This window comes from Endozoicomonas acroporae (assembly GCF_002864045.1).
GTDB lineage: Bacteria > Pseudomonadota > Gammaproteobacteria > Pseudomonadales > Endozoicomonadaceae > Endozoicomonas > Endozoicomonas acroporae.
In genome coordinates, this window is sequence record NZ_PJPV01000066.1 from 1 (window position 1) to 57,671 (window position 57,671).

The 57,671-nt window shown below is 49.4% G+C and carries 45 protein-coding genes and 1 riboswitch (1 of these 46 running past the window's edge); of the genes, 29 read left to right on the plus strand and 16 right to left on the minus strand.

Annotation, left to right across the window (positions count from 1 at the left end):
- The first annotated feature begins 57 nt into the window (after window positions 1–57).
- From CX664_RS11325 to CX664_RS11340, 4 genes are all read left to right on the plus strand, one after another.
- Complete coding sequence (locus tag CX664_RS11325) at window positions 58–777, plus strand: sulfite exporter TauE/SafE family protein (protein ID WP_101746841.1); 720 nt, start codon at window positions 58–60, stop codon at window positions 775–777.
- A gap of 53 nt (window positions 778–830) precedes the next feature.
- Window positions 831–906: riboswitch (SAM riboswitch) on the plus strand.
- A gap of 49 nt (window positions 907–955) precedes the next feature.
- Window positions 956–2,008, plus strand: a complete 1,053-nt coding sequence (locus tag CX664_RS11330) for a methionine ABC transporter ATP-binding protein (protein WP_101746897.1) — start codon at window positions 956–958, stop codon at window positions 2,006–2,008.
- A complete protein-coding gene (locus CX664_RS11335) occupies window positions 1,998–2,654 on the plus strand; it encodes a methionine ABC transporter permease (RefSeq protein WP_101746842.1) in 657 nt (218 codons plus the stop codon). Before CX664_RS11330 ends, CX664_RS11335 begins: the two co-directional genes overlap by 11 nt.
- Before the next feature lie 249 nt (window positions 2,655–2,903).
- Window positions 2,904–3,728 (plus strand): MetQ/NlpA family ABC transporter substrate-binding protein, encoded by an 825-nt coding sequence (locus CX664_RS11340; protein WP_101746843.1) that lies wholly within the window; start codon window positions 2,904–2,906, stop codon window positions 3,726–3,728.
- A gap of 35 nt (window positions 3,729–3,763) precedes the next feature.
- Here CX664_RS11340 and CX664_RS11345 read toward each other — a convergent pair whose 3' ends face one another.
- The 3 genes from CX664_RS11345 to CX664_RS11355 form a co-directional block, all read right to left on the minus strand.
- Window positions 3,764–5,293, minus strand: a complete 1,530-nt coding sequence (locus CX664_RS11345) for a hypothetical protein (protein ID WP_101746844.1) — start codon at window positions 5,291–5,293, stop codon at window positions 3,764–3,766.
- 132 nt (window positions 5,294–5,425) lie between these two features.
- A complete protein-coding gene (locus CX664_RS11350; protein WP_101746898.1) occupies window positions 5,426–6,136 on the minus strand; it encodes a hypothetical protein in 711 nt (236 codons plus the stop codon).
- 269 nt (window positions 6,137–6,405) lie between these two features.
- Complete coding sequence (locus tag CX664_RS11355; protein WP_101746899.1) at window positions 6,406–7,539, minus strand: glycerate kinase; 1,134 nt, start codon at window positions 7,537–7,539, stop codon at window positions 6,406–6,408.
- A 130-nt stretch (window positions 7,540–7,669) separates the two neighbouring features.
- On the opposite strand from CX664_RS11355, the gene CX664_RS11360 reads away from it, so the two are divergent.
- From CX664_RS11360 to CX664_RS11375, 3 genes are all read left to right on the plus strand, one after another.
- On the plus strand, window positions 7,670–8,419 hold the full coding sequence (locus CX664_RS11360; RefSeq protein ID WP_101746845.1) for an SDR family NAD(P)-dependent oxidoreductase: 750 nt from the start codon (window positions 7,670–7,672) through the stop codon (window positions 8,417–8,419).
- A gap of 24 nt (window positions 8,420–8,443) precedes the next feature.
- The gene (locus tag CX664_RS11365) at window positions 8,444–9,928 is read left to right on the plus strand and encodes a cryptochrome/photolyase family protein (protein ID WP_101746846.1); all 1,485 of its coding nucleotides are present in this window, start codon (window positions 8,444–8,446) and stop codon (window positions 9,926–9,928) included.
- A gap of 1,643 nt (window positions 9,929–11,571) precedes the next feature.
- Complete coding sequence (locus CX664_RS11375) at window positions 11,572–12,210, plus strand: cryptochrome/photolyase family protein (protein ID WP_244910651.1); 639 nt, start codon at window positions 11,572–11,574, stop codon at window positions 12,208–12,210.
- Window positions 12,211–13,404: 1,194 nt separating this feature from the next.
- On the opposite strand, the gene CX664_RS11380 is transcribed toward CX664_RS11375, so the two are convergent.
- Both CX664_RS11380 and CX664_RS11385 read right to left on the minus strand, forming a co-directional pair.
- Entirely contained in the window at window positions 13,405–14,247 is an 843-nt protein-coding gene (locus CX664_RS11380; RefSeq protein ID WP_101746848.1) for a hypothetical protein, read from the minus strand.
- Window positions 14,248–14,384: 137 nt separating this feature from the next.
- Window positions 14,385–14,612: a hypothetical protein gene (locus CX664_RS11385; RefSeq protein ID WP_101746849.1), complete on the minus strand. Its 228-nt coding sequence runs from the start codon at window positions 14,610–14,612 to the stop codon at window positions 14,385–14,387.
- A gap of 144 nt (window positions 14,613–14,756) precedes the next feature.
- On the opposite strand from CX664_RS11385, the gene CX664_RS11390 reads away from it, so the two are divergent.
- The gene (locus CX664_RS11390) at window positions 14,757–16,217 is read left to right on the plus strand and encodes an ankyrin repeat domain-containing protein (protein ID WP_101746850.1); all 1,461 of its coding nucleotides are present in this window, start codon (window positions 14,757–14,759) and stop codon (window positions 16,215–16,217) included.
- Between the two features lie 124 nt (window positions 16,218–16,341).
- On the opposite strand, the gene CX664_RS11395 is transcribed toward CX664_RS11390, so the two are convergent.
- The 3 genes from CX664_RS11395 to CX664_RS11405 all read right to left on the minus strand — a co-directional run bounded on the left by CX664_RS11395 (window position 16,342) and on the right by CX664_RS11405 (window position 21,580).
- Window positions 16,342–18,744 (minus strand): M26 family metallopeptidase, encoded by a 2,403-nt coding sequence (locus CX664_RS11395; RefSeq protein WP_101746851.1) that lies wholly within the window; start codon window positions 18,742–18,744, stop codon window positions 16,342–16,344.
- A gap of 319 nt (window positions 18,745–19,063) precedes the next feature.
- The gene (locus CX664_RS11400; RefSeq protein WP_101746852.1) at window positions 19,064–20,398 is read right to left on the minus strand and encodes an RNA ligase (ATP); all 1,335 of its coding nucleotides are present in this window, start codon (window positions 20,396–20,398) and stop codon (window positions 19,064–19,066) included.
- Between the two features lie 108 nt (window positions 20,399–20,506).
- On the minus strand, window positions 20,507–21,580 hold the full coding sequence (locus tag CX664_RS11405; RefSeq protein WP_180966465.1) for a DUF3080 family protein: 1,074 nt from the start codon (window positions 21,578–21,580) through the stop codon (window positions 20,507–20,509).
- A 129-nt stretch (window positions 21,581–21,709) separates the two neighbouring features.
- Here CX664_RS11405 and pdxB point away from each other — a divergent pair, with 129 nt between their 5' ends.
- Complete coding sequence (gene pdxB, locus CX664_RS11410) at window positions 21,710–22,870, plus strand: 4-phosphoerythronate dehydrogenase PdxB (RefSeq protein WP_101746854.1); 1,161 nt, start codon at window positions 21,710–21,712, stop codon at window positions 22,868–22,870.
- Window positions 22,871–23,054: 184 nt separating this feature from the next.
- Here the strand turns inward: pdxB and CX664_RS11415 are convergent, their stop codons facing one another.
- Entirely contained in the window at window positions 23,055–23,420 is a 366-nt protein-coding gene (locus CX664_RS11415; RefSeq protein WP_101746855.1) for a YacL family protein, read from the minus strand.
- 445 nt (window positions 23,421–23,865) lie between these two features.
- On the opposite strand from CX664_RS11415, the gene nirB reads away from it, so the two are divergent.
- The 6 genes from nirB to CX664_RS11445 all read left to right on the plus strand — a co-directional run bounded on the left by nirB (window position 23,866) and on the right by CX664_RS11445 (window position 32,480).
- Window positions 23,866–26,409: a nitrite reductase large subunit NirB gene (gene nirB, locus CX664_RS11420; RefSeq protein WP_101746856.1), complete on the plus strand. Its 2,544-nt coding sequence runs from the start codon at window positions 23,866–23,868 to the stop codon at window positions 26,407–26,409.
- Complete coding sequence (nirD, locus tag CX664_RS11425) at window positions 26,409–26,765, plus strand: nitrite reductase small subunit NirD (protein WP_101746857.1); 357 nt, start codon at window positions 26,409–26,411, stop codon at window positions 26,763–26,765. Before nirB ends, nirD begins: the two co-directional genes overlap by 1 nt.
- On the plus strand, window positions 26,765–28,021 hold the full coding sequence (locus CX664_RS11430; RefSeq protein WP_101746858.1) for an NAD(P)/FAD-dependent oxidoreductase: 1,257 nt from the start codon (window positions 26,765–26,767) through the stop codon (window positions 28,019–28,021). Before nirD ends, CX664_RS11430 begins: the two co-directional genes overlap by 1 nt.
- A gap of 23 nt (window positions 28,022–28,044) precedes the next feature.
- Entirely contained in the window at window positions 28,045–30,747 is a 2,703-nt protein-coding gene (locus CX664_RS11435; RefSeq protein ID WP_101746900.1) for a nitrate reductase, read from the plus strand.
- Between the two features lie 145 nt (window positions 30,748–30,892).
- A complete protein-coding gene (locus CX664_RS11440; RefSeq protein WP_101746859.1) occupies window positions 30,893–31,405 on the plus strand; it encodes a hypothetical protein in 513 nt (170 codons plus the stop codon).
- Between the two features lie 358 nt (window positions 31,406–31,763).
- On the plus strand, window positions 31,764–32,480 hold the full coding sequence (locus CX664_RS11445) for a hypothetical protein (RefSeq protein WP_101746860.1): 717 nt from the start codon (window positions 31,764–31,766) through the stop codon (window positions 32,478–32,480).
- Here the strand turns inward: CX664_RS11445 and CX664_RS11450 are convergent.
- Both CX664_RS11450 and ddpX (CX664_RS11455) read right to left on the minus strand, forming a co-directional pair.
- Window positions 32,477–33,373, minus strand: a complete 897-nt coding sequence (locus CX664_RS11450; protein ID WP_180966466.1) for a cation efflux transmembrane domain-containing protein — start codon at window positions 33,371–33,373, stop codon at window positions 32,477–32,479. The genes CX664_RS11445 and CX664_RS11450 overlap by 4 nt on opposite strands.
- Before the next feature lie 228 nt (window positions 33,374–33,601).
- Window positions 33,602–34,177, minus strand: a complete 576-nt coding sequence (ddpX, locus tag CX664_RS11455) for a D-alanyl-D-alanine dipeptidase (protein ID WP_101746901.1) — start codon at window positions 34,175–34,177, stop codon at window positions 33,602–33,604.
- 218 nt (window positions 34,178–34,395) lie between these two features.
- Between ddpX (CX664_RS11455) and CX664_RS11460 the strand changes: the two genes are divergently transcribed.
- Together CX664_RS11460 and CX664_RS11465 are read left to right on the plus strand one after the other, a co-directional pair.
- The gene (locus CX664_RS11460) at window positions 34,396–35,340 is read left to right on the plus strand and encodes a hypothetical protein (protein WP_101746862.1); all 945 of its coding nucleotides are present in this window, start codon (window positions 34,396–34,398) and stop codon (window positions 35,338–35,340) included.
- Between the two features lie 128 nt (window positions 35,341–35,468).
- A complete protein-coding gene (locus CX664_RS11465; RefSeq protein ID WP_101746863.1) occupies window positions 35,469–36,806 on the plus strand; it encodes a protein kinase domain-containing protein in 1,338 nt (445 codons plus the stop codon).
- 33 nt (window positions 36,807–36,839) lie between these two features.
- On the opposite strand, the gene ddpX (CX664_RS11470) is transcribed toward CX664_RS11465, so the two are convergent.
- Entirely contained in the window at window positions 36,840–37,406 is a 567-nt protein-coding gene (gene ddpX, locus CX664_RS11470; protein ID WP_101746864.1) for a D-alanyl-D-alanine dipeptidase, read from the minus strand.
- A 200-nt stretch (window positions 37,407–37,606) separates the two neighbouring features.
- Entirely contained in the window at window positions 37,607–38,899 is a 1,293-nt protein-coding gene (gene gltA / locus CX664_RS11475; protein WP_101746865.1) for a citrate synthase, read from the minus strand.
- A 413-nt stretch (window positions 38,900–39,312) separates the two neighbouring features.
- Between gltA and sdhC the strand changes: the two genes are divergently transcribed.
- The 9 genes from sdhC to sucD all read left to right on the plus strand — a co-directional run bounded on the left by sdhC (window position 39,313) and on the right by sucD (window position 50,895).
- A complete protein-coding gene (sdhC, locus tag CX664_RS11480) occupies window positions 39,313–39,738 on the plus strand; it encodes a succinate dehydrogenase, cytochrome b556 subunit (protein ID WP_101746866.1) in 426 nt (141 codons plus the stop codon).
- Window positions 39,732–40,100 (plus strand): succinate dehydrogenase, hydrophobic membrane anchor protein, encoded by a 369-nt coding sequence (gene sdhD / locus CX664_RS11485; protein WP_101746867.1) that lies wholly within the window; start codon window positions 39,732–39,734, stop codon window positions 40,098–40,100. The genes sdhC and sdhD overlap by 7 nt, the downstream gene beginning before the upstream one ends.
- 3 nt (window positions 40,101–40,103) lie before the next feature.
- Window positions 40,104–41,876 carry a succinate dehydrogenase flavoprotein subunit gene (gene sdhA / locus CX664_RS11490; protein WP_101746868.1) on the plus strand — a complete coding sequence of 591 codons (1,773 nt, stop codon included), beginning with the start codon at window positions 40,104–40,106 and terminating at the stop codon, window positions 41,874–41,876.
- Between the two features lie 13 nt (window positions 41,877–41,889).
- Window positions 41,890–42,594, plus strand: coding sequence for a succinate dehydrogenase iron-sulfur subunit (locus CX664_RS11495; protein WP_101746869.1), 705 nt, complete (start codon window positions 41,890–41,892; stop codon window positions 42,592–42,594).
- Between the two features lie 381 nt (window positions 42,595–42,975).
- A complete protein-coding gene (locus tag CX664_RS11500; protein ID WP_101746902.1) occupies window positions 42,976–45,810 on the plus strand; it encodes a 2-oxoglutarate dehydrogenase E1 component in 2,835 nt (944 codons plus the stop codon).
- 138 nt (window positions 45,811–45,948) lie between these two features.
- Complete coding sequence (gene odhB / locus CX664_RS11505; protein ID WP_101746870.1) at window positions 45,949–47,193, plus strand: 2-oxoglutarate dehydrogenase complex dihydrolipoyllysine-residue succinyltransferase; 1,245 nt, start codon at window positions 45,949–45,951, stop codon at window positions 47,191–47,193.
- Window positions 47,194–47,295: 102 nt separating this feature from the next.
- A complete protein-coding gene (gene lpdA / locus CX664_RS11510; RefSeq protein ID WP_101746871.1) occupies window positions 47,296–48,735 on the plus strand; it encodes a dihydrolipoyl dehydrogenase in 1,440 nt (479 codons plus the stop codon).
- Window positions 48,736–48,856: 121 nt separating this feature from the next.
- Window positions 48,857–50,023 (plus strand): ADP-forming succinate--CoA ligase subunit beta, encoded by a 1,167-nt coding sequence (sucC, locus tag CX664_RS11515; protein ID WP_101746872.1) that lies wholly within the window; start codon window positions 48,857–48,859, stop codon window positions 50,021–50,023.
- Entirely contained in the window at window positions 50,023–50,895 is an 873-nt protein-coding gene (gene sucD / locus CX664_RS11520) for a succinate--CoA ligase subunit alpha (RefSeq protein ID WP_101746873.1), read from the plus strand. The genes sucC and sucD overlap by 1 nt, the downstream gene beginning before the upstream one ends.
- A gap of 78 nt (window positions 50,896–50,973) precedes the next feature.
- Here the strand turns inward: sucD and CX664_RS11525 are convergent, their stop codons facing one another.
- Complete coding sequence (locus CX664_RS11525) at window positions 50,974–52,137, minus strand: iron-containing alcohol dehydrogenase (RefSeq protein ID WP_101746874.1); 1,164 nt, start codon at window positions 52,135–52,137, stop codon at window positions 50,974–50,976.
- A 165-nt stretch (window positions 52,138–52,302) separates the two neighbouring features.
- Between CX664_RS11525 and CX664_RS11530 the strand changes: the two genes are divergently transcribed.
- Window positions 52,303–53,178 (plus strand): AraC family transcriptional regulator, encoded by an 876-nt coding sequence (locus CX664_RS11530; RefSeq protein WP_101746875.1) that lies wholly within the window; start codon window positions 52,303–52,305, stop codon window positions 53,176–53,178.
- A 140-nt stretch (window positions 53,179–53,318) separates the two neighbouring features.
- On the plus strand, window positions 53,319–54,197 hold the full coding sequence (locus CX664_RS11535; protein WP_180966467.1) for a prenyltransferase: 879 nt from the start codon (window positions 53,319–53,321) through the stop codon (window positions 54,195–54,197).
- 101 nt (window positions 54,198–54,298) lie between these two features.
- On the opposite strand, the gene gspD is transcribed toward CX664_RS11535, so the two are convergent.
- Window positions 54,299–56,389, minus strand: a complete 2,091-nt coding sequence (gspD, locus tag CX664_RS11540; protein WP_101746877.1) for a type II secretion system secretin GspD — start codon at window positions 56,387–56,389, stop codon at window positions 54,299–54,301.
- Window positions 56,390–56,427: 38 nt separating this feature from the next.
- Window positions 56,428–57,075, minus strand: a complete 648-nt coding sequence (locus tag CX664_RS11545) for a type II secretion system protein N (RefSeq protein WP_163370816.1) — start codon at window positions 57,073–57,075, stop codon at window positions 56,428–56,430.
- Between the two features lie 144 nt (window positions 57,076–57,219).
- Between CX664_RS11545 and gspE the strand changes: the two genes are divergently transcribed.
- Window positions 57,220–57,671, plus strand: the start of a protein-coding gene (gene gspE / locus CX664_RS11550; protein ID WP_244910652.1) for a type II secretion system ATPase GspE. Its footprint extends 1,084 nt past the window's final position; the window shows 452 of its 1,536 coding nt (coding positions 1–452); its start codon is at window positions 57,220–57,222; its stop codon lies off the right edge, out of view.

Sequence of the window (57,671 nt, forward strand, 5' to 3'; positions counted from 1 at the left end):
TAATAAGCTTCCGGCTATGCCGGAAGTCATTTAACTTCTAAGGCTGGATGTCGTTGCATGGAACTGTCACTTCTGCAGGTTGTTGCTGCCATGGGGGTTGTTGGCCTGGGGGCTCTTGTCCAGGGAACCATCGGCTTTGGCATGGCGGTTGTTGCCGCACCTTTTCTCTATCACATTGATCCTGCCCTGATACCGGGACCGCTGATTTTTTCCGGTATGGCGATCGGGGCGCTTTCTGCCCGACGTTATGCCAGTGAGATCGATGTTGCCATTCTGGGTTATGCCCTGTTGGGTCGGGTACCCGGATCCATGATTGGGGTGTTGATTCTGACGCTGGTCAGTATCCAGCACCTGAGTCTGGTGCTGGGCGGGGCAGTTCTGCTGGCGGTGGTCGGCAGTCTTTTTCCTTATAAACTGAAAACTACGCCATTCACTCTGTTCATTGTCGGCCTGTGCTCCGGGATGATGGGGACGGCGGCCTCCATCGGTGGTCCACCGATGGCGCTGTTGTTACAAAACGAAAGTAGCAACCGGATCAGGGCCAACCTGGCGGTGTTTTTTGTGATTGGCAGCTTTATCTCTCTGGTTATGCTGGGTCTCAATGATCTGTTATCAATCGGGCAGTTAATCTACGGTGTGTGCCTTTTTCCAGCGGTGTTAACCGGCCACTGGCTGGCCAGCAAAATCGCTGCAAAGGTTGAAAAGGAACGGATCCGCCAGATGATGCTGGTGCTGTGCAGTATTTCAGGCATAACCGCTATTCTGTCTGCCGTTTGAAGTGACACCGGGAGAGTGAGAAAGTTGACAGAAATCACTATTTTGGATAGTTTGTCACGCCATGCGCTGATTTGACCTTGGCTTGCGGGCGCATTACAAATTCCGCTAAAAGAAGGGTTTCAATTAAGAATTCCTTATGAAACCACTCTGTTAGCATCAGGGTGGTTTTTTTATGCATATGATTGAATTGAATAACCTGACCAAGGTGTTTGCCGCCGGGGGCACCGAGGTCAAGGCCATTGACGGAGTAAATCTGTCGGTGCCTGAAGGTGCCATCTACGGTGTGATTGGCTCCAGTGGCGCAGGGAAAAGCACGCTGATTCGCTGCGTCAACTTACTGGAGAAACCGACTTCCGGCCAGGTGCTGGTGGATGGTCAGGACCTGACTCTGCTACCAGAGAAATTATTGCGTCAGGCCCGTCACAACATTGGGATGATTTTTCAGCATTTCAATCTGCTGTCCAGCCGCACTGTGTATGATAATGTCGCTCTTCCCCTTGAGTTGGCCGGTGCCAGCAAATCAGAAATAGAACAGTCCGTTCTGCCCCTGCTGGAACTGACCGGGCTGGACTCGAAAAGAAACAGCTACCCTGCCCAGCTGTCCGGCGGTCAGAAACAGCGGGTGGCCATTGCCCGGGCCCTGGCCAGTAAGCCGAAAGTGCTGTTGTGCGATGAAGCCACGTCCGCACTGGACCCGCAGACAACCCGGTCAATTCTTGCCCTGCTGAAAGACATCAACCGTCAGCTTAAGATTACCATTCTGATCATTACCCATGAGATGGATGTGGTGAAAACCATCTGTGATCGAGTGGCCATTATGAGCTTCGGCAAGATCATTGAAGAGAATGAGGTTGAGCAGTTCTTTCTCAACCCCCGGACGGATCTGGCCAAAGAGTTTGTGCGCAGTGCGATTCATGAAAAACCGGTGGCAGAAATTGAAGCCCGGTTCCAGTCTGAGCCTTGCGAAGGTGCCAGGCCGGTGGTGCGCATTACCTTTGTCGGGCAGGGGGTTGTCCAGCCGCTGATTACCAGGGCGGCAAGACAGTTCAATACGGACTTTAATATCCTGCAGGCGGATATTGAAACGGTCAATGAAAAAGCCATGGGCTTTTTGATGGTGGAAATTATGGGTGAGCCTGAAGGCATTGAGCAGTCGCTGCAGTTTCTGCAGGGCTTGCATAACTCACCAGACAATACGGTCCAGGTAGAGGTGATTGGTTATGTCAGCTGATGCATGGTCACTGTTGTTCAAGGCGCTCTGGGAAACCCTCTATATGGTGGCCTTTTCCGGAGGCATCAGCTTTCTGCTCGGTATCCCGCTGGGAGTGCTGCTGTACGTGACCCGGGAAGGACGTATTCTGGAAAACCGCGTTGCTAACCTGGTTCTGGGCGGTATTGTCAATGCCGGACGTTCCATTCCTTTTATTATTCTGATGGTGGCTATCATCCCGTTGACGCGACTGCTGACCGGTACTTCCATTGGTACCACCGCTGCGATTGTGCCACTGACCGTGGCGGCGATCCCGTTTGTTGCCCGCATTGCCGAAGGTGCCTTGAATGAAGTGCCTTCCGGATTGGTGGAGGCCGCCCAGTCCATGGGGGCCAGCCCGTTGCAGATTGTTACCCGGGTGCTGCTGCCGGAGGCCAGGCCCGGGCTGATTAATGGCATGACCATTACGCTGGTAACGCTGGTGAGCTACTCGGCCATGGCCGGTGCCATTGGTGGCGGAGGCCTTGGTGACCTGGGCATCCGTTATGGCTACCAGCGGTTTGATGGGGTCATCATGCTGGCCACGGTGGTGGTGTTGATTGCCCTGGTGCAATTGCTGCAGATGGTGGGTGATCGCCTGCAGCACTATTATGATCGCAGTCACTAATAATCATTTAGGAATTGTCCCGAAATAATTTTGACATTTTGAACTCGCTCTCCGTTCATCCTGAGCTTGTCGAAGGGTGATTGGCACAATACATGAGGCCGGAGTTCACGCCCTTCGACAGGCTCAGGACGAACGTAGTGTTGAAACTCAGAAATGTATAAATTATTCCGGGGTAATTCCTTTTATGGTGGGAAAATCCATCAACACCGCTAATGTTGATGGCATGTTGTTAAAGTCCGGGAGTAATCAATGACTTTTAATATTCTAAAAACAGTAAAAACCCTGGCCAGTTCGGCGGTATTAGCGTTAGCAGCATTGCTGGCAGGCTGTGGTCAGTCGGATGATCCAAATGGTCCGCTGAAGGTGGGGGTGATGGCGGGGCCTGAGGCCGATGTGATGAAAGTGGCGGTAGACATCGCCAGACAGGACCATAACGTGGCTGTGGAGCTGGTGGAGTTCTCTGATTATGTGTCGCCAAACGTAGCGCTGTCGGACGGCAGTATTGATGCCAATGCATTCCAGCACCGCCCTTACCTGGACAGCATGGTGCGTGACCGGGGCTTTAAGCTGGTTGCCGTTGGTAACACCTTTGTTTATCCTATTGCCGCTTACTCAAAGACGTTGAAAGACATCAGTGAGTTGCAGGATGGAGCCAAAATCGCTATTCCCAATGACCCAAGTAATGAAGGCCGCACACTGATTCTTCTGCATCAGCGTGGCTTTATTAAGCTGAATGATGTGAATAACCTGGAAGCAACACCGGCAGATATCATTGAAAATCCCCGTGACTTCCAGTTTATTGAACTGGATGCGGCGCAGCTGCCCCGTTCCCTGGATGATGTGGATATGGCCTTTATCAACAACACCTATGCGGTACCGGCGGGTTACACCCCAACCCGTGATGCCCTGCTGGTGGAAGATAAGGACTCTCCCTATGTGAACATCATTGTCACCCGTGAAGATAATCAGACAGACCCGCGCGTACTGGCCCTGGTTAAGTCGTATCAGACGGATGCGGTTGAAACCAGGGCTGCAAAGCTGTTTAAAGGGAGTTCTGTGGCTGGCTGGAAGTAAATGTTCTACATGCTGGAAGCGGTTTGCTTCCGGCATTATTTATGTTTTATGGCCTTGAGGCCGTTAATCAGCGTTACCCCTTCGTGTAAAGTGACAATCATCTGCCTCTTCTGGGATACTGATACCACTGGCCGGTTGGTTTGCGTTTGCTTTTGCTTAAGACGCTCAAGGTTCTTTATGACTTGTTGAGAAAGATGGTTGACCTTTAGAATCGTTATTTCACTTTCACTTTCACTTTCTTCTCTTGTTTCTTTTTCTATAGAATGGCTTTGTGCAGTTTGGCTGCCAGTGTTGTCACAAGTGACCTCATCCGTATCATCAACAGTTGATTCGTCGCTGTCGTAATCGGTTGATTCATCGCTGTCGTAATCAGTTGATTCGTCGCTGTCGTAATCAGTTGATTCGTCGCTATCATAAACAGTTGACTGGTCGCTGTCGCAAACCGCTGAGTCGTCGGTATTACTGAATGATGGCACATAATCTTTGGCATTTATCTCTAAGAAGGTACTGTGGTTTTCTCGTAACCACTCATTTCTGACGGGCAAAACCTCAGTTTCTGTCGTCATTTTAGTGATTTTACTGGGCTGTAGAGGATCGCATGTAGAATTTGCGAGTCTTTTTTGCGGAGTTACGTTTTCTCTACATGAAGAAGCTTCCACTAAAGGTTCTTTATTGTTCTGGCTGGTTGGCTGTTCAATCCCGGCATCATGCTCAGCATCGTGCTGTGCTGAGGTTCTCTCCAAATCTGATGGTTTCTGCGTATCGGCCGTTTTCTGTTGATTACCTGGCAAACACTGATGATTGTTACCGGAACCTGAAAGCGTAATGTTTACGGCTGAGGAGTCATTTTTTTCTTCGACCCTCAATTTTTTGCGCGGTCGTGGTATGAGTATTTCAGGAATTGGTTTTCGTTTATGTCTTTCAGGTCGACATTTTACAACGGCAAAATCTCTCCATTTGAACAGATCTTTTCTATGAAAGTCCGTAGACATTGCATTTGATAACTCAACCCAAAGCGCCAAAAGGTAATAGGCATTGCGATCCGCTGAAATATTTGGTCCGTCTTTCATTCCCAGGGAAATATCTTGTAGAAACTTGAAGTGATCTCCGTCACTGTTCCTTTGGAAAAAATCCAGGAGTTTTTCTTTCTTTGGCCTGAATTTCCAGACACTTTCCTCAATGAAATCGTGATACTTAAACGCTTTTCCAATCATTTCATAGGCAGCTTCCACCCTGATATTATCAGGCTGGCATATTTTCCTCAGAATGGGTGGAGTGAAAAATTTTTTGACCAGCCTGGGGGTTCTCTGATCTACGGTATTTTTTGTTAAACCAGTGAAACAGAAACGCTTGCCATCCAGAATGTAAATGGTTTGGTCATCCTCTTCACCTGGAGGAATTTTTTTCGAGCCAAAGTGGATATCAACATCCCGAAAGCCAAAGCTCCTGGCCTTTTTCAGTACGTCCTCAACACTGGAAGTAGTTTTGGTAGCAAAGTCCTCGAAAGTTTTGGGTTTGGAATATGTGTGATCAGTAGCAAATGCTTTGCCAGCACTCAGATCCATAATTTTATTCTCTTTAAATAGTCCGGAAAATCTAGCTCTCGACTTTGTGGTTGACAAGGAATCAAAAATGGTTGGAAAGTGGTTTCGCAGTGTGCAGGTTAATCCAGGCAGTACCCGGACGTAGCAGAAGGATTAACCTTCTACCAGGTGGGTAAATGCCGCTAAAGCTTCCGGATCTCCACGTTTGATTTTATTCGCAATGACATAATGGAAAAAGTAATGGAAGTGTTCGTGATCCTGGGCCGCAAACAGGCACTCATCGCCCGGTAGTACCGGTGTGTTTTCGACCTTTTTATCATCGGCCACCATGGCCATGACCCGGCCATCGTTGTACAAACGCCAGCTGGTTACATGAACCAGTACAATCGTTTTAAACTGGTCTTCGGTCAGAATGGCATGGGTGCCGATGGTGTCGGGGATTTCCTGAATAATGACAGCTTCATCCGACTCTATGGGTGGGTAGTAATTGGCCGCGTTTTCCAGTTCCGCAACCTTGTGATCCGGTACGTCAAAAAATGCATGGTCGTGTATCTTGTCAAAGTAACCTTCCCAGTGGCCATTTAATGGGTCATTGAGCTCACGGGCAGGTACCACCTTATTAAGCCAGGGGATAAGGGCATCAACCGTGCCGTCTTTCATCATTGCCCAGCAGAGAATTTTCATGCTGAACAGCTTGCCCGGATTGGCATCATTGCTGTAAAGCATTTCCATACCATCCAGTTCAGGAGCAATGCGCACAATCTGATGAAGGTTAACCTCGTCCAGAGGCTTGCGGGTGAACATATCGATGACATTGCCACTGTTATCATCGGGCTGCTTTTTATCTTCAGGTTCTTTGGCCATGAACAATCCCGGGTAAAGCTGAGTCTGGAAAAAATGAAGGAGTTCATAGCCCATATCGGCATGGTCGTATCATCCTGCACTATTGGTTGCAGTGGTGGGATTGTGTTGCGGAAACAGGAAGGTGTGAATCCTGACGCTGTTTAAAAGACGTTTTGCACCACAAAGGCACAAAGGCACTAAGAAGAGCAGAATACTGGTAAGAGCAAAGATCAAACAAAAAAAATGCTTTTACTTTGTGTCTTTGTGTCTTTGTGGTTAAGACAAAAATATTACTGCAGGAGTATCAAGGCACTGGCCAGGTTCCTGGCGGCCCGAATCAGGTTCTCCTCACCTTTGGCCAGGGCCTCGGTCAGTGGGACTGCACCGTGAACAATCGGGAACAACGCATCAATGCCACAGTCATAGACCGCGTCAACATCGGAACCCACAGAGCCAGCCAGAGCAATCACCGGAAGATTGAACTGTTTGGCAATCCGGGCAACCCCCACGGGTGTTTTTCCCTGTGCGGTTTGTCCATCAATCCGGCCCTCTCCGGTAATCACCAGGTCAGCGCCGATCAGTTTCTCTGCCAGGCCGACGGCGTCCATGACGATGTCAATACCCGGTTTCAGTTCAGCATCCAGAAACGCCAGCAGGGCAGCACCCATGCCTCCGGCAGCGCCTGCTCCGGGCTGTTGCCCAACATCTTTACCAAGGTCCCGATGCAGAATGCTGGCATAGTGTGTCAATGCCTGGTCCAACTGTGCAACCATCTCAGGAGTAGCGCCTTTCTGGGGACCAAACACTGCTGAGGCACCATTGGCTCCGGTAAGTGGATTGTTCACATCGCAGGCCGCAATAAACTCGATGGTCTGCAGTCGTCTATCCATCGAGCCGGTGTCAATGCGACACAGGCGTGACAGCGCTGCACCACCCCGGGGCAGCTCCCGGCCATCAGCATCCAGCAGTTTTACCCCCAATGCCTGCATCATACCTGCACCACCGTCGTTAGTGGCACTGCCGCCAATACCGACGATGATGCGTTTAATGCCCTGGACCAGGGCGCTGAGAATCAACTCTCCGGTCCCCCGGGTGGTACTGACCATCGGGTTGCGTTGATCCCCGGATACCAGCTCAATACCCGAAGCCCCGGCCATCTCAATGACAGCGGTTTCACTACCACCCAGCAGGCCGAAGCAGGCCTGAACGGTCTCTCCCATTGGGCCGGTTACTGCAACATCCATCAGTGTGCCCCCGGTGGCGTCCACCAGTGACTGCAGCGTACCTTCGCCACCGTCGGCAACCGGAACTTTGATGCACTCTGCATCCGGCAAAACCTGCTGCAAGCCGGTTTCAATGGCCTGGGCTACTTTGGCCGCGGTAAGACACTCCTTAAAGGAATCGGGTGCAATAACAATTTTCATAGTCCGTTGGACGATCTGTTGAGTTACAGGCTCCGTAGAGAAGTTTTTATAGAAATAATCGGTTAAACGCAACGCCATTCAGCCTGTCTGCCTGAGGCTGTCTTTTCTACCCAGATATATGGAGTGCTCCATGACAGAATTGAAACTGGACTCATTTGCCGAGGGCTTGCATGTTGCCGTCATCGGAGCCTCCGGTGCCATCGGCAAAGCCATGGTCCATTGGCTGGAGCAGGTACCAACAGTCACCAGAATTTATGCCTTATCACGCAGTGAGCCTGAGTTTGACCAGGTGAATAAAACCGTTTTTCACCCCATGGATCTTCTGGATGAAAACAGTATTGCCAAGGGGGCGGAGCAAATTTCGGAGCCGTTGGACCTGGTCTTAGTCACCACCGGTATCCTCCATGAGGGGGAAGGCCTGAAGCCGGAAAAATCCATCAAGGATTTCCAGCCCGATCACTTTGCCAGAATCTTCGCCGTCAATACCACCGGGCCCGCCATGGTTGCCAAATATTTTCTTCCCAAGCTGGCCAGAAACCGTAAGAATGTGTTTGCCGTGTTATCTGGCAGAGTGGGCAGCATTTCTGATAATCAATTAGGCGGCTGGTATGCCTACCGGGCATCAAAGGCAGCGCTGAATATGATTATTAAAAGTCTTGCTATCGAAATTGCCAGAAAAAACAAATCATCGATTATTGCTGCATTGCATCCGGGCACAGTGGATAGTCATTTGTCCATGCCGTTTCAGTCTGGCGTTCCTGAGGGTAAACTCTTTTCGGCGGACTACTCGGCAGAACGGCTCTTGCATGTGATTGATCAGTTGACACCAGGGGACAGTGGTCACATGTTTGCCTGGGATGGCGAAAAGCTGCCTTTTTGATGGTGCAAAACCTAAGGAGATAAAATGGTTATTATTCACTGGTTTCGTCAGGATCTCAGGTTGTCTGATAACCCCTCTTTGTTTGAGGCGGCTGGCAATGGCCAGGTGCTTCCGGTGTTTATTCTGGATGATCACTCTGCCGGTCAATGGGCTCCCGGCAGGGCTAGCCGCTGGTGGCTGCACCACTCACTGGCAGCATTAAACGACGCTCTGAAAGGCCGACTGCTGGTGCTTCAGGGCGACGCAGCAAAAGTGCTTCCGGAAGTGGCGGCAAAATATAATGTGGATGCCGTTTATTGGAATCGCTGCTATGAACCCTGGCGGATCCAGCGCGATCAGCAAATAAAGAAAGCCCTGCGAAATGACGGGCTGGAAGTCAAAAGCTTCAATGGTTCCCTGCTTTGGGAGCCGTGGACCGTGCTGAAAAAGGATCGCACGCCCTACCGGGTATTTACGCCTTACTATCGCAAAGGGTGCCTGGTAGCTGAACCGCCCAGGGAGCCATTGCCGGTACCGAAAAAAATCCGGTGTGTTGCGACAGCCTCGAAAAGCGACATCAATGACCTTGACCTATTGCCAGCTGGAGGTTTTGTCCCCGCCCATAATCCTGAGTCTGTTGGTGAGGCAAAGCAGGTGCGCTGGGACCATAATCTGTATGCCTACTGGTGTGAGCAGGGCAGAGGGGTCGGTGAGACAGCGGCAAAAAACAAACTTCAGGATTTTCTGGGCGAGGGGCTGAATGGGTATAAAGTAGGGCGTGATTTCCCTGCCAGGCGCAGCATTTCACAACTGTCTGCCCATCTTCATTTTGGCGAGGTATCCCCCAATCAGGTCTGGTACGCGTCGGCGGCTGCAGCAACCGACAGTAATGTGGAGACGGACCTTGACTGTTTTCACTCAGAACTGGGCTGGCGTGAGTTTTCTTACTATCTGCTGTACCACTTCCCAACACTGCCGGAGCAAAATTTTCAGGCAAAGTTTGACGGCTTTCCCTGGGAGGATGATCCTGAAAAACTCAGGCGATGGCAGAAGGGACTGACCGGCATCCCCATTGTCGATGCCGGGATGCGCGAACTCCGGCAAACCGGGTTTATGCACAACCGGGTGAGAATGATTGTCGGCTCATTTCTGGTCAAAAATCTGCTGCAGCCATGGCGGCATGGGGAAGCCTGGTTCTGGGACTGTCTGGTGGACGCTGATCTGTCCAGCAATTCGGCAAGCTGGCAATGGGTGGCGGGTTCAGGTGCGGATGCGGCACCTTATTTCCGGGTTTTTAATCCGGTTACCCAGGGGCAGAAGTTTGATCCTGATGGCGAGTATATACGTCGATATGTACCTGAGCTTTCCGGGTTACCGAATAAGTTTCTGTTTGCGCCCTGGGAAGCCGACGACAATGTCCTTTATCAGGCAGGCGTTATCCTGGGGGAAAATTACCCAGCGCCAGTCGTTGATTTGAAAAAATCCCGGGCCAAAGCGTTAGAGGCATGGCAGGCCATTCGCACTCAATAAGCTTGCCTTGAATAGAAGCATCTTCATTTTGAATAGCTTCTAACTCGTATGAACGCGTTTGTGTCTTTCCAGATTTACCTTTCTGATAAATCCTTTATTGCAAATCTCACATTCATACGGCCTCTCCCCTGTATGAGTGTGTTTGTGTCTTGTCAAACATCCCTTTCTGATAAATCCTTTATTGCAAATCTCACATGTATGCGGCTTCTCCCCTGTATGAGTGAGTTTGTGTATTTCCAGTTCACTCTTCTGGATAAAGCGTTTATCGCAATTCTTACATTCAAACGGTCTCTCCCCCGTATGAATGCGTCGATGTCTTTTCAGATCAGACTGATAATAAAATCTGCTATCACAACCCTCAAACCCACATTTCAATGGCCTGTGACTCAGATGAGTGAGTCGGTGTCTTTTCAGACGATGACTGCTGGTAAATGTTTTACCGCAACCATCGAATAAACATCGATGAGTCTTGCGCTTTTCTGATGGCAGGGCTGCTTTACTGGACTGCAGGAACTGCTGTTCATTAGTTTGTGAATTGTGACCGTAAAACCCAGTCGGGTGATAAAATTCGACATGTTGACTTGCCTGACCTGGCCCTGAAGGCTGTTGACCCTGTTCGCCAGCAACCTGGTTTTCAGGGGTGGTTAATTTGCACATTCTCTCCCTGAGGTCTTGAGCGACAGACCTTTCCTCCCCCTGCTTTGGTTTTATGCCCAAGTCAAGGGGCTGGCCTTGAACTTTTACCTCTCTTTTAGAGGACGTTGTGCCCGATACTGGTTGCTCAGAACTGGCTCTGGTCAATAAATATGAGGCTATAGCCTCAATTTTTGCACCTGAAGCATTTAAATGTGCTGAATTCATGTGTTTATCATTTGTATGATAATCCTCCCGAGAGGCTGACAAATTACTGTCGCCACAGTAGGGTAGTCTATTCTCGGTCAGCCACTTGGCTTCGACATGTTTGTAGGTTTATGGTTCCCGTTCACCGTCGTTCGTTTGATTATATTTAGATACCTGTTTATATATATTAAAATGGTTGCCCTGTAATTTATTCCACGTCTAAAGACGTGTATTTAGCTGGATTAGGTGATCAAAGGGGCATCTGATGAGGTGTCCTCCCTTTGGACATCGTACTGACAAGGAAGTTCTATGAACGTTGATTGTTATAGAGAGCGAAGCTGCTGCGAAAGCTGAAAAACGTTCTTAAGAATTGTCCCGAAATAATTTCCACATTTTGGACTCGATCTCCGTTCATCCTGAGCTTGTCGAAGGGTGATTGGCACAATACATGAGGCCGGAGTTCACGCACTTCGACAGTCTCAGGACGAACGTAGTTTTGAAACTCAGAAATGAGGAAAATATTTCAGGACAGCTCCATAGAGGTGGGTGACTTTACTATTGCTCCAGGTTGAAATTTTGCCGCCAGATTACTGGCGGCCATCTTTATAGTTACAGATTATTAACGGTGTTAAATAAGGTTCTTACTTCAGGATTTTCTGGGCGAGGGGCTGAATGGGTATAAAGTAGGGCGTGATTTCCCTGCCAGGCGCAGCATTTCACAACTGTCTGCCCATCTTCATTTTGGCGAGGTATCCCCCAATCAGGTCTGGTACGCGTCGGCGGCTGCAGCAACCGACAGTAATGTGGAGACGGACCTTGACTGTTTTCACTCAGAACTGGGCTGGCGTGAGTTTTCTTACTATCTGCTGTACCACTTCCTAACACTGCCGGAGCAAAATTTTCAGGCAAAGTTTGACGGCTTTCCCTGGCAGGATGATCCTGAAAAACTCAGGCCATGGCAGAAGGGACTGACCGGCATCCCCATTGTCGATGCCGGGATGCGCGAACTCCGGCAAACCGGGTTTATGCAGCACAACCGGGTGAGAATGATTGTCGGCTCATTTCTGGTCAAAAATCTGCTGCAGCCATGGCGGCATGGGGAAGCCTGGTTCTGGGACTGCCTGGTGGACGCTGATCTGTCCAGCAATTCGGCAAGCTGGCAATGGGTGGCGGGTTCAGGTGCGGATGCGGCACCTTATTTCCGGGTTTTTAATCCGGTTACCCAAGGGCAGAAGTTTGATCCTGATGGCGAGTATATACGTCGATATGTACCTGAGCTTTCCGGGTTACCGAATAAGTTTCTGTTTGCGCCCTGGGAAGCCGACGACAATGTCCTTTATCAGGCAGGCGTTATCCTGGGGGAAAATTACCCAGCGCCAGTCGTTGATTTGAAAAAATCCCGGGCCAAAGCGTTAGAGGCATGGCAGGCCATTCGAACTTAATCAAATAGAAGCATCTTCATTTTGAATAGCTTCTAACGCAAATGGCTTCTAACTCGTTTAAACGCGTTTGGGGCCTTCCAGATTTTGCTTTGTAGTAAATCCTTTATCGTAAATCTCACATTCATGCGGCCTCTTCCTTGTATGAGTGTGTCTGTGTCTTACCAGATTTGCCTTTCTGATAAATCCTTTATTGCAAATCTCACACTCATGCGGCCTCTCCCCTGTATGAGTGCGTATGTGCCTTTCCAGATCACACTTCTGGGTAAAGCTGTTAATGCACCTATCACATTTAAATGGTCTCTCTCCCGTATGAATGCGTAGATGTCTTTTCAGATGATTATTGCTGGTAAATGCTTTACCACAACCATCCACTAAACATCGATGAGTCTTGCGCTTTTCTAATGGTAGGGCTGCTTTACTGGATTGCTGGAGCTGCTGTTCATTAGTTTGTGAATTTTGACCGTAAAACCCAGTCGGGTGATAAAATTCGACACGTTGACTTGGTTGACCTGACCCTGAAGGCTGTTGACCCTGTCTGCCTGCAATCTGGTTTTCAAGGGTGGTTAATTTGCACATTCTCTCCCTGAGGTCTTGAGCGACAGACCTTTCCTCCCCCTGCTTTCGTTTTATGCCCAGATCAAGAGGCTGGCCTTGAACTCTTACCTCTCTGTTAGAGGACGTTGTGCCCGATACTGGTTGCTCAGAACTGGCCCTGGCCAATAAATATGAGGCTATAGCCTCAATTTTTGCACCTGAAGCATTTAAATGTGCTGAATTCATGTGTTTATCATTTGTATGATAATCCTCCCGGGAGGCTGACCAATCTACTGTCTTCACAGTAGGGCAGTCTATTCTCGGTCAGCAACTTGGCTTTGACATATTTGTAGGTTTAGGGTTCCCGTTTCCAATCGTTCATTTGATTATATTCAGATACCTGTTTATATATTAAAAATGATTATCCTGTCATTTATTACACGTCTTAAGGCGTGTATTTAGCTGGATTAGATGATCAAAGGGGCATTTGATGAGATGTCTTCACTTGGGACATCGTACTGACAGGCAAGTTTAATGAACGTTGATTGTTATAGAGAGCGAAGCTGCTGCGAAACCTGACAACAATCCTCTAGGTGGGTGGCTTTTCTATTGCTCCAGGCTTAAATTGTGCCACCAGATTACTGGCGGCCATCTTTATAGTTACAGATTATCAACGGTGTTAAATAAGGTTCTTAATTGTGCATCAAGTTCGTTAAAGTGACCAATGTCCGCCTTTGGCGCTTTTCCACCGGGTTCTGGTACATATTTGAGATTGCAAATGTCCCTGAAGTAAGGGGCATCAAATTCAAAACGATTTTTCAGTTGATGACCGCAGAGTTGCCATTTGTCCTTGTCAGCAGATTTGGTAGCAATCAGCTGGTTAATTTTAGATCTTAAATAATCAATTGGTTTAACTGAGTCATAAAGCTGATATTTTCTAGGACGAGTAGTATGGATCAACGATTCAAGCGGTTGCTTAAATTCTTTTAGAATATTGATAAACTCAACATTGTTTGGTTGAGAATCTGGCGGAATATCAAAGAATTTATCACTAAAACCTAAATCCAGAGTGTTGTTAACTGCCTTTAAAATGATAATATCCTTGTCAATGTTTTTCCTTTTTATTTTTGCAGGATCAACCTTAAGATTGCTGGAAATAATGTTTTTGGCAATAAAGATATAGTAGGCCTTTATTTTTAACTCTTCTAAAAGATTCAAGTAAAGGTTCAGGCAGTTTGTAAATGAGGTGTGCAAATTCTCAAGCACATCATCTTCTAGCTGTTCAGTTGAAACCGTGTCAGTTGAAACCGTACGTGAGTCGAGGGTTTTGTTGGGAACTTGACTCTGTTCGGGGTTGTCTGATCTACCGGACAGGTAATTAAAGGCAGACGAAATCGCCTTTACGACCCTGCCGAAGCAATGGCCGATCAGTTTAAACGGAGCTTTAATCGCCTCAATCAATATATTACCGGCGGAAGCTGCAATTTCAGAAATACTTTTCATAGCTTGTTTTCCCTAAGTTATTTTCCATTGTCGAAGACTGAAATTTCAATAAATTTCCTGCAATGCACCGATAGAGATGCAATTGTTAAATTCTTTGGACATCGTTCTGATAAGAAAGTTCCATGAAAGTTGATTCATCAGAGATTATCAATGGTGTCAAATAAGTCGCTTAATCGCGCTTCGAGATAGATAAATTGACCGCTGTCCGCCTCTGGAGCTCTCGCACCGGGTTCTGGTACATATTTGAGAGCGCAAAGTTCCCTGATGTAAGGCTCATCGGAGGCAAATTGCTCCTTCAGTCTTTCACCACAGCGTTGCCATTTATCCTTGTCGGCACAGGTTGTTTTCTCTTGGCTATTTTTCATATGGTTAGATACTTAAGTGGGTATCTGATGCAATAACTATCTATATAGCTTCATATTTTGAATCAGGGAACTTTTGGATAACTTTTCGACTCATAATATAAGATAAATGAATAACTAAAATAATTAACAAGTAAGGATAAACTGATGCCTCCATGTTTAAAAGTAAACTTAACCGTAAACATATCGCTTCCTTCAACCTCTGGTTTGAACTATGAAATGAATCAAACCGATCACACGGGTTATTTTCCGGGACTCGGCAAAACCTGCGCTGGCCGCATTGATGATAAACTGGCAGTTATGGGCAAGCCTCCCTCTTGCGATTATCCAGGGGGTGTTAAACTTGCTGATCGAACAACGGCTGAAAACAGTAACATGACCTCCCGGCTCACAAATGTGGTACTGCAGACAAGTCGAGGAAAAGAAACGCTCAGTAATAAAGTGCTGCTGGAAAGGATGTTGCTTGCAGAAGATCCCTGCTCAGAAACTCAACTCAAAACAAGTCTTGGCTTCTTTAAGAAGTTCAAGCAAGATCGATTGGTAAAAAAGGCAGTGAGTGATTTCTTCAAAAATTCAAACCATTTTTCGCCTGTTGACTTAGTTTGCGATGCACTGCCACAAGCCGAACAGTTGATGGCTACGTTTGTCCAAACGCAATCTGCTCAAAGGCTGTACAGAAAAGCCGTTGCGAATAACCTGGTGAACCTTGAAAGTATTTTGAGAAAGGCGGGTGTGGATATCAATTATCAAAGCCCTAAAAGTGGTAACACACCAATAATGGCCGCAGCCCGGGCAAAACACTGGGAAATGGTTAGTTTATTGCTCGATAAAAAAACCTGCGTGGATACACACAATAAATCTGATTATCATTTATTGGAAATAATTTTTTGTGCCAGGGATAAGAAAAAGATTACCGATAAGCAGCAATATGATCTTACTTTAAAAGTGCTTAAGCGTCAGCCTGATGCCAGGATTAAGGTTGCACAAGGCAAGGAGGAAATGCTACTTGCCCTTTATGCCTTTAAATATGCAATCTCGGAAAAGAATTGGCAATTATGCGATGCTTTGCTGGAACAAAACGAATTTCTGGTCACCGAATTACAACAAGAACCGATAAGATCCAAGATTATCATGGATGTAGTGACGGGCTATTATGATCGGCCAATAACAACGAAGTATCTGGCTAATTTGAAAAATAGTAAAGGGCAGCCATTGTTAAATCTCAACTGTAAGACAGCTCGTGGTGAAACACTCCTGATGCTGGCATTAAAAGGAGGCAAATCCCAGACTGTGATATCCCTTCTTAGTACCCCAGGTGGTGTACAAAATATTAATGACACCGTCTATTTTGAATCGAGAAGTCCTCATAGGTGGTCAGCATATACTTATGCTCATTACTACAGTGAATACTATCAAAACCGCTATCTCCTCAATTTGCTAGAGCGTTGTGGAGCATCGCCGATACGTGCCAGTTGTTTGAAAAAAAGGCCACCACCAGATAATAACCATGGTCATTCCTACCGTTTCGGTGTCCTTGTCCTTGATGATTGTGATGGCGGTGGCGGTGGCGGTGGCGGCTGTGATGGCGGTGGCGATGGAGGTTGTTAGTTTTTTTTCGATAAAACTGTGATGATACTCAGGTTATTTTGAACTGGTGATTTAGACCGTGAGTCATAAAAACTCAGGTGCCAGATCTTTTACGGAGAGAGACCTGACGCCTGATTTCATTTGGCTAACTACTCAGGCTGGGATCACCTGCGCCTACTAATTCAGACAACTCCATGCCTGTATCAGGGTTAGCGGTGGAAAAACGCTGACTTATGGTTTCTTTGATCCGGGTAAGCGGATAGATGGCCAACGCTTTACCTTTTAACCCTTGCTGGTAGCCCTGGTACCACTGGTACAGGGCATAAAGGGTCACACCACCGGCAATCATCCCCCCTGCCACAAGGCCGGTGGTCAGGGCTGTTGGAAATTCAACGTCAACTTCCTCGCTGTTATTATGCAGGGCAGAAGCCGTGCTGTTGATGGTCCCGTTACCGGCCGCAACAGATAATGACGATCCATTTTGCCGGGAGGGTATTACGGTTGACGACAAGTGTTTAATGGTGGCTGGTATCCGATCACGGGTGGCTACAGTACCGATGTCGGCTATTTTGGAGGGCTCAGAGTCGGCTCTGTCGGTTGCGGGGCAACTGGCATTATCGCAGGCTAGATTTACCGTGTTGCTGATACCATCAGCAAAACTGGTTAACTTAGTATTGCAGGCAACTGTGCCGGAAAAGTTACGACGAGGATCACCAGCTGCTATGCCGGCGCGATACCCTGTGATTTCACTGCTGCAGTCCCTGGTATCGCTGATCCTGCCAAAGTTATCCTGGTGACCGGCAGCAACGCCGACCGCCGCACTTCCTGTATAACTGTTCGTTTTTTCCCCGGCGAATAGTTCACATTTAATGGCGGTTGTTCGGTGGACTGTGGTGTCAGCAGCGTTAAACGCCACAGCAATTGCAACGGAACTGTTGTTCGTTTCAGCAGTGATTAACGTCCCGTCGGCAGTTGTGTTATGAATATTACAACCGTCGGCAAAAGCCGCAGCAACGGCCGCATGGCCTCCCGAACCTTCTCGAAAGCTGCTGTACAAGTCCAGATCAGATTCGACGTCTTGGGTGTGTTTGATGGTGCTATTGTGACAATCTGCGGTAACGATACCAACATGTACTGGTAATAAAGAGTTAGCGGTTGCCTTCAGGTGGTTGTCGTGGGTGCTAGTATGCAGCACTATGCATTGACGGGCATCAGCAACCACCATTGCGATGCGTCCATCAATTATTAAGGAATCATATTGAATTTTGTTTTGCCCTTGGGTCAGCGTATCTTCAATATGGGCAAACTCGGCCCTGCCGACAACACCACCGATATTGGCCGAGAAAATGCCCGAAGAGCTATTAATGCTGTTATCACTCAACGTTGAGTTCTTAACGACCACACTGTTATGTTCGTTACCAACCATTTTCCCTGCGATCAGGCCGATGTTGATATTGGTCTCGGCGCTCAAGGTACGCCAGCCACTGCCAGTTCCTGAGAGGTTTACCGTGCAGTCTTTAACCTGGTTGCTGTCGATGGTGGCTGTATCCAGCGCTTGCCCGGCCAGCATGCCGACGTCAATGGCACTGCCCTGAATAGTAATATTGGCGTTGTTGATCTGGTTGTCCCTGAGTTCGGCGCTGTCGTTCATCTTGCCCGCTAGCATCCCCAGCTGTCTGTGTTGTTTTACCCAGGGTTTTTCAGCTGTGACCTTGATCGTTGAATTTTCTACGAGGATGTTTTCCTGCCTTGAGTTTCCTGACATGGTACAGGCAACGAATGCCGTACTGCCCGCGTCGTCAGTCCCGGGCAGCCCTGCGCGTTCAATATGGCCATAAGTAATTGTGAGATTGCGTACTGCTCCATTGCCCTCCAGGCTGTTAAACAGGCAGCCCTTCAGGTTGCTGATGGTCTTGCCGTTACCGTTGTACTCACCGGTGAAGTGCGAGATAGGCGAGTGGTTGCCAGCATCAATATTAGTGGTCTGTGTGTAGGTACCATTGGCTGGATAACAGGGCTCCTTCTCCTTCCCGACTTTGGCCAGGACTGCGGCTCTATCAACAGGAATCGGCTCGCCCTTGCAGCCTGGCGGGACGGTTGAGGTTGGCGAGGTGGGTGTTGAACTTGTGTCAGGACTGCTGGCCCGCGTTGTTGGTTTGTTACTGCCAGTAGTGTTGGCTGTGGCCGAACCATGAGTGCTGGCGCTACCCTCTGAAGAAGCCCCGTCACAACCGGGCAGGCTGGCCAGCGCCATACAGGCCATGGCCAGTTGATTAATGGTATTCAGATAGCTATTGGCCGGTATGGTTTTCTGGACCAGGCGCAGGGCCAGCTCTTTGGGTTGAATATTCAGTTGTATCCATGGGGTATCCGGCTGATCAGGCCCTTGATGGGGGGCAAAGCCCGGATGGATGGATTTAGCTATCAACTTACTGACATTCCAGTAGCGTGACCAGCCAGAAGCCTGCTCCGGGCCGGGGTTGCTATCAGTGCCAGCCGAATCAGACGTTGGCGTCAGGGTTATGCAGGAAGTGAGTACAGGGGGCATTGCAGGGATTCCGGGTTAACAAGATTCTGATTACAAAAGTAGATAAAAATGAGAATGATTGTTTTTTAATTTTACAATTCCGGAATTGTTCAGCGTTCTTGCTGTCGATGTCCCGGGACGGCTGTAGAGCAGAAACGGGCAATCAGTGAAGCTATTTCGTTCTCTGGCCGCAGGAGGCATCAAAGCCATACACGGTTTCAATGCAATTGATGGGATTATTGAGTGGCCTCCAGACTCCGTTCGTCTTGAGCGGAGTCGAAAGGCGTAAGCTCCATACTCTGAATACTGTGCCAATCATCAAACTCATTGAAATGATGTATTAAGGTGTTGCTTTGACGGTTTTGTCTTTTAACAGATAATTGTTGGAAATCACTTTAAAAGAGATTCTTTCCTCCGGGTCGTTGCCGTCAAATACATAGACCAGACCTTCTCGTTTTCTCTTATTGTTTACCTTTGATTTTCCGTTAGCATCCACTAATACCTCATCAATAGTTGCAGCCAGTTCCTTGTTATTGGAAACAACAGGGCAGGTGGGTAACCCTATTTCCTGGCATATTTTTTCCATTTCAGCCTTTTTTATATATGACTGTTTGTCAATATCATAAATATTAAACACAAAAAGCTCATGTTCCTTGAGATCGTATGGATTAGCTTCTATTTTGTGACCGACGACTTCAGCCTGGATCGCTATATTTTTTCCCAGGCTCCTGAGTTTTGCTTCAATGTCATTCTTACTGGCTACCTTGCCTAGTGGGTGATCTCTATCTGTTTTCAGTTCGTAGTTCTTTGAGCAAATACCGAAATCGTTATTTCTTAAGTAAAATGTTGAACTTGTTCCGTCCAGTTTCTCTGAGACATAGAAATTTTTATCTTTGAAGGAACCAAATTCAGAATGCAGGTTTTGTATTCTTTTTTCATCGGTCTTTGGAATAAAAAAGGGAAAGTAACCTTTGATAAAGTCACGGTCCGATAAGCTTCCCGGCCGCTCATATTTTTTAATATCGAGTTTTGCGGTTACATCATCCCCCACATTGACAGTTATATCATTTCCCAATATTGAAAGAGGCAGAACCAGGCCTTGTGACAGCTGACCACGGAGTTTGATGGTTCTCAGGCGATAACCTTCACTGCCATCTGGTAAGACTATATGGGAGGATTTACTGAGAAACTCGAACTCATCCCTGACCGGCAAGACGCTGTCAATTTCGCAAAAAATAACCGATTGCCCTGGTTTAAATTCGGATTTTTCAACAATCACTTTCCAGCCATCGACCGTAGCAACTTCAATTTTATCAGCATTTTTAATAGGTTGTATTTCTGAAATGGTTCTAATGGTTGCTAACTTTCTTACATCATCAGAGATGCCCGTATTGGCCAATGGCTGGGGAGCGTCAGACTGACTTGCCGCAATCGAACGATCAGTAATAGACGTTGAATCTTTTGCAATGTCTTGTGCAATACCCGGGGGCTCCGTGTTGACCGGTGGCAATTGTGGTAAAAATTCACCTTTCTGACCAGAATCAGCTACGGTCTTGCCAGAAAAAGTCGAATTGTTTGCAGAAGCATTGTTATCAATATTCGATTGCACGGAATCACTGCCGGAAATAGTAAAGTTTGCAGCACCTCTGCTGAGGCTATCGGAGGGCAAGGACACTGGCTAATACTCCTGATAATTAATTGATCGGGTTTTCCGAGTATTCTGACCATTTGCATTAATAAAAGTTTCCTTTCCATGCCGTTGGGATCAATTTCAGACAGCCTCCTAGTTAATCTGTAACGCCGGTGCTTTGCCACATTGATCCAGAAATTCAGCCCAGATGGTGGTATGGTGCTTAATGCTCTGTTCCAGCTGATACCAGGGGCTGTGAATGTTTGACGCTTGCGTGATCAGGCTGAGATAGCGTTGAATGTCATCCCGGGGTGCAGCTGGCAAGAGGGAGAGCAGACGCCTGAAGTCATTCCGGATAATGATTCCTTCCTGATCAACCCTGGCAAGATAGGGCTGAATCTTTTCCCGATAAAACAGTCGAAAGACATTGTGTAGCCTTTCTGCTTCAGCAGGGTCAGCAGCGGGGCAAACAGGCCCTTTTGCCAGACGAAGCTGCAGTATATTGGCAGCATGGTTTAGCGTCTGACTTAACAGGGCGGCGGAGTAGATGAGTTCTCCCAGGTACCGGCTGGCGGTAACCTGTTGCAAGTGACGTTCCAGATCAGTGGCGGTATAGGGGGGCTCAAGTAATTGATCGGGCAGTAATCGGGTGAGGTAGTTAAGTGCTTCGCGGGTTCCCCGGAAACTCGACTGATCGTCAATGGCGAGCAACCTGCCCTGACTGTGCAACTGTTTGCTGAATTCAGTATTGGCAAATACCAGGTTCCACTCAATGGCTGGAAACGTTGCCAGTTTTTCGCTGAGTATCTCTTGCAGTTTGGCAATGACTTCCAGGTTGTCATTGGTTTGTTGTAAAGAGCCGATGCATTGGGGAATCAATGATAACAGGGTTTTCTCATAGAAGTAGTGTTGCGAGGGGAGCATCTGCTTGCCCAGGCTGCTGTTTCTGTAGGCCACAGCCTGACTGAGGGCAGGGCATTTGAGCAAATCCAGTGCTTCCAGTGCTTTTATACGGAGATCGGGTGCCGGGTAAGCGCGCTGTCTTAACGGGGGCAGCGTGGGGATAGCGACCTCTGGTTCAGGGATATCGACACCGGTAACCCGGCTGAGTCGATGGGGGTATTCCTCAAGAAAATACTCAGGCGAGGTGTGGTCTGAGCATCCGGATAGCACCAGGGCAAAGACAAATAACAGGGTTGGAAACCGGTCTACCGTTATCTTGATCACTGGACCCTCAGGCAGGGATGCTGTTTTTGAGGCTTTCATGTTGGTATAACATAGCCAGTTTATTATTTTTAGCTTTTTTTAAGGGTCAGCGCTGGCTGTTAATGACAACAATTTTATGAAACATCGTGTATGAAAATAGTGGCTGATGAAAATATTCCCTTGCTGATGGAGTGCTTTGGGGCGATGGGGGAGGTGGTTGCTCTGCCTGGCCGGAACATTTCACCGGAGGATGTGCAGGATGCGGATGCTTTGCTGGTACGGTCCGTGACTAAAGTGAGTCGGCAGCTGGTGGAAAACAGTTCACTGAAGTTCGTCGGTACTGCCACAGCAGGTTTTGATCATATCGACCGGGAGTATCTGGCCAGCCGGGGAATTGCTTTCAGTCATGCGCCGGGTTGCAATGCCACGGCAGTGGTTGAATACGTTCTGGCGGCTTTGGATATTCTGGCAGAACGAGACGGTTTTGAACTGCGTGATCGAACAGTCGGCATTATCGGCAAGGGGCAGGTGGGTGGTCGTCTGTATCAGATGATGGAACGGCTTGGGGTAGAAGTGTGTGCCTGCGACCCCTGGCTGGCATTGGCAGAAGGCAACAGTGGTCGCTATGTCAGTGTTGATCAACTGATTGCATGTTCGGATGTCATTTGTCTGCATACCCCACTGATAATGGATGGCCCTTATCCAACCCACTATCTGATCGGTGAGCAGCAGCTTAAGGCAATGAAGCCGGGAACGGTGTTAATTAATGCAGGGCGGGGGCCTGTGATTGATAATGCCGCTTTAAAGCAGTGTCTGCGCGAGCGTGATGATCTGACCGTTGTGCTGGATGTCTGGGAGCATGAACCCGATGCTGACCCGGAATTGATGACTCGGGTCGATATTGCGACCCCCCATATTGCCGGATACAGCCTGGACGGAAAGATTCGCGGTACGGAAATGATTTACAAGGCACTGTGCCAGCACTTTGGGCTTCCTGCCAGGGTGCGGCTGCCTGCGATTACGCCATTGCCGGTACTGAAACAGATGAAGTTCAGTGAGGGAATGACCTTTTCAACCACCTGTTCCAGGGCGATCCGTTCTGTTTACGACATTCGTCGTGATGATGCCACGATGCGCAAGGGGCTGATAAGGGCTGAAGAATCTCAACGCAAGCTGACGTTTGATTTGCTGCGTAAGGATTACCCGGAACGTCGGGAGTTCAGCACACTGCGAGTGGAGTTGAAAGACTGTGCACCAGAATTAGTGCATATCTTTCAGGCATTGCAGTTCAGGATTGGTGATGAACTCTGAATGGAGTTCATGTTGCTCTCCTAGGAGCCTGTCGGACTTAAGCGTCCGTAGCGAGGATTGCGAGAAATTGAGGATAAAAATTTCTGCTTCTGAGGAGAATAGCGGGGCTATTTGACGAAGAAGCAGGAATTTTTAGACCAATTTATCGCAACCGCAGTAGGACAGTCTTAAGTCCGACAGGCTCCTAGATATTCAGAAAGTCCTGCCAGCAAACCAGAAGAGTTTTAAAGTCATCCAGCCCACAGTGGCTGATGGATTCATGGTCGTAATAGTCCAGGTCTTCCATCTCTTCACAGTCCATTTCGGTATCCAGCAGGGCGGCCCGAACTTCGGCGTGATCCCGCGTCAGATGAAGGCGATAGTCTGTGCCATCATCAAAATATTCCCAGCGCTGTCCTTTCTCCAGACTTTCAACCACCAGTAACAGGTGCTCCAGTTGTTGCCTGTTACTGCCCAGCTCATCGGTCAGCCAGATGCCCATTGCTTCATGGTCCATGGAGAACTGAGCTTCGGGACGACCGGAAAAGTTGCGCTGGAAATGATAGTCCATAGTTGTGTGATATCAGAGAAACCAATAAAGCGGGAAAGCTATTTTAGAAGGCTGCGCAGGTTTGCCAATAAGTAGTTCAATCAAAAATTAATCAATAATCAGGTTTTGATCGACCTGAATTCCCTGAAACTTTAAAAGCCTGCTGGACAGGTTCCTGAAAGGCCAGGTCAACTGGCAAGCGGGTGTGAGTACTGAAGCGTTCTTTTGCAGTGATGCCTCAAAGCAGTGTTATGCACCAGAATTATTCCCTGAATGTCGTTCACTTACGTTTTTGGTCTTATTTTGGTGCATGGATTATCGATGGCCGGAAACCTGAGGGTATTTTGCCACCGGCAACAAGCTGCCGCTCCGGTAAATCCTGTTGTGACAGTGCTTTGCGTGTTTTGGCATATCCCCTGCATGTGGGGAGGAAGAATTTGGTTCATCAAAAGGGGAATTAGCCGAAATGAGCGGGAAACAAACCCTGGTAGTGGTCGGTAATGGCATGGTCGGTCACAGCTTTATGGAAAAGCTGGTGGCTGCTGGTGGATTAGAGCAATACCAGGTGGTTGTTTTTGGTGAAGAACCCCGCCCTGCATACGACCGTGTTCATCTGTCCGAATTTTTCAGTGGTCGCAGTGCAGAAGATCTGTCCATGGTGCCTGAAGGTTTTTATCAGAAACACGGCATTGACTTGATTCTGGATGAAGCAGTTATTGCCATTAACCGTGATACCCGGGAATTAACCACCAATAAAGAGAGTAGTATTCATTACCACAAACTGGTGCTGGCTACTGGTTCTTATCCTTTTGTGCCGCCGGTACCGGGACATGAGCGGGACAACTGTTTTGTCTATCGCACCATTGAGGATTTGCAGGCCATTGCCAAAGCGGCTGGTAGCAGCAAGGTTGGCACTGTGGTCGGTGGCGGGCTGTTGGGGCTGGAAGCTGCCAAAGCGTTAAAGGATCTTGGCCTTGAAACCCATGTTGTTGAGTTTGCGTCCCGGTTGATGGCGGTCCAGGTGGATGATGGCGGTGGTGCCATGCTGCGACAGAAAATTGAAGCGTTGGGTGTGCAAATCCATACCGGCAAGAATACACGACTGATTACGGATGGTGAGGGGACTGTCCACCAAATGCAGTTTGCTGATGGTGAGGTTTTAAACACCGATATTGTGCTGTTCTCGGCGGGTATTCGCCCTCGGGATGAACTGGCAAAACAGGCCGGGCTGGTGATGGGTGAACGAGGGGGGATCGTTATCAATAACGACTGTCTGACCTCGGATGCATCGATTTACGCCATCGGTGAGTGTGCGTTGTGGGATAACCGGATTTTTGGCCTGGTCGCTCCCGGTTACCAAATGGCCCAGGTGGCCGTTGATCATATAACCGGTAAAGGCAGCAGCCAGTTTACCGGTGCAGATATGAGTACCAAGCTCAAATTGATGGGGGTGGATGTTGCCAGTATTGGTGATGCCCATGGCAATACGAAAGGCTCTCTCAGCTATCAGTTTATTGATGAGGAAAAACAGGTTTATAAAAAACTGGTGGTTTCCAAAACCAAAAAGCGGGTCTTGGGCGCGGTGCTGGTGGGTGATGCAGACGACTATGGCACGTTATTGCAAATGATGTTGAATGGCATTGTGCCACCGGCCAATCCGGCTGAGTTGATTTTACCTCAAAGCGATGCCAGTGCCAGTGCCAGTGCCGGACTGGGTGTTGCGGCACTGCCGGAAACTGTCCAGATCTGCTCCTGCTTTAATGTCAGTAAGGGGGATCTGGTCGATGCAGTGGCCGCAGGTTGCCAGGATATTGCTGCGCTCAAAGGATCAACCAATGCCGGAACCGGCTGCGGTGGTTGTGCCCAGCTGGTAAAACAGGTGCTCGACCATGAACTGACGCAACTGGGAGTCGAAGTCAAAAAAGATATCTGTGAACACTTTCCCCATTCACGACAGGAGTTGTATCACCTGGTCAGGGTGGGTGAGTTGACAACGTTCTCTCAGGTGATCGACAAGCATGGTCGCGGGATGGGCTGTGATATCTGCAAACCAACCATTGGTTCTATTCTGGCTTCCTGCTGGAACGATTACATTCTGAAGAGTGACCATGCCCCGCTGCAGGACACCAACGATTATTTCCTGGGGAATATCCAGAAAGACGGCACTTACTCCATTGTTCCACGGGTGCCCGGTGGTGAAATTACCCCTCAGAAGCTGATTGTCATTGGTGAAGTGGCCAGAGACTTTAACCTTTACACCAAAATCACCGGCGGGCAGAGAATTGATCTGTTTGGTGCCCGGGTGAATGAGTTGCCCGCTATCTGGCAGCGGTTGGTGGACGCCGGGTTTGAAACCGGACATGCCTATGGAAAATCCCTGAGAACGGTTAAATCCTGTGTCGGCAGTACCTGGTGTCGCTATGGTGTTCTGGACAGTACCAGTATGGCCATTGCCATTGAGCACCGTTATCGCGGGGTGCGTTCACCCCATAAAGTCAAAATGGCTGTTTCGGGATGCACCCGGGAATGCGCTGAAGCCCAGAGTAAAGATGTTGGTGTTATTGCCACCGAGAAAGGCTGGAATCTTTATGTCGGCGGTAATGGCGGTATGAAACCCAGGCATGCCGACCTGTTTGCCACCGAACTCGATGATGAAATCCTGGTGAAATATATTGACCGTTTCATGATGTTTTATATTCGCACCGCTGACCGGCTCCAGAGAACCTCGGTCTGGCTGGATAATCTGGAAGGTGGTCTGGATTATCTCAAGTCAGTGATTATAGACGACAGCCTTGGCATTAATCAGGCGCTGGAAGATGAAATGACCCATCTGGTAGGCACCTATCAGTGTGAGTGGAAAACGACACTGGAGAGTCCTGAAAAACTCAAGCGTTTCAGCCATTTTATTAACAGTGACCAGCCGGACAGCAATGTTGTTTTTGTCGATGAAAGGCATCAGATACGACCAGCAACAAAGCAGGAAAAAATACAGCTGAAGGAGGTTATCTAATGAGCCAGTGGACGACGATCTGCCAGGATGAACAGCTTTCTGCAAACCTGGGCATTTGCGCCCTGGTGGGTGCTTATCAGGTGGCGGTATTCCGGGTAAAGGATCAGGTGTTTGCCCTGGATAACTTTGATCCATTCAGTGGTGTCAATGTGATCTCCCGGGGCATTGTGGGGGATCTGCGCGGGCATCTTGTTGTGGCGTCGCCTATTTACAAACAGCACTTTGATTTAACCACCGGACAATGTCTGGAAGATGATACGGTCAGCCTCAATGTATTCCCGGTGCGAGTCCATGAAGGTGCCATACAGGTGCAGCCTGCACCGCTGGTAAGACCAGTTGCTGAGCAGGTTGCCTGATGAGCCATTATCAACAGCCGGATGGTCGGCAAAAACTGGTGGTTATTGGCAATGGCATGGGCTCGGTCCGCTTTCTTGAACAACTGTTTGCCAGTGGTCAGTGCCGTTTTCATGTGACCGTACTCTCGGAAGAGGACTGCCCGGGGTATAACCGGATTCAGCTGTCCAAATTGTTGGCGGGCAGTGTCGATCTGGACGGGATTCAGCTGAAAAGTGCCGCCTGGTATCAGCAGCAGGGTATCGAGCTACTGATGGGCGAAAACTACAAAGCGATCCGGATTGATCGCTCATTAAAACGGGTCGTCACTCACGGTGGTGATACGTTTGACTATGACCGTCTTGTTCTTGCCACTGGCTCTTTGCCCAATCAGATTCCGGTGCCCGGGGCGGACCTTCAGGGCGTTCTGTCCTTTCGCAGTCTGGCCGATGTCAACTTGATGCTGGAAGCGGGTCAGGGGCAGGCCGTGGTGATTGGCGGTGGTTTGCTGGGGCTGGAGTGTGGCAGTGGTCTGGCCAAACGGGGTATGTCGGTGACCATCGTCGATAATATGCCCATGCCCATGGCCCGACAGCTGGATGAACATGCCGGTGGGCTATTGCGCAAGGAACTTGAGGGCAGAGGCATTGCTTTTCGCAGCAGTGCTACGCTGCAATCCTATCAGGGCGTTGATGGTCGGGTTTGTGGTGTGCAGATTGACGGGGAATATCTACCCGCTTCGCTGGTGGTGGTGACTGCCGGTGTCCGGCCTAACATACAACTGATGCAGGAGGCAGGCCTGACATGCGACCGTGGGGTTCTGGTCAATGAGCGGCTACAGACGTCTGATCCGGATATCTTTACTGTGGGTGAATGTGCGCAGATGCAACTGACTGGCGGGCAGGAAGCGCAGTCATTGTTGTTTGGTCTGGTTGCTCCGGTGTATCGGCATGCGGAAATTGTTGCTGCATCGCTGCTGGGGGACCATGATCAAACGTTTACGCCAGTCCCCATTCCCACCAATTTGAAAGTTGATGGTATCAACCTGTTTTCCAGTGGTGAGTTCATTCCGTCTGACTCTGATCAAGTGATGACACTGGATGCTTCAGACGCTGGAATCTATCGCAAACTGGTACTTCAGAATAATCGCATCAAAGGTGTGCTCCTGTATGGTGATGTAACTGATGGCCTTTGGTACCAGGAGTTGATGGAGTCAGGCACTGATATCTCATCCATCCGGCAACAACTTATTTTCGGGCAGCGTTTTCTGGCTGCATGACGGTTCTGATTCAGGCAAACATCATGGCAGTAAATCAATTGGCAAAGGCTATCAATACAACATGTGCCTACTGTGGTGTGGGTTGCGGTATTTCCGCCAGGGTGGTTGATCCTGAGCTGCACCTGGTGGAGATTACCGGGCGGGAAGATCATCCTGCCAATTATGGTCGGCTCTGTTCCAAGGGCAGCGCCCTGGGGGAAACGGTATCACTGGACGGTCGTCTTCTTTACCCAAAAGTCCATGGTCGTCAGGTAGTCTGGTCTGAAGCCTTGGATCAAGTGGCCTCACGGCTACAGGAAACCATTGAAGAGTATGGGCCGGACTCAGTGGCCATTTATGGGTCTGGTCAGCTGCTGACAGAAGACTACTATGTCGCCAATAAACTGATGAAAGGGTTTATCGGCAGTGCCAATATGGATACCAACTCACGGCTCTGCATGGCTTCCACCGTGGCTGGCCAGAAGCGTGCGTTTGGTTCGGATACCGTACCGAATACTTATCAGGATCTGGAGCTGGCTAATCTGCTGGTGCTGGTGGGCTCCAATACGGCCTGGTGTCACCCGGTGTTATTTCAACGTATCCGGGCGATGAAAGAACAGCGGCCGGACATGAAAGTGGTGGTGATTGACCCGAGACGCACAGAAACCTGTGATCTTGCTGATCTGCATCTGGCGATAAAACCGGGGGCGGATGTATTGCTGTTTAATGGTCTGCTTGCCTGGCTTGCCGATCAGGGTGCTTTGGATCAGGACTATATTGAACAACACTGTCAGGGCTTCGATCAGGCGCTGGAAGTGGCCAGGGCCAGTGTTGGTGATATACAACAGCTGGCGGATGCCTGTGGTGTAGAGCAAAACGAACTTATCCGGTTTTATCACTGGTTTTGTACCACCGATAAAACCGTGACGGCCTGGTCGCAAGGGGTAAACCAGTCAGCAGCCGGGACGGATAAAGTGAATGCCATGATCAACTGTCATCTGGCTACCGGCCGTATCGGTCGTCCCGGCAGTGGTCCATTGTCACTCACCGGGCAGCCCAATGCCATGGGTGGCAGGGAAGTGGGTGGGCTGGCCAATCAGCTGGCCGCGCATATGGAATTTACGCCTGATGATATCGCCAGGGTCAGGCGTTTCTGGCAGGCAGCCAATATGGCACAGTCTCCGGGCAAGGCGGCGGTTGACCTGTTCAAGTCAATGGATCGAGGTGAAATACGTTTTGTCTGGATCATGGGGACAAACCCGGTTGTCAGTTTGCCGGACAGTAACCGGGTGATAAAGGCTCTGAAAAAATGTCCGACAGTGGTCGTTTCAGACTGCATTGAACACACGGATACGGCTGAATTTGCCGATATTTTATTGCCTGCAGCACCCTGGAGTGAAAAGGATGGCACGGTAACCAACTCTGAGCGGCGAATTTCCAGACAGCGTGCGTTATTTCCCACGGCCGGAGAAGCCAGGCCGGACTGGTGGATGATCAGTGAAGTGGCTGGCCGTCTGGGGTTTGCCGAGGCGTTTAACTATTCCGGCAGTGCTGATATTTTCCGTGAACATGCGGCACTGTCAGGCTATGAAAATAACCGGGAAGGAAAAGTCCGGGATTTTACCATTGCTCCCCTGGCCAATATTACTGACTCAGAATATGACGCTTTGGAACCGTTTCAATGGCCACTATCAGCGGTTCAGGGTGATGGTTCCGGGGCGCTGTCTGACACGCAGCCGGTAATATCAACAACAGCAAGCAAGGCACGATTTTTTAAGGATGGCGGCTTCTTCACCGGGAATGGCCGGGCCAATTTTATTGCCACTGATGTTCTGCGCCCCCTGAATGCTCCCGGCAAGTCTTATCCACTGTTGCTGAATACCGGGCGGGTGCGTGATCACTGGCATACAATGACCCGTACCGGGCGTTCAGCCCGGTTGAATCAGCATACCGATGAGCCGTTTCTGGCCATACATCCGAAAGATGCTGAAAGTTACCAGTTGCGTGATCAGGCGTTATGTCAGATTTCATCGGAATTTGGCAAAGCGGTGGTGCGAGTGCAGGTTTCTGATGCTCAACGGCCTGATGAAGTGTTTATGCCCATGCACTGGACACGCCAGCACAGTGAGACGGGCTTTTCCGGGGTGCTGGTGAATCCGGTGCTTGATCCAGTGTCCAAACAGCCGGACCTGAAGTATACGCCGGTGGCTGTTGAACCTTACCACACTGAGCAGTATGGCGTGCTTATCACTCGGGAGAGAGTAGCTTTTGGCGGCATTGATTATATGACTGAGGTCCGTATTGAAAATGGCTATCGCTATGAAATGGCGGGGAGCAACCTGGGTCAGTTATCACTGTTCTCAGGGCTCAATGACTATCAGAAGGTTGAGTTTACGGACAATACCGTTGGTGAGCGTCGGGTGGCCTGGTTTAGTGATGCACAGCTTCAGGCTATTTGGGTATCAAGTCAGGCGATATCTTCCTGTGATCGGCAGTGGTTACAGTTCTGGTTTTGTCAGACGGCCTCAATTGAGGAAGCCTGGTGGGTTCTGTCCGGCAAGCCTCCCCGGGGAGAAGATGCCGGCAGGCAGGTTTGTGCCTGCTTTGGGGTTGGTGAGAAGACCATCTGCCGGGCCATTGCTGAACATGGGTTGAGTGATCCTGTGCAAGTGGGCAGTCATTTGCAGGCAGGAACCAACTGTGGGTCCTGTATTCCTGAAATCAGAGGGTTAATCAAGAGAGGTTGACATTAGCCTTTGAATTTCGGACATAGGTACAACAACAAAACAAGTAACAGGGCAAGGAACTTAAAGAACTTTGGTTAGTCTCATAGCAATAGGGACAATCCGCAATAGGATTGCGCTATTGAGAGGACTCAAGAGGTTTATAATTATGAGTAACCCTTTAAATAACTCACCATCACTACACATTGGGGGTGCATCGCCACGTCCACCGGGCCAACATGATGGCGCTGCAAGAGGAGTCGGGGCATTAGGAGCAGACTCCGGATTCCCCAATAGAGCCCAAGATGGCATTCCCCGAAATTTTTTTGGCAGAGGTATTACCATCGCCGAGCAACACCCATCATCGGTACATCAAGGGGAATTGAAAATCGTTAATGAGGGACGTAGTTACATCGGTACTTATTTACCAACCGGCCCTATGGCGTTCATTCCATCAAATCGCGTCATCCGTGAAATTAACAACCCTGCTTGGCTGACCAATTCTCCCAGTGCCGTTTATACACCAGATTCTGGAGGAGCGATTGGACCTTCCCGTAACCCTGATGCCCCCGGCTTCAGTTCTGAGATTCAGGTGCCGGATCACTGGGTGAATCCGGGGGGTATGCAACCGTTTGCGCCTTCTTCCGATGGTCCCAAATTACCAAAACCCAGAACTCTCTAGACAAGTTACAAGCCCGGCCATGCTCAATTCTAGGAGGCTGTCCGAGAATAGCGCCCGTAGCGAGGATGGCAGAAAATTGAGGATAAAAAGTCGGGAATTTTTAGTGAATAGTGGTTCTATTTACTAAAAATTTCCGACTTTTTAGACCAATTTGCTGCCACCGCAGTAGGGCAGTCTATTCTCGGACAGCCTCCTAGGAGCTGTCGGTGTTTCCCGGCAATAATTAACACCAATTGCATTTTCTAAATATCTGTTGGTTTATGACTTGTCAGACAGTGATAGAATAAATGGTACGGGCTAAAAACAAATAAAAACACGGATATTCCTGTGCCTGAATGGGCATGGAAAAACTATAAAAATGAAAATTTACTCGGAAACAATCCAGGATATAAAAGTACTTGTCGAACAGAATGAAATCAGAGACAAGCAGGATATTGCACAATATCTGGACCGCTGTTCAGAGCTTGACCCTGTGGCAGAGGGTGTTTATGCCACGGTTTATAACCTGCCCGATGAACCGGATAAGGTGGTCAAGGTGTGTCCTGACAAAAAAGATGGCTATTACCTTTTCGCCCGATGGTGCATGACACCGGAAAACCAGAGCAACCCACACCTGCCTGTTATTCATCGTGAAGATGTCATTACCTTACCCTGCGGGATGGTGGTCAGGGTTTACGTGGTGGAGCGTTTGTCAGACTTTATGGATGATGGGGCGCGGGCAAAAGAACCCCGGCACTTTCATGACTATGACTTTGGCCTTTTATGGGGTTCCTGTAAGGCGGTTATGCAGTCTTTCGGCATGGATAACAGTGAGTTTCCCGAGGAAATCAAAACACTGGAAGTGTTTGTTGAAAAGATAAAAGTATCCAGTTCTGATTTGGTACAAAGAGCAGGCAATAATATCTCCGATGTGGTTGATGACAGTATCATTGAGTCCCATGAAGACTTTCTGCAAACACTCTTTGAGGTATTGACCCAACTGTCAACGGTGGGCTCAATGGACCTTCATGGCGGTAACTTTATGCTTCGGGGTGAGACGGTTGTGATTACTGACCCAATTGCCCACAGGTATTAAGTGCTGTTCTGAAAACTGAAGCTGAACTGGAGACGATAATATTGACAAATTGAGCTAATAGCATGTTCTGCTTTAGCCCTGATACTCTCAAACTCCTCTTTAGTTGGCAAAGTATCGTTATGGATGGTTATCTCTACATTGACCCATAACCATCTGCCGAGCCAGATCATGCTGATATTGATTTGCTGAGCGTCCCATTGTTCTGCGATGACTTTTTTTGCCGATTCTAACAGCTCTGGTGTTACCACATCTTTTAACAGCAATTGTTTAAAGTTTTTGTGCAGTGTCTTGAGGGGGAGCCCGACCAGAAACAGCAGTAGCCCTATGGTGAGTATGGAATCAATAAAAGGGGTAATCGGGTGACTATTTCCTAACTGGTAAGCTATGGCAAACGCTGCCGTGGCCGCTGCACTGACGGCAGAATCAACCAGCCACTCCTGGCATTCAAAATAGATCAGCGGGGAGGGTTTGGAACGATGAAGCAGAAAAAAAAGTGTGGCTGTAGCTCCCCCGATGATCGTTGAAAAAATCTCGTAAGCCAGGGCAAGGTCAAACTCCGGTATATACCCACCGGTGATGAGTTTGCAGATAGAAAAAGACAGTAAGGCAAGGCAAAGTCCCAGTAAAATAATGCCTTCAAAAAAAAGCATTAATGGCTCAAGGGTTGGGTAACCATAAGGGCTTTCAGGGGATGGCGGCAGCTTGACGATCTGGGATATCCTGACGTTTGCCATCATCGTCAAGGTACAAAGCAGGGAATAACAACCGTCCAGCAGTACAGCGTTTGAGCGGCTGTAGAAGGCTACGAGAATACCTGTCACTCCAAAAAAAAGTTCCAGCACAACAGAATAGCGCAGGATGTTGAGCTCATTTAGCTGTAGCCAGTGATACATATTGTGCTCATCATACATTTTTCAGGAGCGTTAAAATCTGCTCTTTATCATCTATTGTCGATGACTAAGCTATGAGACATTGCGCAGTCTCGAATGAAGCATTCATTCCCGGATTTTTAATTTGGTAATTACCTGGGCTCGCTTAAAGGCAATCATGGCAAATCAGGTATGATTTATAGCAAATCACAGAGCCACGTGTGCTTTATTCTGTGCTGAAAAAGCTGGGAGTTACATTATCCCTTCAGGTGTCTCAGCTTCAGGGATTAAGGGATAACTCTCCACGTTGGGTAGCTGGTAGTGCCACCACTCGGTTACCTGGGGCTTAAAACCGGCAATATTCATCACGCCTGCCAGCATAAGACGGTTGCGCTGTGCTTCTTCTGAAACCAGAGCGTTGCCATGATGGGCCAGCGGACGAAAGTCATCAAATTGGCTGCCCATGTCAAGCTCTCTGCCAAAACGGTCAGTGATGGTAAGATCTACCGCAACGCCTCTGCAATGAGGGCAGGGGTCGGATTCCGGGTTGCCAACATAGTCAGGGTTCGGCATGTGATGAAACAGGATGTGCTGTGCCGACAATGGACGAAAGGCATCCCAGATTTTGAGCCGGAGATTCAGTGGTCTGAGCAGCTCGGTCGCTTTCAGCAGGCAAGTCAGTGCGTCAGTATGCAGGAAGCATTGGCTGCTTTTGTAAATGGGCTTGCCGGTAAAGTTGTTGCTACTGGCATAGGTAATATCAAGGGTAACGGGGTGGTGCTTTTCGCTAAGTAGAACCAGATTGCCATTACTATTTATTGTCGTCACTGGAGTCTCCATACCAGGGCAAATAGCAAGCATAGTCACTATTTCACAGGTTTCCTGTATTTTTAGCGGGATATGGGGATCTGTTCGTCCTGAGCCAGTGGAAAGGCGAGAACTCCTGCCCCTCATCAGTTTGCCACTACCTGATAAACCAAATATATGAACTATCAGTAAACAAATCGGTCTTGTAGGCAAAACCCTTTATTCAGGTCAGCACGTTTATGGAAAGTCTTCATCAGCCAATTCCCAGGTGCACGCCACTGACTCATTGCGAGAAGAACTTTGGTTTGCAATTAGGGCCACAGTGCAAGGTTTATGCCCTGGCCGTTGTGCACCATGTTTTATGTGCCTGCGGCCAGCTGCTGCCCTACAAAAATGGTGATGCGAGTGCATTAAGCGCGCGTAAAATTGCCAAGTCCTGCGGTTCGGCCGTTGGTGAGATTACCTCGCCCGAGCTGTTCCAGAAAGTGGCCTGCGGGATGGGAATGGCCACCAGTTTACGTGAATATAAAGACCCGGTTGAGATGGTGTCGCTGCTCGACCATGCCTTTCGAGCGGAACGCCATGTCATCGTTTTTGTCCAGATGGACCAGGATACCAACAGTCACCCGGCCGCGTCCGACTGCCACAGTCAGTGGCTTGAGCACGCCATTGTGGTTGTCGGTTGGAGTTCAGACACTCTGACAACGCTTAAAGCCGAGGGTGATGTCAGTAAAGTGGAGTACAAAACGCTCAGCGTGACTTGTTTTAACCGATCCGGTGGTAAAGAAGACATCAGCCTGTCTGAGATCTACAACAGCTCCTGTCAGGTGGCGGAACAGAGAAAGCCTGAGCGTTTCTACAAACATTTGACTCTCAAGCACCATTTACCAGATCGTACTGTCAAGGACTCCTGGCTTGGCATCTGCGATTCATTTCGCAAAGGTAGGGATTCTTGCTACTGGCACGATTTTGATTCCAGCTACCATCTTTACCTCAAGCTTCATCGCGAAAAGTATCCCGATTTGTACATATCCTACGACTTGGATGCCTTATTCGACAGGGCTGCATCCGGGCTTATTCCTGAAATTGCTACCCGCGAATCGTTTTCGGACAACGGTAGTTTCAGAAAGAAACTGGTCGTTGTCTCATTGAAGACGACAGATGATACTAATCGTGCGTTCTGACTCCCGTGATGGGCATCGGATAACTTTGATTCTTGGCCGGGCTTGCGGCATGCGTTATTAATCTTGTCTCGAATATCAGCTGCGTTGGTCGAAAAAACGGAAGATATACAGGATCTTCAGGTGCCTTTATGGATGGCGTATCCGGGAATGGGAACAATCGGCCTGTGGATGTTGCCGGTCAGGATAACAAACCGATTTCATCAAAACAGCAAGTTGGGAGCGTGGGGGAGAATGCTGAAAAGGCGTTACCTGAGTCTGAGCTCCATCACCATGAAACGGGTTTAGTGGCACGCAGCGTATCCGGGACGGATCTCTCTGTGGGCTGGTCTAGCGCAGATGAAGACGCCTCCAGCGGGGATGAGGGCAACTCCAGCGGGGATGAGGACAGCGCAGACAGTGTTAACGGTGATGAAGGTTTTGCTGATGTTGAAATTCCCGGTCTCAACAGTAGTCTGGATTCTTTTTCCCGGACAGATGACGACGATAACGATATCATCTTCAGAGATGACAACTCATCCGGGATTGGAAGTGAGCCAACGACTCCCGGCGAGAAACCTGAAGACCAATGGCCGGTGGCTGCCAGCGCTGGAGAAAAGTTACCCAGGCAGGTCTCTCTGGGGGAAAATCCAGATAAGTCCAACGCTACTGCCAGTGAAATCAGCTGCAATAATAATGCTGAACCTTCAGCCTGCGAGACGTTCGTGGTCAGGTATTCACCCAGTGCCCCGGCAAAGAAGCCATGGATAATCCGAAGCCGCAGTATTGATGCCAGTGATGAAGAGGCTAAGGCGGTTTATGAGGCCGATCATCATGAGGCTCTGTTGCTCAGGTCGCTGAGCAGTGATTTTATTATCGGTTTTATTGGCTTTAACGGAATCATTGACACGAAGGACTACACCACGGAGCTGGTGCTCCAGGATGGCGGACTCAATATGGCCCGGGCGATCACTCAGGTGCTGCCGGATGAACGCGTCCCGACCATCGTTTCCTGGTTGTATGACCTGGCTCGTGGTCTGACGGTGCTGAAGCAGAACCGCATTTTGCACCGGGATATCAAACCTGCGAATCTGCTGGTTGATATGACTGCGAACCGTCTGCGGATCGCCGATTTTGGCAATGCCCACCGGGTGGTTGAGGACCGCTTTCCCCGCGATGCCTCAGGTTCTGCCCGCTATTCTGCGCCAGAAGTGAAAGAGTGCAAGCGACAGAATTACAGTGCTGATATTTACTCCGCTGGCATTTCATTTGTTGAGATTATGATGGATGCAGACTTGTTAACCATGCATACCTGGCAGGAATTTTGCCGAGAGAAGTTACCTGTAACACTTGCTGAACCTCATTATCAGCATCGGTCAGCTGCCGAGCTGGCGGCATTGATCAATGAGATGATTAAAAAAGATCCCAATGAGCGTCCCTGGTCGGAAACGATTGTTCACAGGCTGCAGGAGCATGGTTTGCAATCATAATACTGATCAGTATCAGAGCAGGGAAACTGAGGGTTACGTCAGTGTTGATGGTATCTGCTCCGGTTTAATAATGGGGTAGCTTGCAGCCTCCGGCAGTTGATAGTGCCACCATTCAGTATCTAAAGGGTCAAAGCCAGCAAGATTCATGACGCCTGCCAGAAGTAAACGGTTGCGCTGCGCGTCAGCAGAAATCTGTTTATTGCCATGGTGTGCCAGGGGGCGGAAGTCATCAAATGGGGTGCCCATCTCAAGCTCATGACCAAAATGGTCAATAATAGTGAGGTCAATTGCTATCCCTCGGCAGTGGCTGCACAGGCCGCTCTCCGGGTCGGAAACGTAATCAGGATCAGGAAAAAACCGGAATAATTCTGCCTGAGCCGTTTTTGGCCTGAAAGCATCCCATACTTTCAATTTCAAATTCAGTGGACGTAACAGCTCTGAAGCTCGTTTGATGCCTTGTGCGGCCAGTGGGTGAAGATAACAGTCGTGGCTTTTATAAATCGGGTGTCCGGTAAAATTCTTGCTGGTCGCATACGCCATTTCGATATCAATGCCAAACTGTTCTGCGGTAATGAGTTTCAGTTCTGTGGGCGCTTTCATGAAGACGATCTCACGTTTAATAGCAGGAGAATTGGCTGTGACCAGATAGAAAGAATGTATAGAACTCAGTGTTTCAAGCGCTGGCTTTATACGCAGGAGTTATTATTTATCTGAGTTTAGACGATGGGCAGAAAGGGAAAAGGTGTATAAGCCCGGTATCACTTTTGCGAGAGATACCGGGATAGAAAAGCAGCTGAGGATTAACTGCGATCAGCTACAGCTATGTAGTCACGTTTTGTCTCACCGGTGTATAGCTGACGAGGACGCCCAATGCGGTAATCACCACTGATCATCTCATGCCAGTGGGCAATCCAGCCCGGAGTTCGACCGGTAGCAAAGATTACCGTGAACATCTCGGTTGGAATACCCAGGGCCTTGAGAATAATCCCGGAGTAGAAGTCCACATTGGGGTAGAGTTTCTTCTTGATAAAGTACTCATCCTCCAGGGCGATTTTCTCCAGACGCTTGGCAATCCGGAACAGAGGGTCATCTTCAAGGCCCAGTTCCGTAAGCACTTCATCGCAGGTTTGCTTCATTACTTTGGCGCGAGGGTCAAAGTTCTTGTAAACACGGTGTCCAAAGCCCATCAGGCGGAATGGGTCGTCTTTGTCTTTTGCCTTGGCAATGTACTCATCGATATTGGCTTCATCCCCAATCTCGTTCAGCATCACCAGCACCGCTTCATTGGCACCGCCATGAGCAGGGCCCCAGAGGGCAGCAATACCGGCAGCAATACAGGCAAATGGGTTGGCTCCGGAAGAGCCTGCAAGGCGAACGGTGGAGGTGGAGGCATTCTGTTCATGGTCTGCATGGAGCAGGAAAATGCGATCCATTGCCTTGGCCAGAACAGGCTTGACTTCATACTCTTCACAGGGTGTGGCAAACATCATGTGGAGGAAGTTGCCACCATAGCTCAGGTCATTGCGTGGGTATACAAACGGCTGGCCAATGGAGTATTTGTAGGCCATGGCGGCAAGCGTAGGCATTTTGGAAATCAGGCGGTAGGCGCAGATTTCACGATGCACTTCATTGGTGATGTCCAGTGAGTCGTGATAGAACGCCGACAGGGCTCCGACAACACCACACATAACCGCCATTGGGTGAGCATCACGACGGAATCCGGAAAACAGATCGCACATCTGTTCATGGAGCATGGTGTGACGCATGATGGTGTTTTCGAACTTTTCCTTTTCCTGACGGCTTGGGAGATCTCCATAAAGCAGCAGGTAACAGGTTTCCAGATAATCAGACTGCTCGGCCAGTTGTTCTATTGGATAGCCTCGGTGCAAAAGGATACCTTTGTCGCCATCGATGTAAGTAATTTTCGACTCACAGGATGCAGTAGAAACAAAGCCCGGATCGTAGGTAAACAGACCGTTGGAAGTCAGCCCCCTGACATCAACAACATCAGGCCCGAGGGAGCCTGAATAAATGGGTAACTCCAGTGTCTGGTCCGTGCCGTCAATGGAGAGTAGAGCTTTCTTGTCAGCCATTTATGGCCTCCTGTCATGCCGTTTGGTCTCGTTATAGTTACTTTAGATGGATACTTTTTACAAAAAGAAGCCGGAAAAAATCACAAATAAAGCCGGGAGTCTGTTTGAAAATATTCAAATTAGTTGTAAGTAGCTCCCTTTTACGGTTCGACCACTATAGAGACATAAAATTTTTTGTCAAACGAACTGATTATGAATGTAATCCGTAACTAATCTATGAAAATCGGCTTGTTCTTTTAGGGGTAATTGCCTAATAAAGTGAGCAATTGTAATTACCTGTTAGAGTGTATATACTCGGATCGCGAAGTCGTAAGGGTTGGTTCTTCGGTCCACCGGCTTTAAATTGAGGGGAAATCGTATATTTCGCATTTAGCGTTTCTCCACTTGCTTGTCGTAGGGTCCAGAGAACCTGGATGTTCTTGCTGATTCTGCTGTGTACGCCACCGAGCGTTGGGGCAAATAGAGTGAATAGCAAAAGACCTGTCAATCTCGATATAACAACAATCAAATTACCCCTGCCTGCATACACTTCGATATTGCACCGCATATCGGGTGTCATCCTGTTTATTGGTTTGGGTTTTCTTCTGTACGGACTGGAATTGTCCCTTGCTTCTGAGGAGTCATTTGACGCACTCAAGACCTTGCTGTCAGCTCCCCTGGCAAAATTTATAATCTGGGGCATTCTGTCTGCCCTGATTTATCATTTGATTGCCGGAGTGAAACATCTGTTGATGGATATGGATGTGGGTGATGGCAAGGAGTCTGGAAGTCTCGGATCTATTGTGACTCTGGTTCTTTCATCAGTGCTGATTATCCTTGCGGGGGTTTGGGTATGGTAACCAATATCACCAATTTGTCCCGCAGTGGACTTTATGACTGGATGCTGCAAAGGCTGACGGCAGTGGTTCTTGGTGTCTATTCAGTGTTTCTGCTGGGCTACCTGATTATCAATCCGGATCTGCAGTATAGCCAGTGGGGTGAGCTTTTTGATGAAACCTGGATGCGGATTTTTACCCTGCTGGCGTTGATCTCTATCCTGGCTCATGCCTGGATCGGTATGTGGACGATCACCACTGACTATTTTAATGATCGCGCTTTTGGCAGTAAGTCTGTCCTTATCCGTTTTCCTTTGCAGGTTGTGTGCTTTATTGCCCTGTTCAGTTATGTGATCTGGGGCGTGCAAATTCTTTGGGGGCTTTAACCGATGTCAGCACTTCGTACCCTGACCTATGATGCCATCGTTATAGGTGGTGGGGGAGCGGGCATGCGTGCCGCGCTCCAGCTTACCCAGGCTGGAATTAAAACGGCCTGCGTCAGTAAAGTATTTCCTACCCGTTCTCACACGGTATCCGCTCAGGGTGGTATCACCTGTGCGATTGCCAGTGCCGATCCCAAAGATGACTGGCGCTGGCATATGTTCGATACAGTGAAAGGCTCCGACTATATTGGCGACCAGGACGCTATTGAGTATATGTGTTCGGTGGGTCCGCAGGCAGTTTTCGAGCTGGAGCATATGGGCTTGCCATTCTCCCGGACTGAAGAGGGCCGAATTTACCAGCGTCCGTTCGGAGGTCAGTCCAAAGATTTTGGTAAGGGTGGTCAGGCTGCCAGAACCTGTGCAGCTGCAGACCGTACTGGTCACGCACTGCTGCACACCTTGTATCAGGCTAACCTGAAGGGCGGCACAACCTTCCTTAATGAGTGGTATGCCGTTGATCTGGTGAAGAATCAGAAAGGTCAGGTTGCCGGTGTTATCGCCATTGATATTGAAAGTGGCGAAACCGTTTATATCAAAGCTAAAGCCACAGTCATGGCCACCGGTGGTGCAGGCCGTATTTACGCTTCCACTACCAATGCCCTGATCAATACCGGTGACGGTATCGGTATGGCTTTGCGTGCCGGATATCCAATGCAGGATATGGAGATGTGGCAGTTCCATCCTACAGGCATTCATGGTGCAGGCGTACTGGTAACAGAGGGTTGTCGGGGCGAAGGTGGTTACCTGATTAACAGTGAAGGCGAACGCTTTATGGAGCGTTATGCGCCAAACGCCAAAGACCTTGCTGGCCGCGATGTCGTTGCCCGTTCTATGGTGATCGAGATTCTTGAAGGGCGTGGTTGTGGTCCCAATAAGGATCACGTTCTGCTGAAGCTGGATCATCTGGGTGAAGAGACACTGAACCTGCGTCTGCCCGGTATCTGTGAACTGTCTAAAACCTTTGCACATGCCGATCCTGTGAAAGTGCCGGTACCTGTGGTGCCCACCTGTCATTATATGATGGGGGGGATTCCTACCAATGTTGGCGGTCAGGCTCTGCGTCAGGATGGGGCCGGTAATGATGAAGTGATTGAAGGCCTTTATGCCTGTGGTGAGGCGGCCTGTGTTTCTGTTCATGGTGCCAACCGTCTGGGTGGTAACTCTCTGCTGGATCTGGTGGTCTTTGGTCGCGCTGCAGGCCTGCAGATTGAGAAAAACCTGAAAGATGGCTTTGACTCTGTGGACGCCTCAGACAGTGATGTGGAAGCAGCCTTGTCACGACTTGATCGCCTGAACAAATCAAGCAGTGGTGAAAGCGTTGCCAAAGTGCGTGCTGACCTGCAGAATACCATGCAGCTCTATTTTGGTGTGTTCCGTGAAGGTGAGAGCATGCAGAAAGGTCTCAAGCTGCTGGATGAGCTGGGTGAGCGGCTGGCCAATCTGCATCTGGAGGACAAGAGTCAGGCATTCAACACCGCCAGGGTTGAAGCACTTGAGTTGGAAAACCTGTATCAGGTGGCTTATGCAACAGCTGTTTCTGCCGAGGTCAGAACAGAGTCCCGTGGTGCTCATGCCCGTAATGATTACCAGGAGCGGGATGATGAAAACTGGCTGGCGCATTCGCTTTACTCACCGATTGATCAATCAGTAAGTAAGCGTGCTGTTAACTTTGCTCCGGCAACCATGGAGGCATTTCCTCCCAAGGCAAGAAGCTACTGAGGGAGAGAGGCTTATGAAGGTAAGTATCTATCGCTATAACCCGGAAGCCGACAAAAAGCCCTACATGATGGACTTTGATGTCGATATCCCGGAAGGTCGGGACCTGATGGTTCTGGACGTTCTGAATCTGATTAAAGAGCAGGATCCAACGCTGGTTTACCGACGTTCCTGTCGAGAGGGTGTTTGTGGCTCCGATGGCTTGAGTATTGGCGGTACCAATGGTCTGGCCTGCATTACCCCTTTGTCAGAAGCTGTCAGGGGAAATAAACTGGTGATTCGTCCGCTGCCCGGGTTGCCAGTAATCAGAGACCTGGTAGTTGATATGAGTCTGTTCTACAAACAGTACGAAAAGATCAAGCCATACCTGATTAACGATACGCCAGCGCCAGCCATTGAACGGCTCCAGTCCCCGGAAGACAGGGAGAAACTGGATGGGCTTTATGAGTGTATTCTTTGCGCCTGTTGCTCAACAGCCTGTCCTTCCTTCTGGTGGAACCCTGACAAATTCGTTGGCCCCTCCGGCCTGCTGCAAGCTTATCGTTTTCTTGCCGATAGCAGGGATACAGCGACAGAGGAGCGTCTGGCAGATCTTGATGACCCATTCAGTGTTTTCCGTTGCCGGGGGATCATGAACTGTGTCAATGTCTGCCCCAAAGGCTTGAACCCGACACGGGCAATTGGTCATATCAGGCAGATGTTGTTTAAGAGTGCAACATAGTATAGTTGTGGGTCATTCCAACCTGTCGTTGCTGGTTGGTGATATTAGAGTGCCCCTGTGAAGTCTTTTTCCGGGGCACTCAAGAACCATAGAGCTGAAAAGTCAGCTATGCTCTGTCAGGAGAGTGCAGGCGACCTCTGACAATACAAAGCCTGTAATTGAATATATTTTTAAACTAAATAAATTGTGCTGCTGCCATCCGGAATTATGGGGCCGCAATAGCTTGAACCAGCAGGGGTGGTCGGAAAACATCCGACCCTATCTGAGGGGGATCGTTCACTGACTGGCTATCGACATCATCAGTGACCTCTGTTTTTCAGCCAGTCAGGGTTGTCAAAGCAGATTTCCCGGGATAAGCCCCAGACTCACGGGGTAATGATCATGCAAGAAGGTGTAATGCAGCGGATGTGGAGTTCTTCCCACATTGCAGGGGGAAATGCTGCATACGTCGAGGATATGTACGAACGCTATCTGCGCGATCCCAACAGCGTAGAAGTACAGTGGCGTGACTATTTTGAAAAGTTGCCCCCGGTAAGTGGTGGTGGAGCAGATGTTCCACATTCTACCATCCAGGAAAATTTCATCCTTATGGCGCGTCAGCGTCAGACTACCCGCCCGATTCAGACTTCATCGGTTTCCAGTGATCATGAACGCAAGCAGGTTCAGGTTTTGCGTTTGATCAGTGCTTTTCGGATTCGCGGTCATCAGCAGGCTGTTATCGATCCTCTCGGTGTGATGAAACGGGAAGAGTTTCCTGATCTATCCCTGGCATACCACGGTCTCAGTGAAGCGGATCTGGATACCGAGTTTCATACTTCAACGCTGTTTATTGGCAAGGAACACGCTTCTCTCCGGGAAATATACGATGCCTTAAAAGCCACCTATTGCCAGTCAATTGGTGTCGAATATATGCACATTCCCCAGACAGAAGAACGTCGCTGGTTTCAGAGTCGTATGGAAAGTGTTCGCAGCCGCCCGGAAGTAGGAGTAGAAGCCAAGCTGCACTTGCTGGAACGATTGACTGCAGCGGAAGGTCTGGAAAAATACCTGGGGACCAAGTTTCCCGGAACCAAACGGTTTGGCCTGGAAGGTGGTGAGTCTCTGATCCCCATGCTGGATGAGATTATTCAGCGCTCCGGCTCCTATGGTTCGAAGGAGCTGGTGATCGGCATGGCTCACCGTGGCCGCTTGAACGTACTGGTCAATATTCTGGGTAAGAAGCCCGGAGATCTGTTTGACGAATTTGAAGGCAAGAAGCTGGTTGAACGTGGCTCCGGTGATGTGAAATACCATCAGGGCTTCTCTTCCAATGTGATGACGCCGGGTGGTGAGGTTCATCTTGCCCTGATGTTTAACCCATCGCATCTGGAAATTGTTACCCCGGTGGTTGAGGGTTCGGTCAGAGCCCGTCAGGACCGCCGAAAAGATTCAGTGGGCAACAAAGTAGTCCCAATTGCCATTCACGGTGATGCCGCTTTTGCGGGGCAGGGTGTTGTGATGGAAACCCTGCAAATGTCTCAGACCCGTGCCTATAAAACCGGTGGCACCATCCATATCATCATTAACAATCAGGTTGGCTTTACCACCAGTTTCCGCGAAGATGCCCGTTCGACGGAATACTGTACCGATGTTGCCAAGATTGTCGGGGCACCGATTCTTCATGTTAACGGTGATGACCCTGAGGCGGTTCAGTTTGCCACCAAACTGGCCCTTGATTACCGCATGGAGTTCCATAAAGACATTGTTGTAGACCTGGTCTGTTACCGTCGTCGCGGGCACAATGAGGCGGATGAGCCGTCCGCCACTCAGCCGATGATGTACAGCAAGATTAAATCCCACACGACCACCAGGGATCTTTATGCCAAGGTTCTGCTGGGCGAAGGTGTGATCAGTGAGGCGGCTGATAAAGAGCTGGTAGAGAGTTTCCGTAATGCCCTCGACAACGGTGAGCATGTGGTCAAGGCCCTGGTAAAAGAGCCTAATAAAGAGCTCTTTGTGGATTGGGCACCCTATCTTGGTCACGAATGGACTGCCCGTCATGATACCCGTGTCGCCGTGGGAACACTGCAATCATTAGGCCAGAAGCTGTGTGAAATTCCCGAAGGTTTTGTGCTGCAGCGCCAGGTCAGCAAGATCGTTGAGGATCGTCGCAAAATGGCGGCAGGTGCCCTGCCGATTAACTGGGGGTGTGCTGAACTGCTGGCCTATGCGTCACTGCTGATGGAAGGCAGTGAAGTTCGAATTACCGGGCAGGATGTTGGTCGGGGAACATTTTCGCACCGCCATGCGGTATTCCATAACCAGAAAGATGGCTCGACCCTGGTGAACCTGACCAAACTTTCCCCGGAGCAGCCACGATTCCAGATCTGGGACTCATTCCTGTCCGAAGAAGCGGTTCTGGCTTTTGAGTACGGCTACGCAGCAACAACGCCCAATGCACTGGTTATCTGGGAAGCTCAGTTTGGTGATTTTGCCAACGGTGCCCAGGTGGTTATTGACCAGTTTATTTCCAGTGGCGAGCACAAGTGGGGGCGCCTGTCAGGCCTCACCATGCTGCTGCCCCATGGTTATGAAGGTCAAGGGCCGGAGCACTCATCGGCCAGACTTGAGCGATTTCTGCAGCTGTGTGCGGAACACAACATTCAGGTCTGCGTTCCGACAACGCCAGCCCAGGTGTTCCACATGTTGAGACGGCAGATGTTGCGTCCGCTGCGTAAACCGTTGGTGGCATTTACCCCCAAGAGCCTGCTCCGTCACAAACAGGCCACCTCCTCTCTGGAAGAGCTGGCAGAGGGCAGTTTCCAGACGATTATCCCCGAGGTTGACGGTCATGAGCCATCAGCGATCACCCGGATGATTATGTGCTCAGGAAAGGTCTACTATGACCTGCTGGAAAAGAAGAGAACGGAAGGGCTGACTGATACGGTGATTATCCGCATTGAACAGCTTTACCCATTCCCTCAGGACGATTTGGATGAACTCATTGTCAGTTATCCAAACCTGAAAGATGTGGTCTGGTGTCAGGAAGAGCCAATGAACCAGGGGGCGTGGTACTGTAGTCAGCATCATATGCGTCGCTCAGTTGCCGTTCATCCGAATAAAACAATGAGTCTCAAGTACGCAGGGCGCGAAGCATCAGCCGCTCCGGCATGTGGCTATATGTCAATACATGCCCAGGAACAGCAGCAATTGGTAAATGATGCTTTCAGCATTTGAATAATGATAATTTACTGCTCATGCTGAGCAGTAATATTGGTTAAACGGCCAGCAGGTACTATTTATCGATCTGGCCAGAGCGTTTAACACAGTTTCTGTGAAAAACGCTCAAAGGGGCGAAGACGCAAAGGATCAATAATGGCCACAGAAATTAAAGCACCTACCTTTCCTGAATCCGTTGCTGATGGCACCGTTGCAACCTGGCACAAGCAGCCCGGTGAGCAATGCCATCGGGATGAACTGCTGGTTGATATCGAAACCGATAAAGTGGTTCTTGAAGTTGTGGCACCGGCAGATGGTGTTTTGAGTGAAATTATCAAGCCTGAAGGTGAAGTTGTTCTCAGCAGTGAAGTGGTTGGAATTTTCCAGGAAGGGGCTTCTGCTGGCACCGTCCCAGCTGCCGCTGAAGCTTCAGCCACTCCGGCAGCTTCACCGGAAGCCATTAAGGAAGAGCCCATTCTCAATCCTGCAGCACGCCGGATGGCTGAAGAGAAAGGCCTTGATCCAGCAGCCATTCCCGGTACCGGTAAAGGTGGCCGTGTAACCAAGGAAGATGTGGTTCGTCATGTCGAAGCTGGTGCTCAGGTGTCACCAGCCCCGGCGGTTGCAGCTACTCCGGCAGTGTCCAAGTCTGCTGCACCAGCACCTCAGGTCGAGGCAACCGCACCGGTGTTTGCCGGTGAGCGTGTAGAGAAACGGGTACCCATGACCCGCCTGCGTGCCAAAGTTGCCGAGCGTCTGGTTCAGGCCCAGCAGAATGCGGCCATGTTGACTACTTTCAACGAGATCAACATGAAGCCGGTTATGGAGCTTCGTGCCCAGTACAAAGATGTCTTTGAGAAACGTCATGGCGTACGACTCGGTTTTATGTCTTTCTTTGTCAAGGCCTGTGTTGAAGCGCTCCGCCGTCATCCGGTGGTCAACGCCTCTATTGATGGCAATGATATTGTCTACCATGGCTACCAGGATATTGGTGTTGCCGTTTCCAGTGATCGCGGGCTGGTAGTGCCAGTGCTTCGTAACACCGAAGATATGAGCCTTGCCGATATTGAGGCGAAAATCCGTGAGTTCGGTAAAAAGGCAATGGATGGTAAGCTCGGCATCGATGAAATGACCGGTGGAACGTTCACCATTTCCAATGGCGGTGTATTCGGTTCACTGTTGTCAACGCCCATCCTGAATCCACCACAGTCGGCCATCCTGGGAATGCATAAAATTCAGGAACGTCCCATGGCGGTTAACGGCAAGGTTGAAATTTTACCGATGATGTACCTTGCCCTGTCCTATGACCACCGACTGCTGGATGGCAAGGACGCAGTCACCTTTCTCGTGACCATCAAGGAACTGCTGGAAGATCCGGCCAGAATGCTTCTGGACGTTTGATTCCGGATTGTATCGGGCAGCCTTATTTTTCTATTAAGCGGTGCTGCCCATTATTGACTTGACCCGTATACTTTGTTTTATAAACCGTTTTGGAAATAACTTATGGCAAATCAGTTCGACGTGGTAGTTATTGGCGCAGGCCCTGCCGGTTACGTCTGTGCTATTCGTGCAGCCCAGCTGGGGCTGAAAACTGCCTGTATCGAGAAGTGGTCCGATGATAAGGGCAAGGCTAAACTGGGCGGTACCTGTCTGAATGTTGGCTGTATCCCTTCCAAGGCCCTTCTGGATAGCTCTCACAAATATATTGAAGCCAAGGAAGATTTTGACAAGCATGGCATTAAGCACAGTGGTGTAGACATCGATGTCCCTGCAATGCTTGCCCGTAAGGACAATATTGTGAACCAGCTGACTACCGGTGTTACAGGTCTGTTCAAGGCAAATGGTGTGACCTTGCTGGAAGGTGCCGGTAAAGTGCTGTCTGGCAAGCAGGTTGAATTAACCAGGGCTGACGGTTCCGTCGAAGTGGTTGATGCTGCCAACGTGGTGATTGCCACCGGCTCCCGTCCCATTGAAATTCCCCCCACACCGCTTACTGAAGGCCTTATTGTTGACTCTACCGGTGCTCTTGAGTTTCAGGAAGTCCCGAAGCGTCTCGGGGTTATTGGTGCCGGTGTTATTGGTCTGGAACTGGGCTCTGTCTGGGGAAGGCTGGGCGCTGAAGTGGTTGTCCTTGAAGCCCAGGATAAATTCCTCGCCCTGGCTGACCAGCAAATCGCCAAAGAAACCCAGAAGATTTTCAAAAAGCAGGGACTGGATATTCGCCTGGGTGCACGGGTGACCGGTTCTGAAGTCAAGGGTAGCGAAGTTGAAGTTACCTATCAGGATGCCAATGGTGATGAACAGAAGCTGACCTTTGATAAACTGATTGTTGCTGTCGGTCGTCGCCCCTATACAGAAAACCTGCTGGCTACTGACTCCGGTGTCAATCTGGATGAACGCGGTTTTATTTTCGTTGATGATAACTGTGCCACTGACGTTCCCGGCGTTTATGCGGTTGGAGACGTGGTTCGGGGCCCGATGCTCGCTCATAAGGGCAGTGAAGAAGGCATTATGGTGGCGGAAATCATTGCTGGTCAGAAAGCACAGATGAACTATGACCTGATTCCTTCGGTGATTTATACTCACCCTGAAGTGGCATGGGTTGGTAAAACGGAAGAAGAAGTCAAGGCCAGTGGTGATGAGTACAAAGTGGGTACCTTCCCGTTTGCCGCCAGTGGTCGTGCGCTGGCTGCCAATGATACCCATGGCATGGTCAAGGTGATTGCCGACAAGGTAACGGACCGTATTCTTGGCGTTCATGTTGTGGGCCCAAGCGCAGCTGAGTTGGTGCAACAGGGGGTTATTGCCATGGAGTTCGCTGCCAGCACTGAAGATCTTGCGCTGACCATTTTCTCACACCCAACCCTGAGTGAAGCGCTGCACGAAGCAGTTCTGGCGGTTGATGGCCACGCTATCCATATTGCCAATCGCAAACGTCGTTAAACGTATCTTAAGGGGAGCGGTCAGGGTCGACTTGCTCCTTTCTTCATAGACAATATCCAGGGATATGGTTTGACGAGAAACTTAAAAACAACGCTCAAATAAAAAAGAGGGCCGCGTCAGAATGAATCTTCATGAATATCAGGGCAAACAACTCTTTGCCAAATATGGACTGCCCGTCTCTCAGGGCGTCGCTGCGGATACGCCAGAGCAGGCCGCTGCTGCTGCCGATGAAATCGGTGGTAATCAGTGGGTGGTTAAGGCCCAGGTTCACGCCGGTGGTCGTGGTAAGGCGGGTGGTGTGAAACTGGTCTCCAGCAAAGACGAAATCCGCGCGTTCGCCGAGCAGTGGTTAGGTAAAAACCTGGTCACTTATCAGACCGATGAAAATGGCCAGCCGGTCAGCAAGATACTGGTTGAAAGCTGCACTGATATTGATCAAGAGCTTTATCTTGGCGCTGTTGTTGATCGCGCAACCCGTCGCATCGTGTTTATGGCCTCCACTGAAGGTGGGGTTGAAATTGAAAAGGTGGCGGAAGAAACACCGGAAAAAATCCTTAAGGCGACCATTGATCCCCTGACCGGTGCCCAACCTTATCAGGCCCGTGAACTGGCTTTCAAACTGGGTCTGGAAGGAAAGCAGATCAAGCAGTTTACCCAGATTTTCCTTGGTCTGGCGAAACTCTTCCAGGAGTGCGACCTTGCCCTGCTGGAGATCAACCCGCTGGTGATCACCAAAGAGGGTGACCTGCACTGCCTGGATGCGAAAATCAACATTGATAGCAACGCCCTGTACCGTCAGCCACAGTTGAAAGCCATGCATGACCCTTCCCAGGAAGATGCCCGTGAAGCCCATGCCGCTGAGTGGAAGCTTAACTACGTCGCACTGGATGGCAACATTGGCTGCATGGTGAATGGTGCAGGCCTTGCCATGGGCACCATGGATATTGTCAAGCTGCATGGCGGTGCGCCTGCCAACTTCCTGGATGTTGGTGGTGGTGCAACCAAAGAGCGTGTCACCGAAGCCTTCAAGATCATTCTTTCCGATGACAGTGTGAAAGCCGTTCTGGTCAATATCTTTGGTGGTATTGTCCGCTGTGACCTGATTGCTGAAGGTATTATCGGTGCGGTTAAAGAAGTCGGCGTTGAAGTTCCTGTCGTGGTTCGCCTGGAAGGCAACAATGCTGACCTGGGTGCGCAGACCCTTGCCAACAGTGGACTTGATATCATCGCGGCCAACAGTTTGACCGAGGCTGCCCAACAGGTAGTTAAGGCAGCGGGGAACCAGTAATGAGCATTTTAATTAATAAAGACACCAAAGTTATCTGCCAGGGGTTCACCGGTGCCCAGGGGACTTTTCACTCCGAACAGGCCATTGCTTACGGTACCCGCATGGTGGGTGGCGTAACACCCGGCAAAGGTGGTCAGACTCACCTGGGGTTGCCCGTTTTCAATACGGTGGCTGAAGCAGTTGATCAGACCGGTGCTGAAGCGTCGGTTATTTATGTTCCTGCGCCTTTCTGTAAGGACTCCATTCTTGAAGCTGCTTATGCTGGCATCAAGTTGATTGTCTGCATCACTGAAGGTATTCCTACGCTGGATATGCTGGAATGCAAGGTCAAGTGTGATGAGTTGTGTGTTCGTCTTATCGGTCCCAACTGTCCGGGTGTTATCACGCCAGGTGAGTGCAAGATCGGTATTATGCCGGGCCATATCCATCTGCCGGGCAAGGTGGGCATTGTTTCCCGTTCCGGCACGCTGACCTATGAAGCGGTCAAACAGACCACCGATTATGGCTTTGGTCAGTCCACCTGTGTTGGTATTGGTGGTGACCCTATTCCCGGTTCCAACTTTATCGATATTTTGGAACTGTTCCATAATGATGATAAGACGGAAGCTATCGTGATGATTGGTGAAATCGGTGGTTCTGCTGAAGAAGAAGCGGCTGCTTATATCAAGGAGCATGTTACCAAACCCGTGGTCTCTTACATTGCCGGCGTGACAGCGCCTCCGGGCAAGCGGATGGGCCATGCCGGTGCGATTATTGCCGGTGGAAAGGGGACTGCTGATGAGAAGTTTGCGGCTCTTGAATCTGCAGGCGTTAAGACGGTTCGCAGCCTGGCTGATATCGGTGAAGCTCTGAAAAAAGTGACCGGTTGGTAAAACGATCGGTTTAGGTAACACAAAAAAGGCCGGATTTATATCCGGCCTTTTTTGTGATGGAAAATACTGGATCAGAGTTCAGGCTGCGTAAGCATCTTCAAGGATTTCACGGGAAGTATTGAGATCCTGGTCACCGGTCTCTGACAGAGCCGTCATGCCATGGGCTTCCAGAGCCTTGATCACGTTCTCAATCTGGTTATGCTCAACACCATACTGCGACAGTCGTGTTTTTACACCCAGGGATTCAAAGAAATCGCGGGTTTTTTCAATAGCGAGATCAACCTTTTCATCGTCGCTACCTTCTCTGATATCCCAAACGCGCTCTGCATACTGCACCAGTTTTGCCCGCTTCTTATCTTTGCGCAGCTTCCACAGGGATGGCAGAACCACTGCCAGACTCTGGGCGTGGTCCAGGCCAAACAGGTCAGTCAGCTCGTGGCCAATCATATGGGTGCCCCAGTCCTGGGGAACGCCGACACCAATATAGCCATTCAGGGCCGAAGTGGCACTCCACATCAGGTTGGCACGGGCATCGTAGTTGTCTGGCTCAGCCAGCGTTACCGGGCCCACTTCAATCAGCGTTTTCAGAATACCTTCCGCCATACGATCCTGAATCCGGGCGTCAACAGGGTAGGTAACATACTGTTCAAGTACATGAACGAAGGCATCCACTACACCATTAGCGATTTGCACCGGTGGCAGGGTGAAGGTCAGTGATGGATCCAGAATGGAAAACTGAGGGTAGAGCAGTGGACTCATAACCGGCAATTTGCCAATGTCGTGAGAAATAACGGCACCCATGTTCATCTCAGAACCTGTGGCCGGTAAGGTGGCAACCGTACCCAGTGGAATGGCGGAGGTGATCGGCGCACCGGCAAAACCTGCCTTGAGCAGATCCACTTCGTCACCTTCATAAGGTGCCGCTGCGGCAACAAACTTGGTGCCATCCATGACAGAGCCGCCGCCAACCGCCAGCAGGAAGTCAATGTTTTCAGCGCGGACGATCTCAACAGCTTTCATCAGGGTGTTAAAGGTTGGGTTTGGCTCGATACCGCTGAACTCAAAAACTTCACGGTTACCTAATCCGGCCAGCACCTTTTCCAGGGTACCGAATTTCTTAACACTGCCACCGCCGTAAAGGACCAGTACTTTGGCATTAGCCGGTACCAGTTGATCCAGTTCCTGCAGACGGTCCTGGCCAAACACAATGTGGGTTGGGTTTTGATAATTAAAATTCATCATTGCGATTCTTCCTCATGAAATATCCTAGCTAGCGTAGATTATCCTTTCTGTGCAGGAATAGAATAGCCATAACTAGCAAAGTCATGCCTAAAACGATCAGTGGTGGTTTTTTTATGTATTGGGTGAAGCTATGCTGTGCCTAAATTACCGATCAGAAGATAAGACATGACGCCATTAGCCCAGACCCTCTCTCCTTTGGCCAAAGAAGAGGGCTATAACAAAACCCATATTCCCGGCGTTGGCGTTTTTAAAGCCAGCGAATCCAGAGAACGTGAGCCACTATGCTATAGTCAGGGCATTTTCATTGTAGCCCAGAGTGCAAAACGGATTTACCTGGAGCAGCAGGCTTATGAATATAATCCGGATAACTATCTGGTACTGACTTTGCCTATTCCTGCGGAATGCGAAACCATTGTTGCTGAAGATAAGCCATTGTTATCCATGCTGGTCGATATTGATATCAGCCTGTTGCATCCGCTGGTGCGATTGTTCGACCACCATCAACAGGCGACAGACACCATGGAAGATCTGTTAGAGGCACGAAGCAGTTTATATGTCAGCCCGGTGACGGATGCTTTCTCAGCAACGGTGTTAAGGCTGGCTCAGTGCCTTCACTCGCCGCTGGAGAGTGAAGCCTTGGGAAAAGGGCTGGTGCAAGAGTTGCTTTTTCATGTTCTTAACGGGGAGCAGGCCGCACCATTATTTGCCCTGGCCAGACACAATACGCACATTGCCCGTCTGGAGCGGGCAATGAAGTATATGCACGAGCATTATGATCAGTCCCTTGATGTTGGGCACCTGGCCTCTATGGCTAATATGAGTCCATCAACCTTCCATCGTAATTTCCGGTTTATGACATCATCGTCGCCTATTCAGTACCTGAAGAAACTGCGCCTGAGTCGGGCCAGAGAGTTGTTACAGGATCACGGGGTCAGAGTAAAGCAGGCAGCTGCAGAGGTTGGCTATGAGAGCCCAACGCAATTCAGCAGGGAATTTAAACGTTACTTTGGGTTAACACCTCAGGCATGTGCGGCAGCCTGATTTTGTCAGGTGGTGGCAGGGTTGATTATTAGCCATTGTCGGAAGTTACATTCAATTTCAATGCTGCCTTTTTCTGGTGTTCTTATAGCCATCGTCGTGAAATTTCCTTATCCTCGCGCTTTTTTCTCAGGAGCCTGCCAGTGGATGCCCTTGATCTGAATCCGGACAAATATCGACTTGCCAGAGCTCTACGCCCTTTCTCATATTCTGTCGCCCTGGTAACCTGCGGCCTTGGCGTGGTATTGGCTTATCAGCAGGGTGTTGGCGACTGGTGCAGAGCACTGCTGGTTATGTTGGCTGGCGTATTGCTTCAGGCTGCCAGCAATCTTGCCAATGACCATGCTGATCTGGTGTTGTGGAAAAAACGTTCTGGAGAGTTGGCGAGGCAGGTGGTTAAGCAGATTCATCGAAACTTTATCCTGGCGGGGGTTTGTGCCCTGATTGCCTGCATGATGGGACTATTGCTGGTAATCGATGTTGGCTGGCCGTTATTGTTGCTTGGTGTCTTTGGTGTCGTCGGCGGTTATTTTTATACCGGTGAACCCATTGTCTATAAAAATCGCGGCTGGGGGGTGCCGGCAGTATTTCTGTTCACTGGTGTGCTGATGGTCAGTGGTGCCTTTTATGCCGTTGGAGGGTACTGGAATAATGAAGTGGTCTGGATGTCGATTCCGGTGAGTTTGCTGGCTTCTGCGTTGTTGCTGTCCAATGAGATCCGGGATTACCTGGATGATATCAGTCACAATATTCGCACGTTAACCGTTCGTATGGGACTGGTTCCAGCGAAATGCCTTTATGCCGTGCTTTTGCTGACAGGGTTTCCTCTCAGTTTTATGTTGTACTATTTGGGAGAGCTGGATAACCCGCTTTATCTGCTGATAGCGCTGCCTTTTGCCATTGCGCCGCTCAAACTGCTTGCCAACCATTCCGGTGATGCTGAGATGGTTCGTTTGCCTCCTCTGACAGGACGTTTTTTTATCATCTTTGGCCTGGGCTTTATGCTTTCAATTGTTTTTTAAGAGAGAGGGCGTAAGGTGCTCTGAAATACAAGAAACCCTATGCCGTTTATCGGGTTTCTTAAAACCCCGCTTGAGTTTCGGCACAATACAGGCCATTACCGTCAGTCCTTGTTTCTCAGGTCATAGGTTTTTGCATCAAATAACTCCTCGGGTCGGTTCGGAAGGTTAATAGCCTGTCTGGCGTTGCCATTACCGATAAGCTTCAGCTTGGTGAATCGATCCCGGGTCGCTTTTACCAGTGTTTCCGAATTACGCATGATGGTGGGGCGGATAAACAACATCAGGTTCTTTTTTTCATCGCCGCTCTGGTTATAGCGGAAGAGGTTGCCCAAAATCGGGATGCTCCCAAGCAGTGGCACTTTTTTCCTGCTTTTGGATTTGATGTCTTCAATCAGTCCACCAATAACGACGGTTTGTCCATCATCCACCAGTACCGAGGTCTTCAGGGAGCGGGTATTGAACAGCAGGTCATTGCTATCGGAGCCAAGCAGCTGTTTGGTGGTGCCCACATCCAGTGAAGAAACCTCCTGCTCCAGCATTAGTCTCAGGCTGTTGCCTTCGTTGATATGGGGGGTGATCTTGAGTTTTAGCCCCACATCCTTGCGTTCAGTGGTGGTAAAAGGGTTATTACTATTGCCACTGGATGACGTCTGATATGAGCCGGTTTTGATGGGAATATTTTTGCCGATAATCAGCTCTGCCTCTTCATTATCCAGGGTCAGCATACTGGGGGTAGAGAGGATATTGTTATTGGACTTTGCGCTTAACGCACTGACCAGAACACCGAAGTTATCAGCGCGCAGCGCCAGGGATCCGAGGGCAATACTAGGCTTATCATCCAGAATATGCCCGGTTATGCTGCTTTTAATAATGTTACCTGAATCGGATGTACCACGGATCGTGTTAGTCCCATCAATGCCCCATTGAACACCCAGCGCATCATTAATCCCACCAGATACTTCAACAATAACGGCCTCCAGTAACACCTGGGCCCTGGGCACATCAAGCTGGCGGACAATTTTCTCCATCTCCTGAAGGGTTTCCGGGTCGGCAATCATAACCAGGGCATTCTGGGTTTCATCTGCTTTGACAAACGCCGTCGTGGCTGCGGACTTGCTTTTGGCCCCAGACTTGGTGGTGGCCTGGGAAGAGGACTGGTTTGATGAGCCGGGAGAGACTGAGCTTGATGCAACCGGTGACGATGGCGTTGCAGCGGTTCTCTTTCCCTGACTGTCCTGAATAATGCCTGAGGCTTCCGAAAGAATTTCCGCAATGTTTTTGGCATCGGCAAAACTCAGGAACATGACTTTGGTGGTCGATTTTCGAATACCTTCCTTATCAAGGGTGTCAGCCAGTTTTCTGACCCGTGCCCGTTTGCTGGCATTGCCCTTAACCACCAGACGATTGCTTCGCTCATCGGCGATCACCTGGAGCCCGCTGGGTAGCTGTCCCTTGCCGGTGACCAGGGTATCCGAGATTATTTTTGAGACATCCCCCACCCAGGCGTGTTTCAGCTGGATGACTTCGTAGTCGTTATTGCCGGCATCATCCAGTTCCCGTATCAGTTTGGTGATGCGCTCAACATTATCGGCAAGGTCACTGATGATGACCGCATTACTGGAAGCAGATGCAGCAGCGTGTCCATACTGGGCAATCAGGGGGCGAATAATCGGGATGACTTCGACAGCGGATACGCTGTGCAGATCGACAACCCTGGTGGTCATCACGCCATCAATGGGCTTCTGAGTGTCTCCGGGGCTGCTGGTTTTTGCCGTGGCTGTGGGGACAACATTAATAATATGGCCATCGGCCTTGGGAATGACGGTATAACCATTAGCGGAGAGGACTTCCAGGAAAACATCGTAGACCTCATCCCGGCTCAATGGCTTGCTGGAAATGACGGTAACGGTATTGCCACCTTTAATCCGAGGATCGATAACAAATGTCTCTCCGGTTATTTTGGCCACCTGGGTGATAAATTCACGGATATCGGCATTCTGCTGATTCAGTGTCCAGAGCTTATCATTGGGCACCGGTACGGTGTTATTGGCAGCAGGCTGTAAGCCGGTATTTACCTTGCTGGCAAACAGTGGGGTGACAGCCATCATCAGCACCAGAGGAATGGCTCTGATTAACTTTCTGTTATGAGAGTGTGGTAAACGTGGTAAAAAGAGTAGCGCTCTGGTGTTCATGATGTGACCATTAACTCAGCAGTTTGTCATTGTTGTCATTACAGTTCCTGACTGGCGTCCTGCAGCTTCTCCCTGAGGTCCTGCATTCGCTGTTCAAGAGACATATCATCCGGATAATCATGGTTGCCCGGACGCTGCTCCATTGACTCGGGGATGTCTTCCGCCACAGGCCTGAATTCCTGAAAGGCTCTGGAATCTCTGGCTGTTTCCGGAAAGTATAGTTTTTCAAGCTGGTTACCCCGTTTAATGACAATGTGATCGGAATAAACCTGATTCAGAATGGCACCTCCGGGAAGTGCGTCACCAATTTCATATAACTTGTCCTGGTTGGCTATTTGAATAATTGCACTTGCGTACTTTTTGTTTTCAATGCCTGAGAGTGCCCCTCTGAGAATCAGGTTCATTTTTGTTATGGGGATCTCTTTATTGTTTTGAGTTATTTCCTGATTGTCACTAAAACCAAAAATCAGCTCAAAGTCTTCATGTTTGATGGTTGAGGAGTTTTTCAAAACGATAGTTTTATTATTAACACTATTTTTCAAGGGTTCGCTGCTGACGATTTGATAAAAGTGAAATGCTTGAAAACTGAGGCTAAGGATCATGACGATGAAAATAATCAGAATGATAAGGTTCCGATTATTTTTATGCCCCCATTGCAGAAATGTGGTGAAAACCACTGGTTTCATGGTCATATCTTCTGAAGTTAACGAATAGGCTATTCTTTACTCTAAATAAAAGCATAAGAGTTTTGTTTTTTAAAGAAATAAGTTTTTTCAAAAAGGAAAGGCCTAACCGCCTCCCGGGTGCTTCCTTTTTGATTTAAGGAGTTCATGATATTGGCTACACCTCTGACCGCTGACTATGACACCGAAGATGATGCTGAAAGTGAAGCCAGCGTTTTACCAAGACTGCCTTTTAGTTTTGCCAAAAGGCATGGCGTTGTGCTCATTGAGAATGATAATGGGATAGCCACACTCTATTTTCATAACACACCACCGGCTGAGCTGATTGCTGAAATCAGTCGCTTTTCCGGTGTTTTTCCTGCCTATGAGCAGGTCGATGCCGAAAAACTGTCAGAGGTGCTGGCTCACTGCTATCACAATGACAGTTCAGAGGCATTGCAGGATGCCGCTGGCATCAGTGATCACCCGGACCTGACCAGTCTGGCGGATGCCGTTCCGATCACGGAAGACCTGCTTGAACAAAGTGACGATGCCCCGGTTATCCGTTTAATTAATGCGTTGCTCACTGAGGCGATCAAGGAAGGTGCTTCCGATGTGCA

Bases quoted from the DNA above. Each gene is read 5' to 3' on its own strand.
- CX664_RS11325 (WP_101746841.1), top strand. From the start codon at position 58: ATGGAACTGTCACTTCTGCAGGTTGTTGCTGCCATGGGGGTTGTTGGC.
- CX664_RS11330 (WP_101746897.1), top strand. From the start codon at position 956: ATGATTGAATTGAATAACCTGACCAAGGTGTTTGCCGCCGGGGGCACC.
- CX664_RS11335 (WP_101746842.1), top strand. From the start codon at position 1,998: ATGTCAGCTGATGCATGGTCACTGTTGTTCAAGGCGCTCTGGGAAACC.
- CX664_RS11340 (WP_101746843.1), top strand. From the start codon at position 2,904: ATGACTTTTAATATTCTAAAAACAGTAAAAACCCTGGCCAGTTCGGCG.
- CX664_RS11345 (WP_101746844.1), bottom strand. From the start codon at position 5,293: ATGGATCTGAGTGCTGGCAAAGCATTTGCTACTGATCACACATATTCC.
- CX664_RS11350 (WP_101746898.1), bottom strand. From the start codon at position 6,136: ATGGCCAAAGAACCTGAAGATAAAAAGCAGCCCGATGATAACAGTGGC.
- CX664_RS11355 (WP_101746899.1), bottom strand. From the start codon at position 7,539: ATGAAAATTGTTATTGCACCCGATTCCTTTAAGGAGTGTCTTACCGCG.
- CX664_RS11360 (WP_101746845.1), top strand. From the start codon at position 7,670: ATGACAGAATTGAAACTGGACTCATTTGCCGAGGGCTTGCATGTTGCC.
- CX664_RS11365 (WP_101746846.1), top strand. From the start codon at position 8,444: ATGGTTATTATTCACTGGTTTCGTCAGGATCTCAGGTTGTCTGATAAC.
- CX664_RS11380 (WP_101746848.1), bottom strand. From the start codon at position 14,247: ATGAAAAGTATTTCTGAAATTGCAGCTTCCGCCGGTAATATATTGATT.
- CX664_RS11385 (WP_101746849.1), bottom strand. From the start codon at position 14,612: ATGAAAAATAGCCAAGAGAAAACAACCTGTGCCGACAAGGATAAATGG.
- CX664_RS11390 (WP_101746850.1), top strand. From the start codon at position 14,757: ATGCCTCCATGTTTAAAAGTAAACTTAACCGTAAACATATCGCTTCCT.
- CX664_RS11395 (WP_101746851.1), bottom strand. From the start codon at position 18,744: ATGCCCCCTGTACTCACTTCCTGCATAACCCTGACGCCAACGTCTGAT.
- pdxB (WP_101746854.1), top strand. From the start codon at position 21,710: ATGAAAATAGTGGCTGATGAAAATATTCCCTTGCTGATGGAGTGCTTT.
- CX664_RS11415 (WP_101746855.1), bottom strand. From the start codon at position 23,420: ATGGACTATCATTTCCAGCGCAACTTTTCCGGTCGTCCCGAAGCTCAG.
- nirB (WP_101746856.1), top strand. From the start codon at position 23,866: ATGAGCGGGAAACAAACCCTGGTAGTGGTCGGTAATGGCATGGTCGGT.
- nirD (WP_101746857.1), top strand. From the start codon at position 26,409: ATGAGCCAGTGGACGACGATCTGCCAGGATGAACAGCTTTCTGCAAAC.
- CX664_RS11430 (WP_101746858.1), top strand. From the start codon at position 26,765: ATGAGCCATTATCAACAGCCGGATGGTCGGCAAAAACTGGTGGTTATT.
- CX664_RS11435 (WP_101746900.1), top strand. From the start codon at position 28,045: ATGGCAGTAAATCAATTGGCAAAGGCTATCAATACAACATGTGCCTAC.
- CX664_RS11440 (WP_101746859.1), top strand. From the start codon at position 30,893: ATGAGTAACCCTTTAAATAACTCACCATCACTACACATTGGGGGTGCA.
- CX664_RS11445 (WP_101746860.1), top strand. From the start codon at position 31,764: ATGAAAATTTACTCGGAAACAATCCAGGATATAAAAGTACTTGTCGAA.
- CX664_RS11450 (WP_180966466.1), bottom strand. From the start codon at position 33,373: ATGTATCACTGGCTACAGCTAAATGAGCTCAACATCCTGCGCTATTCT.
- CX664_RS11460 (WP_101746862.1), top strand. From the start codon at position 34,396: ATGGAAAGTCTTCATCAGCCAATTCCCAGGTGCACGCCACTGACTCAT.
- CX664_RS11465 (WP_101746863.1), top strand. From the start codon at position 35,469: ATGGATGGCGTATCCGGGAATGGGAACAATCGGCCTGTGGATGTTGCC.
- ddpX (WP_101746864.1), bottom strand. From the start codon at position 37,406: ATGAAAGCGCCCACAGAACTGAAACTCATTACCGCAGAACAGTTTGGC.
- gltA (WP_101746865.1), bottom strand. From the start codon at position 38,899: ATGGCTGACAAGAAAGCTCTACTCTCCATTGACGGCACGGACCAGACA.
- sdhC (WP_101746866.1), top strand. From the start codon at position 39,313: ATGTTCTTGCTGATTCTGCTGTGTACGCCACCGAGCGTTGGGGCAAAT.
- sdhD (WP_101746867.1), top strand. From the start codon at position 39,732: ATGGTAACCAATATCACCAATTTGTCCCGCAGTGGACTTTATGACTGG.
- sdhA (WP_101746868.1), top strand. From the start codon at position 40,104: ATGTCAGCACTTCGTACCCTGACCTATGATGCCATCGTTATAGGTGGT.
- CX664_RS11495 (WP_101746869.1), top strand. From the start codon at position 41,890: ATGAAGGTAAGTATCTATCGCTATAACCCGGAAGCCGACAAAAAGCCC.
- CX664_RS11500 (WP_101746902.1), top strand. From the start codon at position 42,976: ATGCAAGAAGGTGTAATGCAGCGGATGTGGAGTTCTTCCCACATTGCA.
- odhB (WP_101746870.1), top strand. From the start codon at position 45,949: ATGGCCACAGAAATTAAAGCACCTACCTTTCCTGAATCCGTTGCTGAT.
- lpdA (WP_101746871.1), top strand. From the start codon at position 47,296: ATGGCAAATCAGTTCGACGTGGTAGTTATTGGCGCAGGCCCTGCCGGT.
- sucC (WP_101746872.1), top strand. From the start codon at position 48,857: ATGAATCTTCATGAATATCAGGGCAAACAACTCTTTGCCAAATATGGA.
- sucD (WP_101746873.1), top strand. From the start codon at position 50,023: ATGAGCATTTTAATTAATAAAGACACCAAAGTTATCTGCCAGGGGTTC.
- CX664_RS11525 (WP_101746874.1), bottom strand. From the start codon at position 52,137: ATGATGAATTTTAATTATCAAAACCCAACCCACATTGTGTTTGGCCAG.
- CX664_RS11530 (WP_101746875.1), top strand. From the start codon at position 52,303: ATGACGCCATTAGCCCAGACCCTCTCTCCTTTGGCCAAAGAAGAGGGC.
- gspD (WP_101746877.1), bottom strand. From the start codon at position 56,389: ATGAACACCAGAGCGCTACTCTTTTTACCACGTTTACCACACTCTCAT.
- CX664_RS11545 (WP_163370816.1), bottom strand. From the start codon at position 57,075: ATGAAACCAGTGGTTTTCACCACATTTCTGCAATGGGGGCATAAAAAT.